This window comes from Pseudomonas sp. NA-150 (assembly GCF_044336365.1).
In the GTDB taxonomy this organism is placed as follows: Bacteria; Pseudomonadota; Gammaproteobacteria; order Pseudomonadales; family Pseudomonadaceae; genus Aquipseudomonas.
Genome location: NZ_CP172305.1, coordinates 2,268,488 through 2,323,318, shown reverse-complemented (window position 1 = coordinate 2,323,318; position 54,831 = coordinate 2,268,488). Strand labels below are relative to the sequence as shown.

Sequence of the window (54,831 nt, the reverse complement as noted above, 5' to 3'; positions counted from 1 at the left end):
TCATCGAGACTGAGGACAAAATTTCACTCATTGATGCATTGAGCCAGTGCGGCTACGCGAAAATTGAGGTGACATCTTTTACCTCGCCCAAGGCCATCCCTGCATTGCGTGATGCCGAGGCGGTAATGGCCGGCATACGCCGCCAACCTGGCGTGGAGTACACCGTGCTGGTGCCCAATGTACGCGGTGCCGAGCGCGCGTTGGGGTGCGCGATCAATGAAGCCAACCTGGTCATGTCGGTGAGTGAGTCACACAACCGCTCAAACCTGCGCATGACCCGCGAACAATCATTCGCCCAGCTAAGGGAAGTGATCGGCGTGATCGGCCACGGACCGGTTGCGATCAACGTCTCGTTGTCGACGGTGTTCGGCTGCCCGATGCAGGGTGACGTCCCCGATGACGAAGTGCTGGGCTGGGTGGATCGCTTTGCCGAGTTAGGGGCGCGCGGCGTGACGCTGTGCGACACCACGGGCATGGCCTATCCATCACAGGTTCAGACGCTGTCGCAAAAGGTGCGGGAACGCTTTCCTGAATTACAACTGACGCTTCATTTTCATAACACTCGTGGCATGGCGTTGGCCAACACGCTTGGCGCGCTGCAAGCGGGTGTTGATCGATTTGATGCTTCCCTTGGCGGGTTAGGTGGTTGCCCGTACGCCCCCGGGGCGAGCGGCAATGTCTGTATGGAGGACGTGGCTCACATGCTCGAATTGATGGGCTATGACACGGGTTTGGATCTGAATCAAATACTCGCGGCATCGGCGCGTTTAGCCGGGCTGATCGGGCATGAAACGCCGAGTCAGATTCTCAAAGCGGGCCGCCGTCTGGATCTGCACCCTGTGCCTGAGCATGTCCACACACTCAGCAAACAAGTGAGCCTCACTGATCTGGAGAAGGCGCAATGATCGACCATCTGGATCATCTGGTGTTGACCACTATCAATCTGGATGCATGCAAGGACTTCTACGTCAGGATCCTCGGCATGCGTCTGGAGACCTTCGGCAATGGCCGGTCGGCGTTTCGCTTCGGCAACCAGAAAATCAACGTTCATGTTCGTGGGCATGAGTTCGAACCAAAGGCACACCTGCCTGTACCTGGCGCGCTCGACCTGTGCTTCATCGCCAGTGGCTTGCTCGGGGAGGTTGTTCAGCACCTTGCTGATCAGCAATGGCCAATCGTTGAAGGCCCTGTCCAGCGCACCGGGGCAACCGGCCTAATTCGCTCGGTCTACATTCGCGACCCTGACCTGAACCTCATCGAAATCTCCGAACTGCTCGACGCCACAACAAACTAGCAGAGGTGCTTCCATGAATATCGTTTTTCTCGACGGTGCAAGCCTGCCGTCAGCACTGTCACGCCCGGCTGAAGCCACGCAATGGACGGATCGTCCCAAGACTTCTATTGACGAGGTCGTCGATGTGCTTGGGGATGCGCAGGTGGCAATCACCAACAAAGTCCGTATTGATCGCGCAGCGCTGACACAGCTACCGAACCTGAAACTCATCTGCGTCGCAGCCACGGGGTATGACTGCGTTGATATTGCGGCGTGTCGTGATCAAGGCGTGACGGTGTGCAACGTCCCGGCCTACAGCGCGATCAGCGTTGCAGAGTCAGTGATCGCATCACTTTTTGCATTGCGCCGCCACCTGCTGGCCTATCGCGCCGCCTCTACCAGTCAGTGGCCGGAGTCTGCGCATTTCTGCGTTCATGGCGCACCCATTCAAGATCTTCAGGGATCAACGCTGGGCATCATCGGTCGTGGCGACATCGGTAGTCGGGTCGCTCGTCTGGCGAGAGCGCTGGAGATCAAGGTGTTGTTCGCCGAGCACCGTGGCGCCGAGTGTATACGCGACGGATATGTGGCGTTTGACACGGTCCTGGCTGAAGCCGACGCGCTCAGCCTGCATTGTCCACTCACACCCCACACCCGCTATTTGATTGGCGCTGCCGAGGTCGCTCGAATGAAGCCGGGCGCCTTGCTCATCAACACGGCTCGCGGGGCTCTGGTCGATGAAAACGCCGTGTTGCACGGACTGGAAAACGGCCAGCTGGGCGGCGCGGCACTTGATGTGTTGTATGCAGAACCTCCGCGTGCAGACCACCCGCTGTTGCACAGCACACATCCAAATTTGTTGATCACTCCACATGTGGCCTGGGCGAGCCAGAGCAGCGTTGTCCGGCTCAAGTCAGTGCTGGGGGCAAACATCACCGCCTACGCCACAGGCAAGCCAATCAACGTGGTGACCTGACGCGTATTCAAGCCATTCGACCTTAAAGGTAAGTTGAGCCATGACAAAAATAATCAGCTCTTCAATCGAAACTACCGACGTTGCTACTTCACACCGTAAGCCGTTTTACCACCACCTGTATGTTCAGGTCCTGGCGGCTATCGCTCTAGGTATTTTGCTCGGGCATTTCAGCCCAGGTTTGGGCGAGCAGATGAAACCCTTGGGCGATACCTTCATCAAGCTAATCAAGATGCTGATTGCTCCGATCATCTTTTGCACGGTGGTCAGCGGTATCGCCAGTATGCAAAACCTCAAGAGCATCGGACGCATTGGTTTTAAGTCGCTGCTGTATTTCGAGGTGCTGACCACTGTTGCGATGGTGATCGGTTTAATCGGTGTCAACCTGCTCAAGCCAGGTGCGGGAATGCACATTGATCCGTCGACGCTTGATGCCTCGGCGATTGCCGGCTATACCACGGCCGCGCATGAGCAGAGCGTGGTGGGATTCCTCACACACATCGTGCCGACGACTGTGTTTGGCGCGTTCACTGAGGGCGACATTCTCCAGGTGCTGTTCATCTCCATTCTGTTTGCCTTCGGGTTGCAGTTGCTGGGCGAGGCGGGCAAGCCCCTGTTAAGCACCATCGATCTTGTGGCGAAAGCGTTCTTCCGCATGCTGAAAATCGTCATGTACCTGGCACCCTTGGGCGCGTTCGGAGGCATGGCGTTCACTGTTGGCAAATATGGGGTTCAGTCCTTGGGGGCTTACGCCAACCTGCTGGTGTGCTATTACCTGACCGCGCTGATTTTTGTGTTCGTCGTGCTCAATATCGTTGCGCGGCTGGCGGGATTCAGCCTCTGGAAATTCCTGAAGTACATCCGCGAAGAGTTGGTGCTGGTGCTAGGCACTTCATCCTCGGAGTCAGCGCTGCCACGCCTGATGGGCAAGCTGGAGAAGCTTGGCTGTGAAAAATCGACTGTAGGCTTGGTGGTGCCGTCCGGCTATTGCTTCAACCTCGATGGCAGCTGCATCAACATGACAGTGCTGGCGATGTTTATCGCTCAGGCACTGGATATCGATGTCTCGCTTTATCATCAGGTGACTCTGCTGCTGATCCTGTTGCTGACTTCTAAAGGCGCCGCAAGCGTTACCGGTGGTGCTTTTATTACCTTGGCAGCAACGCTGGGATCGACGGGTGTTATCCCGGCTGCCGGGTTGGTGTTGGTGCTTGGTGTGTACCGGTTCATCTCTGAGGGTGGGGCGCTAATCAATGTCATTGGCAATGGCGTCGCTACGTTGTTCATCGCCCGGTGGGATGGCGCTTTGGATCGAGAGCAGCTCGCACGCGAGCTGGGATAACGGCTTACGCTCTTAGCCCTCTCTTCACTCCCTCACAGAGTAAGAGGGGGTGACAGGGTGCGTCGATGTATGTGGTTTGCTGAACCACTGCGCTTTCGCCGATCAAGATGCGCGACTTTCGACCCAACGCCGACTCTCGCAAGGCGCTATCGAAGTGAAAACCAGGCGGTCAAAGCACGACGCAGACTGCCCATGTCACCCCCGGTTATGCGCTATCTCAATCCATCGTGATGACCACATGAGTGCTCCTTTTTGTGCTGTGATTTCACCCGATCAATCCACAGCCCGCCCAGCCTGCTGCGCAAACCACTGCATGATCACGCTACACGCCGGATGCGATGCGGCCGAAGGTTGCGGGCACAGCGAGTAAATCCCCCGAGTGTTCAACGGCTGTCCAAACGGAACCACCAACACCCCACGATCTAGCGACTCCTGCGCCAGCGTCAGATCCGTCATTGCGACACCCAATCCCCTCGCCGCTGCATCCAGCGCCAGCTCATCGAGGTTGAAGGGGATGTGTCGGTAGTCCTCCAGCGACTTCCCGCCATTGGCCGCCAGCCAGTCGATCCACGCTTGCTTGTCCGCCGAACGATGCAGCAGCGCGAAGTGTACAAGGTCGTCCACTGAATCGAGCCGGGGCGCCAGGTCGCTCAAGCCTGGTGCGCACACCGGCACCAGCGCTTCCTCGAACAGGGTCAGGCTGGCAGGATCATTCGATGGCTCGGGCAGGTAAAGAATGTAGGCGTCACTGTCGCTGGCTGGTTCGACGATTTCCGTAGCCACGGTTTCGATCGACAGGGAAACGTCCGGGTGACGCAGATAGAAGTCACTCAGTTTCGGCAGAAGCCAACGAACCGCCAGGGACACGTGCATGCGGATGCGAAACGGGCGCTTTTGCGGCGAGAGCCTGTCTTCAAGGGTTTTCAGTTGCTCAAGAATAGTGCGCGCACTGGCCAGGACCTGTTCGCCTTCCAGGGTCAGTTGCAGGCTTCGGCTGCTCCTTACAAACAGGGGCACGCCGAAGTGCGCCTCCAATTGCTGGATTTTTCGGCTGACGGCACTTTGGGTCAGGCAGAGCTTGTGCGCCGCTTGCGTGAAACTGCCCGATTCAGCGACCTCCACCAGAGCCTGAAGGCCCTGTAATGAAGGAACGTGGCGAATTTTATCCATGCGTTTTCTGAATGGCCCGATGATTTTATAACGTTGGTTGTATCACTACAGACCTTATAAATTCTAGCCCTTGCCACCGTTATCTCAGACATCTCATGCACTTTCTGCATGTACTTGGTTTGGATGGAGACGGTACGCAGTACGACAGTAAATGAGGTGACGCATGGAAAATGTATGTGGATGGATTGCGCAAGCGGGGGATTTTCCTGTTCGCGATCGCCTGAACGGAAAGCAAAAAGCCGATTGGTTAATCATCGGTGCCGGGATTACCGGGCTGTGCGCTGCTCATTCACTGGCCGAAATGCACCCCTAGGCGCGCATTGTGATTGTCGACCGGCAGCGCGCTGCACAGGGCGCATCGGCGCGTAATTCCGGCTTCGTCGTGGCCCATGAACACCCGAGCACCGATGAGCTTTCAGGCAATAAAGGATTCGCCGGTTATGCAGTCGATACCGAGATTTCACGCGTCGCCAGCGAGGAAGTCCGCCAGCGTATTGCCCGTCACGGCATCGAGTGCGACTTCCGGGATGCCGGCTATTTCTTTGCCGTGAATGATCCCGCCAAGCTGACGCATGTCGAGGCCAAGCTGCAAACGCTAAACGCAGTCGGTGCTTCTGCACAGTATCTGGAAGGTGAGCAACTCAAGCAAAAACTGGGAACCGGCCATTACCAGGCGGCGATCTGGTGTGGCCACGGTAACGCGTTGCTGCAACCGGCCAAGTACGTGAAAGGCTTGCTCGATGCGCTACCGCCGACGGTGACCCTCTACGAAAACACCGATATCACCGGCCTTCAACGCATGGGCAAAGGACGGATTTGCGCCCAGGGTATCGAGGGCAGTATTGAGGCGAAGCAGGTGTTGGTGTGCCTGAACGCCTTCATCCCTCGCTCGGGAATCGAGAGCAGCGGGACCTTCCCTATGGAGCTCAGCGCCAGCCTCACACGGCCGTTGAGCGACACAGAGTTTCAAGCCATCGGCAGCGTCGAGCCCTGGGGCGTGCTGTCCACCCGCCCCCTCGGCGCGACGGTGCGGCTGACTCCGGATCGGAGAGTGATGATCCGCAACACCGCCGAATACCGCGCTCGGGATCTATCCAAACGTGATCTGCTGGTCCGCAGAAAACACCATGTGCTGGGCTTGCAACGCCGGTTCCCGTGGTTGACCGAACAGGACATTGATTACACGTGGACCGGTCATCTGAGCGCTTCGCGTTCCGGCCAAGCGTATTTCGCAGAGGTCGAGCAAGGCGTGTTTGCCGTGGCCGGCTGCAATGGTTCAGGTGTCGCGCGCGGCACCCTTTGGGGCCGACTGCTGGCTGAACTGGCGTCGGGGACGCGTTCGCCGATCTTGACCTCGGTCATGCAAAGGGCTCAGCCCGGCTGGCTCCCACCCAAACCCTTTCTCGATATGGGTGCCATGCTTCGTATGCGCGTGGAGGCGGTCAGGGCCAGAACAGAAGTCTAGAAAGCCGGCTATCACACACAATAAAAGCTCTTCAATGATTAGGTGATCGAACATGCGCGTCCATCCTGTTTCCCTGGCGGTATTACTCACAACGTTTACGGCCGTCACGTACGCCGATGAACAGGTCAATATTTCGAACTGGAGCGGCTACATTGCCGACGACACATTGCCCACGTTCACCAAGGAAACCGGGATCAAGGCGACTTACGACATCCACGACAGCAACGAAGTGCTGGAGTCGAAGTTGATGACTGGCAATACCGGTTATGACGTGGTCAGTCCGTCGAACCATTTCCTGTCCCGGTTGATCAAGGCCGGGGCGATCCAGAAACTCGATAAAAGCCAGTTGCCCAACTGGAAAAACCTCGACCCGGCACTGATGAAAAAACTCGAGGTCAACGACCCGGGCAACCAGTACGGTTATCCCTACATGTGGGGCACGGCGGGGATTGGTTACAACGTCGAGAAAATCAAAGCGATCTTCGGCAACACTGATGTCACCCATTCGTGGAGCCTGTTTTTTGATGAGAACAACATTAAGAAACTCAGCCAGTGTGGTGTAGCGATTATCGACAACCCGACGCAGATCCTGCCGATCACCCTCAACTATCTAGGGTTGCCGCATCACAGCCACGACCCGGCGGATTACGCCAAAGCCGAGCAGGCGTTGTTGAAAATCCGGCCTTACATTCAGTATTTCCACGCCTCCAAGTACGTCAGCGACCTGGCGAACGGCAACATCTGCGCAGTGATCGGTTTCAACGGCGACATTGTGCAAGCCGCCGCCAGTGCCAAGGAAGCCAAGAACGGCATCGAGATTGCCTATTCGATCCCCGACGAAGGCTCGACCCTGTGGATGGACACGGTGGTCATGCCCAAGAGCGCACCCCACGAGAAGAATGGCTACACCTACATGAACTACCTGCTTGAGCCCAAGGTCATCGCCAATATCAGCAACAGCATCCACTACGCCAACCCCAACAGTGCGGCGGACGCTTATGTGGTGCCGGAGGTGAAGCAGGACCCGGCGATCTACCCGCCCAAAACGGTGCTGGACAAGCTGTTCATCGTCGAGGACCTGCCGCCGGCCATTGCACGGTTGACGACCCGACTGTGGAACAAGCTGAAGACCAATACCTGACAACGGCCACTGTCAGCGGGCGCTCAAATAAGAAGACCAGTCCTCGACATCCGAGAACTGGTTGAAGCGCTCTTTAACTCATTTCTGCACCAGCAGTTCGCGCAACGTTGCGATGTCTTTAACCCTCTCCAGGTGGTTTATTGCATCGATTAACTTCTCACTCCGACGACTCCCGATCACGGGAACGATCAGATCACGTACTTTGGCATTGACTGCCTCAACGCTTAGAGGATTTTCCTTGGTACCCGAGGGATAGCGAGTGTGATGGGTGAAGGTTTGCCCATCATTAAGGGTTACGCTAACAATGGCGCCACGCGGGGCGGCCGGATCGTCCAGAGCCTTGTCGACCACCACGCTGACCTTGGCGCGCTGCTCGGCGATGCGGGGATCGTGCATGAGGGTGGTGTCGTGGCTGTCGGTAAATGACACCGCGCCCTTGACCAGTGCAATGGCAACCATATGGGCGCAATTGACGTCTGGCATCGCGCTTTGACCGACGATGCCTATTGCGTCGCTGGGCACTTTGACTTCAACGCTCTTGACCTGATCGGGGGTGAGGTTATGTTCCTTGCGCAGTGTCAGCAGCGCATCCAGAGGGGACTGAATCGGGTAACCCACCGAGTAGGTTTTGATGGCCGTTTCGGTGACAAAAAATCGACTGCCCAAACCTTCGAGCAACTGTTGCGGTTGCGGCTGAGTGGATAGCGCAATCAACAGGTTATGGGTGCCATCCAACACATCGTCCACGCCTGTCATTCCGGACTGGACCATCGTGACTGCCTGCACACCGTTGCGGGCACCCATCCCGGCAAAATCGAACGCTTTCTCGATGTGATCGTGGTCTTTCACCCAGCTCCACAAACCCGACTCCTGCTGCGCGGCGTACGACAGCGCAAAACGCATGTTCTGCTCGTCGAGCTTCGCTAAAGACGCTGCCGCACCGACGGCGCCAAAGGTGGCGGCAGTTCCTTCCGCGCTGCGGTGAGACCCGCGGACAAGGTCGGGCCCCAACGCCATCAGCAGCCGACAGCCCGTGTCGTAACCCAACGCCACCGCGCGCATGAACGCCTCGCCACTGCTGTGCTGCCACTCACCCATTGCCAACGCCAGCGGGCACGACCGAGCTTCCCGGATGAGCTTTGGTGACCGGTTCGAAATCATCGGTTTCATCGGAATGGGCACACATGGCATTGGCCAACGCAGCATTCACCACGGTGGTCCGAACATTCGAACCCACGACGCTGGCCTGCGGGGTACCACCCTGTCCTTTTACATACGCGGTGGCCAACTGACCCGGGCGCATGCGCGAGCCGGAAAGCATCGCGCCCAAGGTATCGAGGATATGATTCTTACAGGCTATGGCGACGTCGGGAGGCAGCGGCGCACTTCGAGAGGCCACCATGTAGCGCGCTAATTTAGCCGTCACATCCGCTGCAGGCGGTGTCGCGTCAGAACTCGCTTGTGCGGCGAACAACAGGCGGCACGGGGAGATCCCTGCGATCAAAATAGCGCTGCCTTTGAGCAACTTGCGCCGGGACCATGGTTGATGATGGGACATGAAGCCTCCTAAACCGTTGCTGACTTGGCAATGTTTGCCGCGCTGTCGAGTTGCTCCACGTCCCAGCACGTCGCGATCAGCTTATGTGCTTGTTCGTCCGACAAAATACCTTTGGCCAGGTCGAGAAACTTCGCCTCCAACTGTTGATCGGTCATCGGAACTTCCAGGCTGCCGATGGCATGCTGGATGAACTTGTGCAGTGTGCGCCCGTCTTTCAACGTGATAGTCATATCGACCTGCTCTGGCTTGATCGCGGGGTCAACCGTCGCAACCACTTTGTCTCGCAGGGCAATCACCGTCGGGTCCTGGACGACGCTGTCGCTGAATTGGCGCTCTCCAGCGGCGCCTTGGATGATTGCGACCGCGACCGCATGGTAGATGCTGAACTTGCCCTCTAATCCTGTTTGGGGCGTTTTCTTGCCGGTCAACTCCAGCACGAGCGGGTGCACCCGAAGATCGATACGGCTGATTTGTTCTGCAGTCAGTTTGTCTTCATTACGCAGCTGTATCGCGGCATCAAGCGCGGGATGAATGACGATGCCGCAGGCAAATGGCTTGTAGGTGTTGAGTGCCGATTCGTACCGGCTGCCCAGGCCATCGGTAATTTCGGCAAAGTCTTGCTTGGTGCTAATCGTGTGCGCCCAGCCGCGCTTGGCTTCGATCATTGAGTCTGAACTGGTGAAGTTTTGTTGAGCCAACAAGGCCGCGAACAAACCATTACTGGCTGCCCGTCCAGGGTTGAAACTTTTATTCATCGAGCCAAAAGACTCACGCAGTCCCACCGGTTGTGAAGCCGCCAAGCCCAACGCCCAGATCATCTGCTGCTCATTCAAACCGAGCAATTTTCCGACCGCCGCCGCTGCCCCGAATACCCCGGCAGTACCGGTGATATGCCAGCCGACATCGTAGTGATTGGGATAAACCGAATTCCCTATACGGCACTCGGTTTCAACCCCCAGGATCAGCGCATTAAGAAAATCCTTGCCCGTCACCGGATGGTATTCCGATAGCGCCAGAATCGCTGACACGACCGGCCCGGCGGGATGGATGATGGTCTTCAGGTGAGTGTCATCGAAATCGAAGATATGGCTGGCGACGCCATTCAGGAATGCAGCGTTCATGATATCGAAGCGTTCCGAGCGGCCGAGCAGACTCGCCTGCGGTGGTCCGGAAAACGGCGACAATGCCGCAAGAGCCCGGCTGACAGTTTCATGGTGTGATCCGCCAACTGCCACCCCTACCCAGTTGAGCAAAGTCCGTTTGCCCTCTTTGCGAACATTGGCGGGAAGGTCTTCATAGCGCGCCTGGACGATGTATTGCGCGAGGGTGCGGGTGACGCCCTGGCCATCGGCTCCGGGTTTGGCTGGAGGATTCATCGCCGCCTCCTTTGTAGGTGGCGTCTGGGCAGCGAAAGATAGACTTGGCGCAGCAGCGGCGACGGAGGCAATGGCCCCAAACTTGAGAAGATCCCGACGATTGAATGAGTTCACGCGTGTGCTCCATTGCTTATTTTTATTTGGTTGCGCGTGTGTGAGACGCACTGAGCGATCATGATGCAGGGCGATCCGTATGTTAAATGCAAGAATTGGATAAACTTATGCACCATGCACATAAAATAGAAATGAGCGATCTCCGCACGTTCGTGACGGTGGCCGAGCGTGGCAGCTTCAGTGCCGCTGCATTGGATCTGCATCTATCGCAGCCAGCCCTTTCACGCCGTATTGCCAAGCTGGAAAGTAGCCTCGGGGTACTGTTGATTGAGCGCACCACGCGGCAAGTCGACCTGACGGCCGTCGGCCGTGATTTCGCCCGTAAAGCGCGGGAGGTACTGAACAGTTTCGAGTCGTCGCTGCTGGGTATCGGTGACGGGACCGGCCATCTTTACGGGGAAGTGACCATTGCGTGTGTGCCGACTGCAGTCATTCATTTCTTACCCGAAGTGCTCAAGAACTACCGGCGCGTGTATCCGCAAATTCTGGTACGGGTTATGGACGAAGGCGCGAGCAAAACGCTTTCAAGCGTCGCTCGCAGCGAGGCGGATTTCGGCATCAATTATGTCGGTGCCCAAGAAATCAATATCGAATTCGATCCGATCTTCAAAGAGCGCTTTGTACTCGCTTGTCGGTACGATCATCCGCTGGCCGCACAAGCCTCTGTGACCTGGGCAGAACTGGCGGGGTACGATTACATTGCCATCGGCAAAGACAGCGGAAATCGATTTCTTCTGGACATGGCACTGGCGGACATCCCGAACCTGCCGCAGCCCATCTGCGAGGCGAGGCACGTTCGTACCGTTGTCGACATGGTGGAGGCTGGACTCGGAATCGCGGCAGTGCCGGTCCTGGCTATGCCGCAAGTAACAGCAGGTTCCGCCTTGCGCAGCATTTCTCTGGAAGCGCCCCATGTGTCTCGCACCCTTGGCCTGATTCGGCGCCGAGGGCGAGTGCTTTCTCAAGCTGCCGAGCAGCTATATAAGATGATTAAAGAGCGCGCGGTGGTTACCCTTTGACACCTGCAACCGAGCCGTCATCTATTCCGGGCTCAAGCCAGTAGTTCGGTAATCCACCGGGCCTGTCGAGCGATGTCCTGCACTTGCGCCTCCGGTATGGCCTGCCGCGCTCGGGCGAAGCTGATCAGCGTCTTCTGCTTCTCGCGCAATATGCGCTGCCACTTGAGCAGGAACGCCGGGGTGCGTGCCTGCATCTGCAGCGGGCCGAAGTACAGCTCCTCGGCGGTATACGTCACTGGCCCGGCGCGCTCGGCGACGATGATTTCGTAGTAAAAGCGGTTTTCCTGCAGCAGTTCTTCGCAGAGGATGCGGTAGTCGTTTTCCATCAGCCATTGGCGCAGTGGCTGCTCGCCGCCGTTGGGCTGCAAGATCAGCCGCTCCTGGCCGCTCAGGCGCGCTTTGCCGATGTCGAGGATGTCGCGAATTGTCTCGCCGCCCATGCCGCAGATGCTGATCGCGGTGATCGCGTCTCCCGGTTCGATCGCCACCAGGCCGCTGGCCAGGCGCACGGTGATCCGCTGCTCCAGGCCGTTCTCGCGCACGGTGCGTTCGGCCGAGCGGAACGGCGTCAATGCCACCTCACCGGCCACCGCCGCCGCGATCGCACCACGGCGCATCAACGCCACCGGCAGGTAGCCGTGATCCGAGCCGATATCGGCCAGGCGTGCACCGGCTGGCACATGCGCCGCCACGCGTTCCAGGCGCATGGACAATGTCTGTTCGTTCAACTACAGCCCCTTTTCACCACGAACGTCCGGCACCATTGGCCGGATCGGGACGCGATTCTGGCGAGCAACGCCGCGCTTTTCAAGTGTGTGCGACCACGGCCATGGCTGGCAGGCATGGGGTACAGCAGCCAAACAGCAATCCGCGACGGCTGCGATACCGTGGCAGATACCTGTATCCAATAAAAACGCAGACTCTGTGTCTATTGCCAGCGGCAGCCGGTTGTTAGTGTCTACCCTCACCCCCTGTGGCGAAGCGACATTGGACTTGACTGCTATTCCCTCCACAGTCGCGCCGCACAGTAACTAACGGCGCCTCCCGACATGACTTACACCTACTCACTTCTATTGATAACCGGTGTTTACCTGGCCGTCCTCGCCAGCCCCGGACCCAATTTCTTTATCCTGAGCCAGATGGCATTGGACGGACGACACCGGGACGCACGGTATGTGGTGTTCGGGCTTACCACCGGCTCTATTTTCTGGGTGCTGGTCTCTATGGCCGGGTTGGCGACCCTGCTGTCGCAACACCCCTGGTTAGCGTCTGTGGTGCGTACGTTGGGAGCAGGCTATCTGGTTTGGTACGGCGCACGCTTGTTGTGGTCGGCGCTTGCCCCCTCCCCGGCTCGCGGGTTGAAGGTTCAGCTTCAACAAAAGAGCGGCAGTCGATTTGCCGCCTACCGCACAGGGCTGCTGACGGGAATGACCAACCCCAAAGGCGCCGCATTCTGGACCAGTGCGTTTGCGGCGGTGTTCCCGGCCGAGGCGCCCTTGTGGTTCTACGTTGTCACGGTGCTTTTGGTCGCCATGCTGTCCCTGGCCTGGCATGTGGGGATAACGCTGGTCTTTGGCACGTCGAGGTTGCAAGCCTATTACTGGCGTATAGAGCGGAGAGTGAATGGCGTGGCTGGCGGCGTGCTTGTCGCGCTTGGGGTGCAGCGGATGTTGTCTCGGTAATCGGGTCATTGTCATTGGGATGGAAGCCCGGAGGGTCCACAGCGGGTCGGACGCGTGACTTTCGGCACGGGTTGCGCCCGACTGCACAGCAGCAAAGCTGTTGTTCTTTGTGCGTTAGTGCGAAGCATTTTCTTCGGCTGGTGCCGGAATAACCTGCTCCGCTACGGTGCCAAGTTTGCTGAGTAACTCGACGGCGTCTCGTTCAAGCCGCTTTCGCAGAATCAAGCGATCAGCCACACGTCCGATCCAGTTCGAGAATTGATATTCCAGGGTGCGAATAAAACGTGTGCCCGTTGCCGTTTCCAGGCATTGATAGGTCACCACCATCGTCAGACCGTACTTGCCCCGCGCCCTCGCCTGCCAGCGTTGTCCTGGCACATAGTCAATGATCTCCCAGCTCAAATAGTCGGCACGAGCACTGGTATATTCAAATTGGCTACCCATCGGTAGCACCCCGGTCGCCCCCTTTATAGCTACAGGATAAGGGTGCCATTCGTGCCAGCGCGTCGGCGTACTGACGTAGCGCAGCACGTGTTCCGGTGCACGTTGGATATCTATATGGTGTTGCATCGAGACCCTGTTCGTGGGGTTTTCGCGATGCTCTTCCGTCTGCCAATAGAGCGTGCCATACACCCAATCCCACAGCGGGAAAACGATATTGAAGTTATACCTGTGCATCAAATCGCGAGCATGGTGCAACTGATGCAATCGACGCATTTGACGTACCCACGGTAATCGCGATATCGGATGCTGGTCGGGCAAGTGTTCGAAGGCATGCAGGATTTCATAACTGAGATATCCCACCAGCAGCGAGCCACTGAACAAGGCTGCAATGTTGCCGTTAAGTGCGCTCAGCACCCACCAACCGGCAAGCACACCCAGCGTAACGAGAACGATCAGCCACGCGGGGAATAAAATGACTCGCCAGTCTTGCTTGCGCTCATAGCTCATCTGCCCATAGGCAAAAAAACTGTGGTGGTCCCCGGTATGACGCTTGTAAAACAGCGCGCTAAAGCGCCGTTTATGGTGGCCCAGATGCTTGTGCACCATGTACTCACCCCAATTCTGGATAACTAAAGCCACCGGTATGGCCAACCATTCCCAGGGCCGAACGTGTTCGGCGTGACTCCAAAAAAAAGCAATCGCAAGCATGCCGAATACCAGGACGAAGCCGGCATGCAACCAGGCGTTATAAAGGGGATGTGTCCCTGCCCGATAACGCATGCGAAAGTTAGTCGTATCGAATTTCATGAGCCCGCCCTTCAGTCGAGGAGTTGACCGATGATAGGCAGCGAGCGACTATTCTGATAATGGATATTAGCGAAGAGCTTTATTGATGATAACGAATTTGCGCCAGCTGGACCTGAATTTGCTATTGGTGTTCGATGCGCTGATGCAGGAGCAGAATCTGTCTCGAGCGGCCTTACGCTTGCATTTAAGCCAGTCCACCGTCAGTAATGCCTTGGCGCGTTTGCGACAACAACTAGAGGAGCCGCTTTTTCAGCGGACCGCTCGCGGCATGGTGCCAACCCCGCAAGCGCAGGTGCTGTATGGACCTGTGCGTCAGGCTCTGCACCTGCTTCGTACCGGTCTGGGGCCTCAGGAGGGCATCGACCTCGAGGCCGATCTGGTGTTTCGAATATCGATGAATGACTACGCGCAGGCAGTGTTTCTTCCTGGGCTGCTTTCACACCTACAAGCGCAGGCACCGCGCCTGGTCGTGTCAGTGCAGCTTGATGATGCGGATACGCTGGTGAAGCGCCTGAAGACTGGCGAGTTGGATTTGGCCATCGATTATTTGCACTTCGCCGACGAAGAGCTGCGCTATCAGTCGTTACTCGAAGAGGACCTCGTCGTCATCGCGCGCTCGGGTCACCCGGCCTGTAACGATGGACTCACGCTTTCGCTCTACGAGGACTGTCATCACGTTTCGGTCCTGCCGCGCGCGAGCCGTGGCTCGCCATTAGAAATCGTATTGGGTTCTGCCAAGGTGCGCCGAAAAGTGCAGCTGTACGTGCCGCAGTATTTGGCGATTCCGGCGATTGTCGCCCAGTCGGATATGCTCGGAACCGTGCCACGAGGACTTGCGGAGCATTTCACCCGGCAATACTCGCTGCAGGTTTTCCCCCTGCCGTTGGAGATGCCCGCTGTTCGAGTGAGTCTTATTTGGCATAAGCAGCAAGACTTGGCGGTAGGCCTGCGGTGGCTAAAAGACCAGATCGCGGCTTTTTTCAACGACCCCTTGAATCACCCGGGGTTTAAAGACACGCCTCAATGATTGCTTTAGGCCCACGTTCCCTGCCAAGCGTCGATGAATGTGAAGCCAGTGCTCGTCTTTCTCGTCTAACGTAAGTTAGTTCGTTTGCAATGCTCTCCTTCTTCTGGACGATGGAGGTCGGCCATGAAAACCGCTGCATCCTGGTTGACGATTACGCTGTCAGGTCTCGTGCTGTGCGCCTGCGTCTCGGTCGATCGCCATAGTGAATGACTCATCGCGCATTCACCTCAGTCAATGAACAGTCAGTGGAGGGGATCGTCATGACCAGGAAAAAAGACAGCGCCGACCTGGATGAAGATGTTTGTGTTCATATATTCATCACGTCAGCAACAATGGTCGGCGTATGCATTACGGTCATCGGCATCTTTCAGGTGATTACCACCCTAAGGCATGAAGGTACTCTAGGCGACGATTTTGTTGCCGTTAACGCCATCTTATATTTGATCACGACGCTATTGTCCTACTGGGCATTGAGAACCCGAGGGCTTCGCCGTAACCATAATCTGGAAAAGGTCGTCGACATTCTCTTCTTGATAGCACTGACCTTTACTACTGGGGTGGCCGGGTATATTACCTGGGCAATGAGCTTTACATAGCCGCCCACTAACCGGGCTTTTCGTGACCGCTATGAAGCAGAGGCGATTCATCCCGATTGAACATAATGGTCCCATTCTTGCTAAACGCCCTCCACCGTCGAGCCGGGCTCATCCGGCACCCCCGTAGGCATCTCCAGCGGCGTCGCAAAATTTAACCCAACCATGTACACCGGACCACTGCCCGGCTCGGTCAGCCCGGCCTGAGCACAGATGAAGTCGAACACCGCGTCGGCCTGGGCTTCTTCCACCACCACGCTGACAACCCGGGAGAGGGATGCTTCTGGCACCTTGTTGCGGGTTGCTTTGGCGGCCTGCAGTGCGGCCACACCGCGGCAGTGAACGCTGTCCGCGCGCGTAATTCCATGCGCCTCACGCAGCAGCTGCAGCAGGCGACGGTCCGTACCATCGTCGGGCAACACGCAGGTGATGAGTTTTGCAGCCCCGCCCGGTATGGCCGCACCCGCCGCGCTCACGAGGCTTTCCCTTGTTCCAGCATTTCGTGGGGGATATAGGTGGCCACTTTTTCGACTGGTGTCGCATAGATCATGCCGGCACCGGGAACATCCAGTTTGGCCGCGCGATAGATGGCCTCGAGTACCGCGTCCTGGTAGTCGGCAGCTACCAGCAGGCTGACCACCTCTTTCTCCGCATCGATGGCGATACTGAGCAGGCCAAGACGTTCACGGGGGCCAAACCCGTGGGCGTGGTAGACAATGGCGCCTGGCGCGCCCATGCCCTGGGCCGCACTGATCACCAGGTCTGCGCGCCCGACGGCGACAATGCAGGTGATCAGTGCAACGTCGGTAAGGTAGGTAATCCCTTCAGCCTTCATCCCGCTTCTCCCGTGCCCAATAATTGATTTGCAAGCTGTTCCGTGGCGGCCTTTGCCTGTCTCCACAACTGGATACGGGCCCATTGTCCGAGGAGCATGACACTGATGACAGGGCCGACGGATGCCATGCAAAGAATTCCGAAACCCTCAACGGCGTTGGTGGCATTACCCAGTCCCAGCCCCATGGCCAGAACGAGCGGCACGGTGATTGGCCCCGTGGTTACACCCGCGCTATCCCAGGCCACATTGACAAACTCTTCGGTCGAAAAAACCGTCAGTACCGCAGCGAATAGATAGGGGGGCACCACCAGCCACACCAGTGGCAGGTCAAACACCAGCTTGGCCACACCGACCGCAATACCGCTGGCGACGCCTATCGACACTGCACGTATGAGGCTGCGTTTGCGGATAAAGCCATTAGTCAGGGTCTCTGCAGTGACGCCGAGCGCATTCAGCGCGGGCTCGGCGACGGTTGCCCCGTACCCAAGCACCCAGGCGAAGGCCAACGCCAGTATCAGCCCCACCTGATACCTATAGAGCGGCGAGTTGTCCGCGCCGGGAACCTGCATGAAGGCCGCCGGAATCAGCGAACCCGCACTCCCTCCCAGTTTCGACAGACCGTAGGTCAGCCCGAGATTGAACACACACATACCCACCACGGTCAGAGCGATGCCGAGGAATATCTCGCCGCGCCGCGGCAGGCTCTGACGTAGCAGCAGTTTCAGTACGATCAGCAGGAATATCACCAAAGGCACGATGGCCCGCAGCCCAGAAATAATCTCCATTCCGGGGCTGACCGTGTACCAGGCCGCAGCCTGTTGTCCGCCCCCGGCAGCGGCCTGCGCCGCAGCCTGTTGTCCGCCCCCGGCAGCGGCCTGCGCCGCAGCGACGATTTCCGCCGGCGAGGAAATAGCCGACACGTACAGGGCCAGCAGCATTACCCCGAGGACGGGAAACAGCGAGGCCAGGGTGACAATACCGAATCCGGACAGCCCGGAACCGCCCTTGCCTGCAGCCGCCGCAATGCCGATGCCCAATGCCAATACCAGCGGCACAGTGACCGGCCCGGTGGTAACCGCCCCAGCATCCCAGGCCAGACCAATAACCTTCGCAAGCTCCGGGTCTCTGGCCATATACACCGTGAGCAGCAGAACGGGCACCAGCGATAAATAGATCAACGGCTTCAGGCTCCAGCCGTAAATGAAGCGGAGCGTGCCCGTTACAGCGGCCAAACCGACGCTGGCACCCACAACAAGAACCAGTTCGCTGGCCCACTGGTTGAGTATCGCCCAGAGGTAAGGCGCACGCTCCGCAGACACGTTCTGTCCGGCGGCGCGCAGCGCTCCAATAGCGGGTTCAGCGAAGGTCACCCCGATACCCAACAGCAGGGTAACCAGCAACACCACGGGCAGGGTTGACTTGCGGGGAAGGTTGCTGCCGATAATTTCGCCGAATGGCATCAGACCGAGTTTAAGCCCTTCCATGAACAGCATCAGCCCGACAATCACGGCCAACAGGCCACTCGTGACAAGCAGCGAGTCCTCCACCAACTGACGCAGGATGATGATCTGGAACAGCGTCAGGTACAGGGCCAGTGGCACCACGGCGCGAATCTGCTCCATCAAGCGGACATTGAGGTAGGGCTTGAGGATGGCGGCGATCTCGCTCCCGCGCAATTTTACAGCTTTATGGGGAGCGGCCTGCCAGCGGCCATCGGCATCGCGAACCGGTGCTGATACCAGCTCCCGCATAGGTATCTCGCGGCGACCCGCGCCGATCACGTGCAGGTAGTCAGCATAGCGAATGGAGTCTTTCATACGGTCATCTGCTCCGGTTGACTTACCAACGGACGACCAACAGACGGTCTCGTAGTGGCGCGATACTGGCTAGAAGCGTAGTAGTTTTTTAAGCCACGTCCAACTTAGCTAGCCCCCGGCAGGCAAGGCGTTGAGTTCAGCCTTGATATTGATTAGTGAATCGCACCCGATTTTCCAGACGCATCCACCGGTTGAATTCACGGCACATTTCAGCCCGTTGTGAGCGGTAGAAAGCGGGCCATTAGCGGACGGTCGGAGTGCCTACGAAACGAGGGACGATTCACACGCCTGGGCGCTACCTGCGCAATCTTCGGTAAATCAGCAATTCATCGAGCAGATGTTGCTTCAATCGTTGGAGCACAGGAGTTGTCGATCTCGCCTTGGACGATGATCGAGGTACATAGTATGTATAGCGCTGCTCCAATCAGCGGCCAGCCCTCGACGCTTGCTGGCTGCGGCGGGATGCACCCTGTGCATCATCCCGTTGTGCGTCCAGAATGTGCTTGGGTGATCGCATGGAGGTGCGGCTCGATCTTGTTGTCGGGTTGACCTTGTGCATTCCGAGAGGAGCTGCCCAGGGCAAAGTTTGAAAGCTCATATGCTGCAAGATCCGATTGCCGCTGAGTTCATGCTTGACCACCGCCAGCAGATGCAATCCCACCAGCAAGCCCAGAAGTTCGGTGCTGTTCCGATGTGCAGTATGGAAACCCTGCAACAAGTCCGGGCGGGTGAGCAGTTGTGGCAGGGTCAGCCAGTCGAAAACTACGATCGGTCGATCCATCATCAGCACGCCCGTTACCAAGACCAGGCCGGTCACCAGGTAAATCAGGTTGTGGACGAATGCGGCCAGGAGCTCACCCGGCCCGGGTGAGTGTTTACGTAGATAATCAATGCGCAAAACGGCGCGCATGAGAAAGAACGGTATAAACAATGTTGTCAGCGAAATATTCAAGGCGGTCAGTGTCAACTTTACCCCTGGCGGTACATCGAACAGGGTCACGTAAGTGCCGGCGCATAACGACCATAGAATAACAAAGGCCGATAGCCAGTGCAGTGCGATTTGCGCACTTGAGTATTTATTCTGGCGCATGGAAGTTTCCTCGCGATAAGGGTAGGCAATTCCTCTTTGTGCGAATCAATGGTCCAACTAGTCAGGCCATGGGGGCTACTTGCTGTTCCCCGATCCTTCACCCTCCATGAGTGGGGTGAGCTCACACATCAAGGGTGTTGCAAAATGTGTGACAAAGAGTGCAATAAGGTTTGTAGGTCTCGTAAATACTGGTTTTTAGTTGTGGCGTGGTGCCGCTGGAGACCTTCCACTAGTGGGGATGGACCCGTTAATGGGTGAAAATACCCCGAGCCTGAGGGGTTATTGTTGCTGTTCCTTCAGGCAGGATTCCGCTGGATACCGAAACCATAGCGATGGACAATTTAAATTTTGCAACTGGTCAAACCCAGGACGTTGCCAATTGCATCGCCCTAAGTTTGTAGGTAGCTGTGAATGGTTCCTTTTGGCCGACTCAGGCCTGTCGCACCTGGCAAAAGTCTGCCGCGCGAAGTCGGCCGAATGCTCCAGTGAAACACTGGGGCGATTCAATCTAGCCTCACGGCGTAGCTGAGCATTCCACTACCTGGCCCTGCCAGACGCCTTGTCGTCGGCGCGCAATCACCAGGCAATCGCCCGTACCGGCTGCGCTCACCACTCGTTTTCCACCCGGAGCCCAGAACGCACTTCGCCCCGCGCAGGCCCAGCCTCCGGAAGGGCCGCCATGATTGGCCATCAATACCCCCAGCGAATGTTCCCGGGCGTAGTCCTCCAGCAAGCCACTGTCGTGTGGGTAGCCGTTTTCGCTGATCAGCACACTGGTGGCGTACACACCGGCGCCAGCGTGCGCGGCGGCTTGCGCATGGCTGGCATGGGTAAAGTCTGCGCAGACGGACAGCGCTATGTGCTCAGCCTTGATGTTCAACAACGCACCACCATCGCCCGGACTGAACACAGCCTCTTCGCCCGGATGAAGATGCTGCTTGGTATACGTGGCCTGCGAACCATCGGCGGCAAAAACAAGCGCGCCAATCAAGATCGCGTCGCTGCCAACCTGGCGCAGCGGCAGGCCGACCACAGTGGTCATTCCTGACTGCTTCGCCAGCTCACGTAGCGGTTGCAAAAGTGCCACGTCCGGCGTTTGCGCTAACTCACGCGCGAGCGACGGTTCATAGCCGGTCAGGGACAACTCCGGGAACAACAGAAACTCGACACCCTGCTTGGCGGCATGGCGCATGAACTGCACATGGCGATCAATGTTGGCGTTGAGGTCGCCCGCTACTGAGCAATATTGAGCAGCGCAAATATCGAGATTTTTCATAGAGCTTCAGGTCACGAAAAGTTGCGGTATTAGAGCATGGATTGTCGTTGGCTTCATGGCCTCAACCAGCCCTCGGGGGCTGTACCTCAGCCCTGCGCTTTTAAAAACAGGGAGAACAGCTCGGACTGAGATTTGATGCCGAGTTTGCTGTACATGTGCTTGCGATGGACCTTCACGGTCTCGGCGGAAATCGTCAGCTTGCGCGCGATCTCCTTGTTCGAGCAGCCGCTGAGCATCAGCCGGCCGACTTCCAGTTCGCGGGCGGTGAGCGGCGTGTCCAACTGCTGATCGGCAGAGTCCAGCCAGTTCTCCCAGCTTGGCGTCGGCGACGCGGTCGGCTCCTGTACCTCTCGCTCGAATGCCATGCGCTGACGCATCAGTCCGGCTACCCAGGATTGCGTCAGGGTGAGCAGGGCAATCTGCTCTGGACTGAAGAGGCCCTCGCTCCCCAGCGATAGGCTGAGGGTGCGTTCCGCGTCGAGCTGGACGTTGATATGGACCTCGTCGGCCACGACGTTGAGGCGGAAATAACGCTGGTAGTAGTCGGTCTGCTCGAAGCACTCCGGGGCCACGTCGGCCAGCCAAACTATAGCGCTCTGAGGCGCTTCTCGGTTGGCCAGATAAAAGGGATCGAGCAAGTACAGCCTGTTGAGGTAATCCTGGAAGAGCGGGTCCGGCCCGCCATCCTTGCCAGGACATTCTGCAAGCACTTGCGGCCGGCCATTGCTGAAAATCAGCACCACCCAGCTGTCCACCGCAATGTATCGGCCCAGCAGGCGTACCAGGGCCAGCCAAAAATTTGGCCGGTCAAGTACCTCGATCAGCCTGCCAACCGCCTGGTGCCAGGCCATATCCTGCAATGTCATGTTCACTTTTCTACCCATACGAGGTTACCCCGTCGACGTGATTACTTTCGGTTTTATGGCGCTCCATACTCTTTCCAGCCCTGGCGGGTGCTGTTCAGTTTGGCGATAGCGAGCCCATTTACACGTCGAAGGATCACCGATGAAGATTGAACTCGTACAACTTTCCGGTCGCGATGGCGATACCGCTTATAACCTAGAGCGCACGTTGCAAGCCATCGCTACCTGCGCAGTGGACACTGATCTGTTGGTATTTCCGGAAACCCAGTTGATGGGATTCGCCAACGCGCAACAGCTTGCCGAAGTCGCCGAACCTCTGGACGGTCCGAGTGTGCAGGCGGTACAGCGCGCCGTACGCGAACACAACGTGTCGGTGCTGGTCGGCATGGCTGAGAACGACTCTGGCACCTACTACAACACCTCTTTGCTCGTCACCCCGGAAGGGGTCGCCCTGAGCTATCGCAAGACTCACCTGTGGCCATCGGAGCGCGGACTGTTTCAGCCGGGAGACCGCTTTGTCACTGCGCTCTGGAAGGGAGTCCGTGTCGGCATCCTGATCTGCTACGACATCGAGTTGCCGGAAAGTGCGCGAGCCCTCGGCCAACTTGGCGCCGAACTGATCCTGGTGACTAACGGCAACATGGACCCCTACGGTCCGGTCCACCGCACCGCGATCATCGCTCGCTCCCAGGAAAATCAGGCATTCGCGGTGATGGTGAACCGAGTCGGCGACGGCGATGACGGGCTGGTTTTTGCCGGGGGCAGTACGGTGATCGATCCTTTCGGGCGCACGCTCTTCGAAGCAGGGCGCGCAGAGTGCCGTCAGATTGTCGACCTGGACCTGGACCTGCTGCGCACCGCCCGCCACGACTATGACTACCTCAATGACCGGCGCCTGTTCCTGACTGGCGAACAGATCGAACACGCGGATGGTCGCCGTGAACTACTGATCCCCGCCCTGCCACAACAATAATTCACACACTAGCAGGAGCAGCGCGCGCGTCCACCGACCCGCCGCTAACGCTCTGGAGCACCCCCGATGAAATCGACTCGTTATATGCAATTCGCGTTGGCCTCGCTTCTCAGTGTCGGCCTGGTCGGCGCCCACGCCGACGAGCCCGCGCTCCCGACCGTGCACATTTATAATTGGTATGACTACATCGCTCCGGACACGATAAAAAACTTCCAGAAAGAAGCAGGCATCAACGCTGTGTACGATGTGTTCGACAATAGCGACGTCATGCAAAGCAAGCTGATGGCCGGCCGCAGTGGTTATGACGTGGTGGTCGCCTCAGGTGACCTGCTACCCAACCTGATCAAAGCGGGTGTGCTCAAGAAACTGGACCGCAGCAAGTTGCCCAACTGGTCCCACCTCGATCCGGACATTCTCGCCAAGTTGCAGAGCAATGATCCCGCAAACAGCTACGCGGCACCTTACTTGTGGGGGACTACGGGCATCGGTTATGACGCGGACAAGGTCAAGTCGATACTTGGCCCGGATGCACCGGTCAACTCTTGGGACCTGATCTTCAAGGAAGAAAACCTGGCCAAACTGAGTCAGTGCGGTGTGGCCATGCTGGACGCGCCTAACGAGGTCATTCCGATCGTGCTGCACTACCTTGGGCTGCCCTACAACAGCAAGAACCCGGACGATTACAAAAAGGCCGAGGAGTTCCTGCTGAAACTGCGTCCCCATATCGTCTACTTCGACTCTTCCAAGTTCATCTCTGACCTGGCCAACGGCAACGTCTGTGTTGTGCTTGGTTGGGCCGGGGGCGTTAGCGATGCGCAAAAGGCCTCCTTAGCGGCCGGCAACAAACGCAACCTCGTCTACAGCATTCCACGCGAAGGTGCTCCGGTGTGGGTGGAAAGCCTGGTGCAGCTCAACGACGCGCCGAACTCCGAGCAAGGGTATGCCTTCATCAACTACATGCTGCGCCCCGAGGTCATCGCCGAGTCATCCAACTACCTGAGCTATCCAAACGCCAACAAAGATGCCACAGCGCTGGTCGAGCAGAAAATCCGCGACAACCCAGGGGTGTATCCGTCCAGGCAAGTCATGGACACGCTGTTCCCGCTGGAACCGCTGCCCTTGAAAATAGAGCGCGTACGCACCCGCGTGTGGAACACGGTCAAGACCGGCGCTTGATGGTCGACGTCTGCTCCGCGGCCGATCAGCCGCACCCTTTCCTGAAGCAAATCGAAAAAGAGAAAGAAACGATGAAAGAGACGATGAGGCCGCGTGCCCGCGACTTGAGCATTCAGTTCGGCCGACTGCAACCAGGGCCCTTCAACGCCATCACGGATGTCCCTGGCGTACGCGTCGGCCACTGCGATGTGCGGGGACGAACCGCTGGCGGCCGCGACATCCATACCGGCGTCACGCTGATCGAGCCACGCCCCGGTTCCACTAATCAACAGCCGTGTTTTGCCGGTGTGCATGTGCTCAACGGCAATGGCGACGCCACGGGTCTGGAGTGGATTCGCGAGGCGGGTCTTTTGACCAGCCCGATCGCCTTCACCAACACCCACAGCCTCGGGGTGGTGCGTGATGCGCTGATTGCGCTGGATCGTCAGCAGCAACCGGATGACGGTCGTCTCTACTGGAACATGCCGGTAGTGTTGGAAACCTATGACGGCCTGCTCAGCGACATCAACGGCTTCCATGTGAAGCCCGAGCATGTGGCCCAAGCCCTGCGCAATGCGGTGGGCGGTCCAGTAGTCGAAGGTGCGGTCGGTGGCGGCAGCGGCATGATCTGCCACGAATTCAAGGGCGGAATCGGCACCGCTTCGCGACGCCTGAGCCTTGCTCAGGGCGGCTGGACGGTCGGCGCCATTGTCCAGGCCAATCACGGCATCCGTCACGAATTGCGTGTCGATGGTTACCCCGTCGGGCGCTACATGGAACAGGTCGACTCGCCATTCCTCAAAGCATCCCTGCCTCATCCGGGCATGGGCTCGATCGTCGTCTGCCTGGCCACCGATGCACCGTTGCTGCCGCACCAGTGCACACGCCTTGCACAACGTGCCAGCCTTGGACTCGCCCGCACCGGCGGCGGTAACGAAGACCACAGCGGGGACATTTTTGTGGCCTTCGCCACCGGTAATAAGCACGTGCCGCCGGCCGCCTACGAAGGCAAAGGTGCGCCGACTTGCGACAACCTGAGCATGGTCAACAACGACCACATCAGCGAACTGTTCCTGGCCGCCACCGAAGCCGTGGAGGAAGCAATCATCAATGCCTTGCTGGCCTCCGACACCACCGAAGGCAACGGGCACGCGGTGCCGGGGCTGGATGCCGGGACACTGTTAAAAGCGCTGCGTCAGGCCGGCTGGCCGGGAGCGAAGTAGGCGAACTGATTGAGCCGGCTTGAGGGTGCGTCAGCCGGCAAACGCCCGGCGTCCGGCCCTCATCTCGGCGCGCAACTCACCCACCAGATCGGAGATTGCACGAATCGTAGTCAATTCGTCCGGCGATACGCCATTGACCAACAGATCAATACGCCCGGTGGCAGGCTCAAACACTTTGATGCGCAGTAACCCGTTGGAACTCACCGTGCAGTCGCAAGAAAGTGGCTGGAAGCCGGACTCTACAATGCTACAAAGGACTGAAATGGGAACCATGGCTGACGCCTCCGTGGCGGCTGGTCGAATTTAACCTGTTCAGGATAGATGGCCTTTTCGCATTCTGCGTCAGCCCATACTCACTAAAAGTGATACCTGCTTCTCACATTAGCGAGGTTGTAAACCGAGCAGCTCGCCGGGCAGCCGAGTCATTTATCAGTTGCACCCACTCCGGACGCAGCGTTTTTCGCGGCGCATCATCCTGACCTAAGGGAGGACAAGCTTCGTGTAAGGATCATTGGGGGCTGGCTCAGGCACTAAACGTCCATGACCATCTCATGCCAAGCCATTCCACCGTGGTCGGAAGGTGAGGGCTGAACGTAGCGATAACCCATTCGCTGATACAGTTCCACGTGGCGCTCCTTGCACATCAGGTGGATAGTTTTCTTGTCCAGTGCCTTCATGCGCTGGACGAACTCGCGCATCAAAAGTGTGGAGTAGCCCTTGCCTTGCTGAGCAGGATCTATCACCACTGACATTATCACGACGTTCGGCGCATCGGCAGAATGCCCCACAAGTTCCTTGAAAGCTTCATCGGACATCACTACATCGTGGGCGCAACCACTGTTGATAAAACCGATGACCCCCTCTTCATCCTCCAGGATCAGAAACCCTTGCGGGTACTGGTCAATGCGAGTCGCAATTTTCTCTTGGGTGGCTGCTTCGTCGCCCTCATAGGCACAGGACTCGATCTGGTAGCAGCGGGTAGCGTCTGAGAACGTAACGTTACGAAAGCGGAGGGTGGACATTGATATTCCTGATCTTGGGCTCGAAAGAGACGGGAGACTCTATGTTAGGGAAAGTACAGAATGCAGGTACTGCAATTTACTCAGGCTGTAATGAAGACTATGCACTCCGCCCTCCGCCGTCTCGATTTAAATCTCCTGCTGGTGTTCGATGCGGTTTATCGCCACCGCAGCGTCGTGGCAGCCGCCGATGAGCTTGCCATCAGCCCTTCTGCCTGCAGCCATGCGCTTTCGCGAATACGCCATTCACTTGCCGATGAACTCTTCATCCGCACTGGCAACTCAATGCATCCCACCGCTCAGGCGGAGCAGATAGCAGAAGGCGTCGCAGATGCCCTGCGCATCCTCACAAATCAGCTGGCCGATCCCGAGCCGTTCGCTCCTGCAACCAGTACGCAAACATTCGTTTTCGCAGCGACCGACTACGCCGTCTATGCACTGCTGACACCTTTGATCTCCAGGCTTGAGAAAATGGCGCCCGCACTCAAGATCAAGGTGCTTTATCTGAATCGGCAAGAATGCCTGACTGACTTAAGGGAGGGCCGCGTGCACTTCGTGCTCGATGCACGGCATGATCAGGAAAATAAGCTCGACGGCCTGGAGGTGCTCGACTGTTTTACCGATGACTACGTTGTGGCTGTGCGCAAAGGCCATCCACGAATTGACACAAGCCTGTCACTTGACCAATACCTTGGCGAACGACATATCGCCTCACTTCCCTGGAGCGATGTGGCCAGTGTGATCGACACGACGCTGGCTCGCCAAGGCTTGTATCGGGATGTAGCGGTGGAGCTACCCAGCGTGCTGGCAGCGCCCTACATAATCGCCACCACAGATTTTCTTTTCACCTTACCCCGCCGTGCAGTACTGCCATTCAGCAGTGCAGTCCCACTGGTCATTTATCCCGTGCCCTTCGAAACACCGCGCTACACCCTCGGTTTGCTATCCAATAAGCAGTATTCAAGCTCCGCCTCGCACCGATGGGTGCGTGAGCAAATGTTAGCGACGTTGAGCGCATCGTGAGGTATCCGGACGGACCGCTTTCGACCCAAGGCGGGTAAAAACGCCTGCCACTCCCCTCTCACCCGCTATATACAGAGAAGCTGAAAGATAAATATAATGATTATTATTTACAATTCACTGAGTCATCCCCTTGAACCTAGCGCAGCTTCTCACCCGCCCTTCGATGTCGGCTCCCCTTCAGTTGTCCGTTTTATCCGTTTCGTTGCTCTGCGCATCCAGTCTCTACGCAGCTGAGCAGATCACCCTTCCAGCCACGCCCATCGCCGCCGAGGCGGTCAATGCCGACACCAGTTACACCGCGACCACGGCCAGCACCGCCAGCAAGAGCGACGTACCGATCAAGGAAGAAGCGCAGACCGTCAACGTGGTCACCCACCAGACGATCTCGGACTACAGCGTGCGCTCGCTGGATGACGCCACCAAGTTCATCAGCGGCACCAGTCAAGGCAATACCTTGGGCAATACCAAGGACTCGGTGGTCAAGCGCGGCTTCGGCACCAACGATGATGGCTCGATCCTGCGCGACGGTGTGCGTTCGATCCTGTCGCACAACTTCAGCGCCACCGCCGACCACGTCGAGGTCCTCAAGGGCCCGGCCTCGCTGTTGTACGGGGCAATGGACCCCGGCGGCCTGATCAACGTGGTCAGCAAGCAGCCGCAGTACGTGCAAAGCACCACCCTCAGCGGCTCCGGCTACAGCGAGGGCGGTGGCACCCTGGGCGTCGACACCACGGGCCCGATTGGCGACACGGGCCTGGCCTACCGCCTGGTGGCCGAGCGTCAGCATGAGGATTACTGGCGCAACTACGGCGTCGATCAGCACACGCTGGTCGCCCCGTCCCTGAGCTGGACCGGCGACCGTGCCAGCCTGACCCTGGCCTACGAGAACAACGACTACAGCGACCCGTTCGACCGCGGCACCGTGTTCGTCAAGGGCCACCCGGCGAACGTTTCCTACGATAAACGCCTGGACGAAACATGGGCCAAGACCGAGGGCATCAGCCAGACTGCCACCGCCCGCTTCGAATACCAGCTCAGCGACGATTGGAAAACCCGTGTCACCTACGGCTGGAACGACGACCGCTACAGCCTTGCCATCGCCCAGCCCACCGCGCTGTCGGCCAGCGGTGTCCTGACCCGTCAGGCCAACGGCGGTCACTACGATTACGAAACCCGCTACGCCAGCTGGGACTTCATCGGTAACCAGCAGATCCTCGGTCAGGAGCATGACCTGTTGATCGGCGCCGACCAGGAAGCCGACGACCGCCATCGCGGCGACACCTACCGCAACACCGCCAAGGGCGGCTTCAACATCTACTCGCCCACCTATGGCAACCTGGCCGAACCCAGTGTGATCAGCCAGGCCACCAGCGACCTGAGCAACCAGTTGAACTCCGCCTCCCTGTACGTCAAGGACAACTGGCACTTGAACGACCGCTGGATTTTGGTGCTGGGTGGTCGCTACCAACACTACGACCAGTACATCGCCCAAGGCCTGGGCGCCACCCGCGCGGTCAACCTGGACAGCAACGGCGATGCCTTCGTGCCTCTGGGCGGGCTGGTGTTCAAGGTCAATGATGACCTGTCGCTCTATGGCAATTACAGCCGTTCGTTCGTGCCCAATACCACGGTTGATGACACTGGCAAGACCTTCGACCCGGAAGAAGGTCGCAGCTACGAAGTGGGCGCAAAATACGACCTCGCGCCGGGCCTGAACCTCAACCTGGCGGTGTACGACATCGTCAAAAAGAATGTCGTCACCACCTCGACGATCAACGGCCTGAGCGTCAGCGAAGCAGCGGGCAAAGTGGGTTCGCGCGGCGTGGAACTGGACGTGACCGGCCGCATCGCCGAGCGTTGGGACATGGTCGGTACCTACGCCTACGACCACACCGAAATCCTTGAAGACCCGACCGACAAAGGCAATCGCCTGAGCCAGGCACCGAAACAGACCGCCAGCCTGTATCTAACCCACCATCTGCAAATACCGTCCGAACTGGGTGACTGGCACGCGGGTGCAGGTGCCCGTTATATCGGGGACCGCGCCGGCGACAACGACAACAGCTTCTACATGAGCAGCTACACCGTTGCCGACGCCTTCCTGCGCTGGGACGTACCGGTGGACGGCTACAAAACGCGGTTGCAACTGAACGTCGATAACCTGTTCAACAAGGAGTACTACCCCTCCAGCACGGGTTCGGGCCAATTACAGGTCAACGTCGGCGAGCCGCGCACCGCCCGCCTGAGCGCCAGTGTGACCTTCTGATACGCCCTCTTCGCCCCCACCCAGTCCCCTACCCAGTCCCCCGGCGAAAGTACCCGGGGAAACAGGGGGCAGTTCAAGATTGCGGCTGAAAACCTGGCGTACTTACCGAGGTGGTCTCACCCGTCACCGGCAAGCTCTGCAAGACGGCGAAGACCACCTCCAGCAGAGTGAATCCAAGGATCAAACAGCTGGCGCCGTTGGCGACCGCGTAGAGTTGCCACACGGCAAACAAAGTTCTGGCCAGCGCATCGTAATGGCCCACCGTGCGGCTAGGGTGCCTGAGACGCCACAGCGACCAGACCACCACCACACTGCCCAGCAGGTTGGCGAACAGCATCGGGGTCACGTCCAGTGCAGGCACCGGGCGCTGCAATCCCAAGGCGTCGGATAACACGGCGAAGCCTTGCAGGCACAGCGTCGCGGTCCAGGGCGTCATGAATACGGCGGTTGCCAACAGGTCGTACCAGGCGCTGGCGCGGACGATGTGCAGATTGTGATTTGCGTTGACCATGTTCATCCCTCACAGTTTGGACCCTGAGGCTAAAGCCTGGGGTAAGGTCCAGAGTCAACACGGGAATCCATGATCATGAGAATCGGTGATGTCGCGAAATGCACGGGGGTTTCCGTGGACGCGTTGCGCTTTTATGAGGAGAAAGGGCTGATCAAGCCTCAGCGCACCGCCAATGGCTACCGGCTCTACCCGCAGGAAACCGTGCAATTGGTGGGCTATATCAAGCTGGCACAACAGCTGGGGTTTTCCCTCGCCGAGATCGGTGAAAACCTGCCGCTGCTGTGGAACAGCGAACAGGTGTCGAACGATCTTCTGGCAACTTTGTTCGCCCAGAAGATTGCGTTGCTGGATCAGCGTGTCGCGCAGATGCAGGCGTTGCGAGCGATGCTTGCCGAGCGCGCGGCGCAGGTGTGCCCGTTGTTGGATGCGGGGTGAGCCAACGATAGCCGGCAGACTCAGGGAGTGACCTGATAGCCGCGTTGCTGCATGCACGTGTTATAGGCGGAGGAAGCGGCAGCTGTGGTCTGCCGATCACTTCGGCGATCCTGGCGTTGCCGAGACCCGCCCACCACCATTCCCGCCACCGCAGCATCTTTCGACTGATTCTGCCGGTAATCCTGTTTTACATCCGAATCCAGATTGTCATACACCTTGGAGTTGGAACTGGCGCGCGCCCCGCTCACCGCCGCACCCGCAACTGCGCCGGTGGCGGCACCACGGGCGCGACCACCAGACTGCGAACTGGTGCTGGCGCTGTTCGAGGTGCCAGCCTGAGCCTGGCACGCGCTTGTGTCTTGCTGGATGAGCTCAGGAGACTGCCCTTTGAGCGGCGTTACGGTGCCGGCAGTGGCGTAAAGGCAAAAAATCGAGAGGATTGACGCTACGGAGGGCAAGATGGACTTTTTCATAAAAACTCCATGATTGTTTAGAGCGTTCTGGATCCTTCAGTTTAGCGTGACATCTCGACTACGGCCTCGGCATCGCAATGGCTGCGAAGCCTCTTTCATCGCTCGGACTTGCGAGTCTGGGTCAAGGGGTGTGCGGCGCTCACAATGATGTTTCTTCAATGTTGACTACACTTCCTCCGTCACCCTGCGCTCGGGAAACATACGTGAACGCTCAAGAGATTGTTCTCAGTCCAGAAAACAGGAAACTCGTCGGCCATGCAGAAAGGTAAGTTCGCTCTCAAAATCACGTACTGGTTCGAACAAGGCATCTTGGTGGCCGCTCAGGTCTTGCTGATGGCGGTGATTCTGGTGATGGTCATCCAGCTGTGGGTCATGTTTGCGTCCGATATCGTCGAGCGCGTTAGCAGCATCGATACCGTCCCGGAACTTGTGAAGTCAGTGCAGACCGCCTTTTCCGGCGTGCTGCTGATCATTCTCGGGCTCGAACTTATGGAAACGTTGCGCGTGTATTTCAAATCGCACCGCATTCGGCTGGAAACCATCCTGGCCGTTGCCATCATCGCTGTTGGCCGCCACGTAATTAATTTGGATGTGGAGCACATGACGGGCAGTTCGCTGGTGGGTGTAGCCGCGGTGGTGCTGGCGCTGGCGGGTGGTTACTTTCTGGTTCGAGGCAAGACAGCAGCGCTTGGCGATCAAAGCCCGCGGTCGGATCCGAATGTCTGATGTGCAGCCTGTCGGGTGTTTAGCGAGAGTGCGCAGATGTGTTCGTCAGCCGCTTACGCGAGTGACTCTTTTGCCGCCCGGTGCCCAGAAAGCGCTGCCCTGTCGATGCTGATCAACAGGGCGCAGCGTGCCGCTTAAACGTCTGCTCTAACTCATCTGATCGATCATCACCGCATTGCTGTAAATCAAGCCGTCGTCACTGGCCCGATGACCCACCAAGTGAAACTGCCCGCGCTTATCGCCAGAAGGTGAACTTAAATAAACGCGGAATTGGCAATCCGATAACGGCCCGCATTCCACCGGCAAGACCAGGTTTATTGTGGACATGTCGACGTCTATGAAGATTTCCTTTTGATCGGAGTTGTTCAATTGCTCCTCCGCCGCCTCCAATCGTAAATGCTCTTGGGCACCGACTTCGAAATGGATTTCGCCCAGCGGCACGGACTTACTGCCATCGCTCGGTTTGCGCCAGCCTTCTATGGTTAACGTACTCATCGCGCTGTCTCCTGAGAGGATGCTGGACGCGGCTTTTGGTGCGCGCCAGCCAACTCAATATATGAGTAACCAGAATCGGATTTGTTCAGGGGTGCTGATGGACGTCAGTCCCGCCAGGTATTGAAATTGTAGCGAACAGCCCCACAACTAGTTCGCTCGTTCACTGTTTGTGGCTAACAGGCATCCGCCCGCTTTCGACCATTGCATCAACCGAATACCCCCGTCAGAGGTGTACTCTGCGCGGCAAGGTCACTGATTAAGAGGATTTGAACCATGACAACGCAAACCGAAACCGCCCTGTTGGCTGGCGGCTGCTTCTGGGGCATGCAGGATCTGCTGCGGCGCTACCCTGGCGTGCTGTCCACCCGTGTCGGTTACTCGGGCGGCGATGTACCGAACGCCACCTACCGCAACCACGGCACCCACGCTGAAGCGATCGAGATCGTGTTCGACCCGAGCGTGATCACTTATCGCCAGATCCTCGAGTTCTTCTTCCAGATCCACGACCCTTCGACGGCCAACCGCCAGGGCAACGACATCGGCCTGAGCTATCGCTCGGCGATTTTCTACCTGAATGCCGAACAAAAACGTGTAGCCGAAGACACCGTGGCCGACGTCGACGCTTCCGACCTGTGGCCCGGCAAAGTCGTCACCGAAATCGCGGCGGCTGGCCCGTTCTGGGAAGCCGAACCGGAACATCAGGATTACCTGGAACGCCTCCCGAACGGCTACACCTGCCACTTCATTCGGCCAAACTGGAAACTGCCTGTTCGCGGCTGATCAATCCCCGCAGTCCGGCTTGCCGGCGCTGGGATGGACTTTGTGGAGCGCCCACAAATACCGGGATAGACCCGTTAGGCGTAAGTATGAATGCGTCTGAACTCAGCGAATCGCGCAAGCGCCAACACGCGATGCGCGGGCCTGCCTGGCACACGGCCAGGCAGGTTATGCAGCCCCCTCAAAAACGCGGCTTGACGGTCTTCCACTCAGGTTTGTAACGCTGCATCTGTCTCACGTCATCGCGCTGGCGAATGCCGCAGGTCAGGTACAGGTCGTGCAGTTTGCCCACCTGGTCATGGTCCAGTTCAAGGCCCAGCCCCGGTGCGCGGGTGATCTTCACGCAGCCATCGACGATGGGCAGCTTGCCGCCCTTGATCACTTCTTCGTCCGGCTCCTGCCAGGGATAATGGGTGTCGCAGGCGTAGTCGAGGTTCGGCACCGAGGCCGCGACATGCGCCATCGCCATGAGGCTGATGCCCAAGTGCGAGTTGGAGTGCATGGACACACCGAGGCCGAAGGTCTGGCACATTTTTGCCAAGGCCTGCGTGTCGCGCAGGCCACCCCAGTAATGGTGGTCGGCGAGGACGATTTGTACGCTGTTCAACGCCACGCTGCGGCGGAACTCGTCAAAGTCGGTGACCACCATGTTGGTCGCCAGCGGCAAGCCGGTGCGTTTGTGCAACTCGGACATGCCTTCCAGGCCCGGCGTCGGGTCTTCGTAATATTGCAAGTCGTCACCCAGCAACTCGGCCATGCGAATCGACGTCTCCAGCGACCAGTTGGCGTTAGGGTCGATGCGCAATGGGTAACCGGGAAAGGCTTTTTTCAGCGCCTTGATGCACGCAACCTCGTGCTCCGGCTCCAGTGCACCGGCCTTGAGTTTGATGCTCCTGAAACCGTAGGTGTCGATCATCCGCCGAGCCTGGGCAACGATCTGTTCTTCATTCAGCGCCTCACCCCAACTGTCCGGTTTGTACGGCGAATCAATGTGCTGCGCGTACTTGAAGAACAGGTAGGCGCTGAACGGAATTTCATCCCGAATCGCACCGCCCAACAGGTCCACCAACGGCACGTTCAAGTAATGCGCCTGCAGGTCTAGAAACGCTACTTCGAAGGCCGAATAAGCGTTGCTCACCGCCTTGCTCGCGTGGGAACCGGGGGCCAGTTCGGCACCGGCGATGCGGGTGGTTTTGTTGGCCGCCACGGTGGCCTGAACGATAGTGCGCAGTTGGTTGAGGTTGAACGGGTCTAGACCAATCAGTTGCGCTTGCAGCTGTTGCTGAATCGCCAGCGCCGGGGCATCGCCGTAGCTCTCGCCGAGACCGATGTAGCCGTTGTCGCTCTCGATCTCGATGATCGAACGCAGCGCGTAAGGCTCGTGGATGCCGCTGGCATTGAGCAGTGGCGGATCGCGAAAGGCGATAGGGGTCACGGTAACTCTTTTGATTTTCAAGCGAAAGCTCCCGACTGATCAGTGTTCAAGACTTAATGAGTGGCGGCGCGACTGGGTGTCGCGAGCGCAGCGGATTTGCCCTTGGCCGGTGTCGTGCGGGCGAAAAAGATCACCACCGCCGCCACCAGCGAGGTGGCCGCCAGGCCGTACATGCCGCCTTCGATCGAGCCCGTGGACTGCTCGAGAAAACCGAAGGCAGTGGGGGCGACGAAGCCGCCGAGGTTGCCGATGGAGTTGACCAACGCGATCACCGCGGCCGCGATGCGTGCATCCAGATACCCCTGGGGGATCGGCCAGAACAGCGCCGACGCGGCCTTGAAACCGATGGCGGCAAAGCAGATCGCGACAAAGGCAAACACCGGGCCGCCGGTGGTGGACATGAACATGCCGACCGCCGCGATCACCAGCGTCACCGCCACCCAGGCTTGTTGGAACTTCCATTTGCTGGCCATGGCTGCAAAGCCGTACATGGCGATGATGGAAATGATCCAGGGTACCGAGTTGAGCAGCCCGACCTGAAAATCACCGAGGCTGCCCATCTTCTTGATCATGCTGGGCAACCAGAAGGTGGCGCCATAGATGGTCAGGGCGATGGAAAAATAGATGAAGCAGAACAGCGCAATCTGTCGGTCCGCCAGCAACCGCCACATCGACGGTTTGACGCCCTGCTCCGCTTCGCGCGCCTGTTGTTCTTCGGCGATGGTCGACACCAGCGCCTCGCGCTCTTCTTCGCTCAGCCACTTGGCCTGACGGGGGTGGGATTGCAGCCAGAACCAGACGAATCCACAGAGCACGATGGAGGCAAAACCCTCGATCAGGAACATCCACTGCCAGCCATGCAGGCTCAAGCCGTTGATGTTCAGCAACGCGCCAGACACCGGCCCGGAAATCACCGAAGCAATCGCAGAACCGCTAAGGAACACCGCCATGGTCTTGCCGCGTTCGGACGCCGGCAGCCACTGGGTGAAGTAATAAATGATGCCGGGGAAAAAACCGGCCTCTGCCGCGCCGAGAATAAAGCGCAGCACATAGAAACTGGTCTCGCCGCGCACAAAAGCCATCGCCATGGCCGCCGCGCCCCAGGTGAACATGATCCGGGTCAGCCAGACGCGGGCGCCGAAACGCTGCAACAGCATGTTGGACGGCACTTCAAACAGCGCGTAGCCGATGAAAAACAATCCGGCGCCCAACCCGTAAGCTGCAGCGCCGATGCCCAGATCGGTTTCCATATGACTGCGCACGAAACCGATGTTGACCCGGTCGATGTAGTTGACGATGAACATCACCACGAACAGCGGCAGCACATGGCGCTTGACCTTGGCGGCGGCTCGGGCGAGCACAGAAGGATCCGGCGGACTCTGCAAAGTAATCAAAGGGCGACTCCCGATCATTGTTTTTTTAGGGGTAGCCGGATGATGGACTCGGTCATTGATCCCGTCTAATCTAACTTGGCATACGATTGATACCTGGATTAGATCAATGTTCGAACTGACTCAACTGCGCTGTTTCACCACCGTCGCGACTGAACTCAATTTCCGTCGCGCCGCCGAACGCTTGAACATGACGCAACCGCCCCTCAGCCGACAGATTCAACTGCTGGAACACCACCTCGGTGTCGAGCTGTTCACTCGCACCACCCGCAGCGTTGCGCTCACCGCCGCCGGCCGCGCGTTCTTCGTCGAGGCGCAGAACCTGCTGGAGCGTGCGCAACAAGCGGCGGTCACCGCGCGGCGTTTTGCCGAAGGTGATATCGGCTCGGTGAACATCAGCTTTGTTGGCAGCGCGGTGTACGAGTTCCTGCCCAAGGTCATCGCCGAAGCCCGGCTCAAGCAGCCGCATGTGAAAATCGATCTGTCGGAAATGAACACCTATCAGCAACACGAAGCGATCCGCGCTCGGCGAATCGACCTCGGCATTGTTCGCGCGCCGTTGCTGGAGCCGGGTTACGCCACCGAATGCCTGGTGCGCGAGCCGTTCGTGCTGGCCGTGCCCCGCAGTCATCAGTTGGCCACGGCGCAAGCGGTGTCGGTCAACGACCTCGATGCGCAACCCTTCCTGATGTACGCCCACTCGGCCTACCCGCCGTTCAACGAACTGCTGACCGGTACCCTACGCTCCGCCCGCGTCACCCCGGAGTACGTGCAATGGCTGGGTTCATCGCTGACCATCCTGGCATTGGTCAACGCGGGCATGGGCCTGGCGCTGGTGCCGCGCTGCGCGACCAGTGTGGTGTTCAAGAACGTGGTGTTTCGCGATATCGATTTGGGTGAAGGGGTGCAGAGCGAGCTGCATTTGATCTGGCGCGAGAACAATGACAACCCGGCGTTTGCCATGTTGCTGGAGGGGATTCGCAACGCGGTAAGGGACGGTTGGGGCGCAAGCGATTAGAAAGGATGACGCTGGCTGGCTGAACTGTCGGCGCCGAATCATGTCTACAACATCTTGTTACGATTCAGTGGCCATACGGCAGTTGCTGAACACATCAACCGGGCCTGTCTAATGCCCTCGTCAGGATTCAACGATGTCTAAAAAATTTGCTGCTCTTCTGTTGTCCAGCGTTATGGGTGTGATTGCTGGCAGCGCGATCGCTGCTGATGGTCAATGGCAAAAGGACCACCCACGCCGCGCCGAGGTCAACGGTCGTCTGAGCAACCAGGACAAGCGAATCCATAACGAAGTCAAAAGTGGGGAAATTTCCAAGAGCCAGGCTGCTGGCCTGCACAAGGAAGACCACCAGGTTCGTCAGGAAGAACGCGACATGTCCAGCCAGAACAGCGGCCATATCACCAAGCAGGAACAGAAGACGCTTAACAAACAAGAAAACGGCATAAGCCACCAGATCGGTAGCTGAGTTTTTTACCTGTGTGCGGTGCGAGCGCCCACTCGCACCGACCTATCTAGCGCTCTTAGTTAGCCGCGACCTGCGCCTCTTTACCAGACGACACCAGCACCTTGAGCGAGGCATCAAACTGTTTCAGCGCGTTCACCTGCAAATCCCGTTGCTGGTTGATCTGCGCGGCAATTTCCGGGGCCGCCTTGCCGTGCACCCACACCGACGGTAATTCTTTGCCGCCAAAGCCTTCGGCTTTGCCGATGTATTGCAGATTTGCATCGTAGAACTTGGCGACGAAACGCGCTTCAACCTGAGTATTACGCTGGGTCACCAACTGGCTGTAAGTGTCGAGCATGACGACCACGTCAGGGTGCGCATTCACCACCGCATCCAGACTGTCGTAAACGGTCACGGAAGCGAACTCTTTCTGTAATGAGCCCTTGAGCCAGTTGATCGCCAGGGTCGGATCCGAGCTGTTGACGAAAGCGTCACTGATGCGCGAATCAAGCGCGCCATTCTTTGCGCCTTTCACCGCGACGGCGTGGTAACGCTCAAGGTATTCAAGCGTATTGACGGTATTTTCGCTGTAGAGCACAGCCACCGATTGCGAGTGTTGCAGCGCGGTGCTGCTGTCCGCCACCGGCAAAAAATGGCATGACTGCGCATCAGCGGCGAAGGCCGGCGCGGTGGCAGTAAAACCGCCGGTCAATACGGCGACAAGAGTCAGCAGGGTTGAAATTCTCATCGCGTAGTTTCCTTCAACAGCGGTTCGGTATATCGCTATCCTCCTCCTTTGCCAGAAAATTAAAACGTGAACGGTATGATTATAACTATCGACTAAACGAATGATTGTAACGGCTGTGTCATCGGCTCATGCGCCCTCCCAAACACTGCTTTAATCACTCATCGCTGCTTTACCTTCCTTAAAAAAGGACGTGCACCCATGACCCGTCTCACCGCTAAAGACTTTGCCCCCGAGTTGCTTGAACTGTACGACTACTACGTCCACGGCAGGATCACCCGGCGTGAGTTTCTCGACCGGGCGGCGGTGTTCACGCTTGGGGGGCTGGCGGCCAGCGCAGTGCTCGAGGCGCTGAGTCCAAATTATGCATTGGCCGAGCAGGTAGAGTTCACCGACCCGGAGATCGTCGCCGAGTACGTGACGTACCCCTCGCCCAAGGGCAATGGCCAGGTGCGCGGCTATCTGGTGCGTCCGGCGAAGGCCACCAGCAAGGTCGCGGCGGTGGTGGTCGCGCATGAGAATCGTGGGCTTAATCCCTACATTGAAGATGTCGCACGCCGGTTGGCCAAGGCCGGATTTATCGCCCTCGCTCCCGATGGCCTGACCTCGGTCGGCGGTTATCCCGGCAACGATGAAAAAGGCGTGGCGTTGCAGAAAACCGTCGACCCGGAAAAGCTCATGAATGATTTTTTTGCCGCCATTGAGTGGCTAATGAGCCATGACGCCAGCAACGGTAAAGTCGGCATCACCGGATTCTGCTATGGCGGCGGCGTGGTCAATGCGGCGGCGGTGGCGTATCCAGAACTGGGGGCCGCCGTGTCGTTTTACGGTCGCCAGCCCAAGGCTGAGGACGTGCCGCGCATTAAGGCGCCGCTGCTTTTGCATTACGCCGAACTGGATACCGGCATCAATGCCGGGTGGCCTGCGTATGAACAGGCGCTAAAGGCGGCCGGCAAGACCTATGAAGCCTACATTTACCCCGGCGTAAACCATGGCTTTCACAACGACTCCACGCCTCGCTACGACGAAGGCGCCGCCAAGCTGGCGTGGAACCGGACGCTGGATTGGTTTCGGCGGTATCTGGTGTAACGCCTTTACGTGGGCCGCTGCACTGTCCGTAGCTTGCCGCTACTACCGCCGCCGCAAAAGAACTGATCGCCGCCGTCCGACTCCAGTCCCGACACCCCGACACCGGGCGGCATGCTTACGCTTTCCAGCACCTCGCCGGTTGTCGAATCAATGTGCCGCAATTCACTCTCCTCGCCCTCCCAGGTGCCATGCCACAGCTCGCCATCGACCCAGGTCACGCCAGTGACGAAGCGGTTGGACTCAAGGGTGCGCAGGATCGCGCCGGTCTGCGGATCGAGCTGATGAATTTTGCGATCACGATACTCGCCGACCCACAGCGTGCCTTCGGCCCAGGTGAGCCCGGAGTCACTGCTGCCGGGAGCCGGAATGCTATGCACTACGCGGCCGGTGTGCGGATCGATTTTCTGGATGCGGTCTTCGGCGATCTGAAACAGGTGCTGACCATCGAACGCCGTACCGGCATGCGCAGCAACATCGAGGGAGCGCAGGGTCTGGCCACTTTCCGGGTCGAGACTGTGGAGTTTATCGCCGGAAGCGAACCACACCTGATGGCCGTCATAGGTCACGCCATGCACGGCATCGACGCCAGCAAAGGGGCCATATTCACGAAGGATTTCAGCGGTTGAGCGTTTCATCTGTGCATCCTCTTCACGGGTTAGTGAAGTGAAGCCTATTCGCTCGACAGCAGCACTGGGAGTAACAAGGTCGTCGCGAATCCCGGTATCGCCGGTGTCATCCAGCGCAGGGCGCGGCCACGACCGAACGACTGCACCTTGCCAGCGGCCAGCAGCGTGTCGAGGCCGCGCTGCACCGTGCGTTGGCTGGTGCCCAAGGCCAAGGCCAACGCGGAACTGGACCAGGCCTCACCGTCGGCAAGAAAAGCCAACAGCGTCGCCTGGCGCTCTTCGACCAAATGCGCCAGCACCACCACTTCAGGAGCATGCGGCACCAAGGCGAACCCGCGTTGGGTGGCGGTCACGCTGGCCAGTGGGCGCAGTGCCAGGCGCAGTCGGCCGATTTCGACACGCAACCGCACGCGATGGGATTCATCGCTGAGTTTCAAGCGAAAGGCCTGGGCGATCAACGCCTCCCTCGGCACGTCTGCGGGCCACGCTTGCGCGAGCACCCTCGCCAGGGTGAACAACAGCGGACGCCGAGCGAGGGACACCTGGGTGTGCGCGTCGCCCACGACGTAACGGCACGCATCCACCAACAATGCGGTAGACGCCCGCAATGCCTCAACTTCATCCAGCAGCAACGGGCGCTCTGTGCCACGGGCGATCAGGCGCGCGGCCGGGCTGTTGAGGATACACAAAGCGCTCTCGACTTCTGCGCTCAGCGCCGGGATGCCCGCCTGATGGGCGGCGTGTTGGGCCCGCCCCAACGCAGCGCGCGCCGCCGTGGTCCGCAGACGGCGCATGGCAATGCCGGCCACCACCAGTTCGTGGGCGGCCCTCAATGCCGGTGGCAACGCCGTGGGATCGAGGGTTGCCAGGCTACGCTCGGCCTCATCCAGACGCCCGATCAGCAGCCAGCGGCGAATCTCCAGGTACTGCGCATGGGCCGCATTGGCCCGGTCGCCATGGGCTTCAAGGACGACACGTGCAGCGTCGAGCGCTTTCGTCGGCCAAGCCAACTCACGAGCAGCCAGCGCGATTTCCGCCTCTGCGACCACACAACGCGCCCGAGCCAAGGCTTCTTTCGGCCCGAACGCACGGCCCGAACGCACGGGCCGCACGCCGGACCAGCGCCTTCGCCCGAACCAGATCACCGAGTTGCGCCATGGCAATCCCGCGCAGCGCGAGCGCCGCTGCGTCGTCGCGCAAGGCCACGCGGCTGAGTGCCCCGAGCGGGTCACCCGCCGCCAGCGCGCGCGCCGCCGCCGTGATCAACGAGTCCATTTACCCCAGCCGCTCCTGCACAAAGGCCGTGGCGTGACGGGTCATCTGGTCGAGTTGTCGGTCGCGCTTTTTCTCGGCGTCCACCATCGCGCGCTTGCCATGTTGTTGCAGCAGATAGCTATGAATCTGCCGCACTTCCAGCGAGCGGTAGATCGGTGCGACATCCTGCACCGCCACCAGGCCATCGGTGCCGTGATCGCGGGTATTCATCACCACTTGCGGCCCACGCGCCGCCAACACCTGAAAGCCCATGGCTTCAAACACCGGGACCCTGGCCACTACGCAGGCCAATTCCGCGTGCGGGTAACGGTCGAGCATCGTCTGCAACATGCCGCGCGCGACACCCTGCCGCCGATGAGTTTCTCGCACCGCCATGTACGCCACGGCGCACGCCTCGGGATCGTCCTTCACCGGCAGGTACAACAAGAAGCCGATGACCGTGGCCGGGTCGTGCGGATCCGTGGCCACCACCAACTCGGCTGGAATGCCTTTGGAACCGTCCATGGCGTCCAGGTACAGATGCACTTCGAAACCGATGCCGTACTGATACAGGTTGTAGAGCGGATTGCTCGGCGCGATTGCCACCGTGCTGATATCGGTGAGGTAGTCGACCACCAGTTGCAGGATCTGGCTTTTGATCGCCTCGGGAGGTGGGGCTTGGAACAGGGTCAGGGTGGACATTGAACGTCGGGCTCCGGGGGCTGGGCATGGTTATCATACCCTTTCCCGGTGTGTGTCTACCGTCTGTCATGCTGCCTCTGTAGGCGCTGCCGTAGGAACCGGTCGCCAACCAATGTGCGTCATGAAGGTCCTGTGGACCTTATCGCAGCCTTCGGCAGCTCCTACAGATTTAGCCCAGCCGCTATTTACCGGACAGGGCCGTGTTCAACGGCATCGTAACGCCAGCAGCAGTGTCTGTGGCCGTCATAAAAGAAGCAGCCATTCAGGCTCAGCATGATCGAGCCGAGGGCAATGAGCAGTGCGATACGTCGGGTCATGGAAAATTCCTCAAGGTTGCAATGGCAAACAGCTGCTCGTGTGAGCGGCTATCCATTGAACGCGGCGTCGCTGAAAACCCGTCGCTGCAACGCACTATTTTCTGTTGAAAAAATAAATGATTATTTCGCGACGGATTTCTTTGGCTGCCGCGTTCAAGTCAGTAGCTGCGCTCACCGTCGGGCGCAGGCATGAAGGAGTTGTCATGAGTCTTACATCCCGTCTGGCCAAATTACGGCATGTCCTGGTCATCCCGTTCGCCCTCGCAGCGCTGGCGAGTTCGCCCGCCTTTGCTCAGACCGAAGTCATCATTCGCGACGCGCCGCCACCGATGCGCGTCGAGCAAGTGCCCATGGGCCGCCCTGGTTATGTCTGGGATCAAGGCCACTGGCGCTGGGAAGGCCGCGGTTATGGTTGGGTTCCCGGCCACTGGCAGGCGGAGCGACACGGCTCGCGCTGGGCGCCGGGCCATTGGGTAGCCCGTGGGCCGAACTGGTTCTGGGTCGACGGCCACTGGATGCGCTGAACCAATCGCAGGGCCGTGGTCTGAAACAAGAGGACACAGGTTGTCCTCTTGTTTCCCCGTCAGGCCAATGACACCTGACCCCCAGCCACCGGATCGAGACCTGCCCTATTGAACGAGATTGACCCGGACGTTGAGCTATTGGCCCGCATCGGCAACAACGAACCGGAGGCCGTGAAAGAGATGGTGTCGCGCAAGCTACCGCGCCTGCTCGCCCTTGCCGGCCGCTTGTTGGGCGATGCTGAAGAAGCCCGGGACGTGGCGCAGGAAAGCTTTCTGCGGATTTGGAAACAAGCGGCGAACTGGCGCGGTGGGCACGCTCGATTCGATACCTGGCTGCACCGGGTGGCGCTCAACCTGTGCTACGACCGCTTGCGCAGGCGCAACGAGCAACCGCTGACGGAGATGGACTCGGCACTCGAACCGCTCGACCCCGCGTTACCGCCCGATGAGCAGTTGGACGCGACCGAGCGCAGCGCACAGATGGCCGCCGCGCTGGCCGCGCTACCCGATCGTCAACGCGAAGCTATTGTGTTGCAGTACTACCAGGAACTGTCGAACATCGACGCTGCGGCGCTTATGGATATCAGCGTCGATGCACTGGAAAGCCTGTTGTCACGGGCTCGGCGCAACCTGCGCGCATACCTCGCCGAAGCACCTGGCGAAGCCGTCCCAGGAAGGAAAAAACGATGACACCCGAACGATTTGTCCACTTGGCCGATGCCTACGGTGCCGACCTGCAACGCTGGCCTGCCAGCGAGCGCGACGCTGCCCAGGCCTTGCTCGCCGGTGGCGACGTTCGCGCGCTGGAAGCCCTGCACCAGGCACATTGGCTCGATGGCAGGCTGGACAGTCATCACCTCGCGGCACCGACGCCCGGTCTGGCGCAACGCATTGCCGCGTCGGCCATCCCTGCCCCGTCGACTTCATTCTGGGCGCGTTATATCGGCTGGCTGTCACCGGCCGGGTTCGTTGGTGCCGGCTTGGCGGGGGTTGCCGTCGGCATGATGGTCGCGTCCTTGAGCCTGCCGCTGTCCACATCATCCGAAGCCCTGCCCAGCGTTTTCGACCAGAGCGATGCCGACATCGTTTCCAGCTTCAACGTCGAGGAGATTGACCCGTGAGTCTGCCGTTCAAATATTTCAAACCGCTGCTGGCGGTGTCGTTGTTGATCAATGTGTTCCTGGTCTGCGGTGTGGCCGGCGGGCTTTATCAGTGGTCGAACCACCCCAAACCGGTGCCGGCGATCAACCAGCACGGTTTGCGTCAGGTGATGGTGGAACTGCCGGCGCCGCAACGGCATCAGTTGCGCCAATTGCTGCGCCAGACCCGCGTAGAGAACCAGGAGCTAATCATGGCCAGCCGCCAGGCGCGCCTGGAAGTGGTCAAGCAACTGCAGGCACCGACGCTGGATCGCCAGCGCGCTCGATAGCAACCTTGGCAAAGCCCGCGACGCGGACATCGCCCTCAGGACCCACGTCGACACTACCCTCGCCGACTTCGCCAGCACTCTGCCGGCCGCTGAACGCCAGCGGCTGGCCGATTCCATGTACTTTCGTGGCCAGGCCAAGGCCCAGCCCGAGAACGAGGAGTAAACGCCAGCGTCACCGCGCCCGCAGGCGTGGCTCAGGCCGAGGCTTGTTTCGGCCTTGGCGTATAAGTCGGCAAGGACGCCGCATACGCAAAGGCTTCCTCCCGCGAGCCGAACGTGCCTAATCGATCATCTTTGGTGCAGACCTTCCACGTGCTGCTGTGGACGCTGAGCACGTCATAACCATTGATGCGTGTTTTGGTGAGCGTTATACCGTTCATAGTCACCTCCTCGAAAAAGAAATAACCCGGACTCGCCTCGTACACCGGACTCGGGGCTGTCGCTGAGTGTACGAGCATTGCACCGAACAAAGGTTCAGCATCGCCGATAAAGCGACAAACGTTGGCAGCCTTCGCAGGGAGTGTGGTGCTGACGATCTGTGTGGGAAATTCTATGTTTTCAGGCAATAAAGCAGGCTTACCTGGGCACAAGCCGCCGGCTACCCCAACTGCGCACTGATCGGCACGCTGCGCTCACTCTGTTCGGTGCCGGTGTGCAGCGTGGTCACGGTTTCAATCAGCAGAATCCCGCACTCCTGTTCCGCCACCGGGTTATGTCGAACACCTTTGGGCACGGTGAAGAACTCACCGACGCCGATCACCACTTCCCGCTCCGGCAACTGGATTTTCAGCGTGCCGTAGATCACCACAAAGGTTTCGTCTTCATTGGCGTGGTCATGCCAGAGCAATTCGCCTTTGAGCTTGGCGACTTTCAAGTACTGGTCATTCACCTGGCCCACAACCTTCGGGCTCCAATAGTCGGTCAGGCTGGCAAGTGCCTGGGCAATATTCACCGGTTGGTCGGATAGCTTCACGGTCATTCCTCGTCGTGGGATTGTGCGAGTACTTTAGGCGCCCCTCTATCGCTTGAGTAGCGAGGCTTTATAATGCAGCCATTAACAACGCTAATGGCCTCCCCATGCACGACATCGATCTGGCCCTGCTGCGCGCCTTTGTCGCCACCGCTCAAACGGGCAGTATTTCCGCGGCGGCCCAGCGCCTGCACCTGACGCAGGGCGGCGTCAGCTTGCGACTCAAACGTCTGGAGGACTTCTTCGCCAGCCGCCTGCTGGAACGAACTGCGCAAGGCACTCGCTTGACCGCGCAAGGCGCCAGACTGTTGCCGCAAGCGCTGCGTCTGCTCAAGGCCAGCGAGCAGATGTACCGTTCGATGAGCGAATCCACAGTGGCTGAAAAGCCCCGCGTCGGCGTGCCTTACGACCTGGTCGGCTCGCACTTTCCGCCGATTCTCAAAGCGTTCATGCAGGCTCATCCAGCGGCTGAAGTGGCACTGGTCTGCGACTCGTCATCGGCGCTGCGTGAGCGCTTGCACAAGGGCGAGTTGGACATCGCCATCGCCGAATGCCCCTTGACCGAGGCCTGCGCCGAGCACCTGGCCACCGAGCCGCTGGTATGGGTCGGCGGCGGTGAGGCCCACGCGTTGCGCCCGCTGCCGCTGTGCCTGGTGAGCGAGACCTGCGAGTTCCGCCCGACCCTGTTCTCACGCCTGAACCAGAAACGCATCCCCTACAAGATCGTGTTCGGCAACGCCACCATTGAGGCCACCGCCTCCACCGTGCGCTCCGACCTGGCCGTCACCGCGTGGCTGGCCTCGACCGTGCCCCACGACCTGCGCATCCTCGGCGCGGATTCGCGGTTGCCGGTGCTGGAAGATTTCGCCATCGAACTGCACCTGCCCGAGGGCGAACACAGCATGGCGGTGAAAGATTTGGCGGGATTGATTCGCGAGCATTATCGGGCATCTTCGCGGTGGTCAAACCAAACCGCAGCAGGGTAATGTTCTGCATATGATTGCGCCCCACAGGCACGGAGAACCAAGAATGCAGACGTTTTCGACACGACACGTCAGGGCCGCATTGCTTTCAACCCTTTCGGCTTTTTGCTTATTCAGCAGCATGACGCCAGCGCTGGCGCAAACCTCAGGTACCACGATGACCCAGGCCAATGATTCACCGTCACCCATGGCGGCAGTGTTCGCCCCGAGCGGCACATTGCGCGCCTCGATCAACCTGGGGAATCCGGTGTTGGCGAGTCTGGACCCGAAAACCGGCGAGCCGGTGGGGATTTCCGTAGACCTGGCGACGGCGTTGGCACAGCGCCTCGGCGTCCCGCTGCAACTGATCGCGGTCAAATCGGCCGGCGCATCGGTGGAGAACGTGGAGCAAGACAAGGCGGATGTCGGCTTCTTTGCGGTCGACCCGAAACGTGGCCAGGCAATCAGCTTCACCCAACCCTATGTCTTGATCGAGGGGTTTTATGCGGTGCGCGACGGGTCGCCGATCACCACCAACCAGCAGGTTGATCAACCCGGCATCAGCGTCGCCGTGGGCAAAGACAGCGCTTACGACCTGTTTCTCACCCGCGAATTGCAGCATGCAACCATTGTCCGGATTCCGACGTCGCCAGCCGTGGTTCAAGGTTTTCTCGATCAGCATTTGTCCGTGGCGGCCGGGGTCAAGCAACAGCTGGAAAAGGACGCGGCAACGGCCGGCGGTTTGCGGATTCTCGATCAACGCTTCATGGTCATTCGCCAGGCCATGGGCGTGCCAAAGGCCAAAGGTGATGCCGCCGCCACTTATCTATCGGCTTTTGTCGAAGAGATGAAAGCCTCCGGCGTGGTCGCCGCGTCGATGGCCAGCCACAAGATCGAAGGCGCTGAAGTGGCCGGGGCGAACGACTGATCCACACTCCCCGCTCGCCCGCGGCTAGTTAGGATTGTGCTCCAGCTCAACCAGTTGCCGTGTACCTGCGTCCACATCGTAAATATGGAAATTGTTCATCATTCGCCCATACAGGTGCAGGCTCACGGCACGCGGCCGGTCAAGGGGAACTCCGGTGATATGGATATGATCGGGGTTCGGCACAAAGCTGGTGACCGAACCCGGAGGTAACAGAATCACCCCACCCCGGACCATTTCAATCCCTTCATCACGGCTGCGGTCTGCCGACAGACAAACGAAACTGCGCTCCTCCAACACCCCCTCGACAATGCCCACCACGCCCCAGCTGCCGTGGTCATGCACGGGCGTCCATTGCCCCGGCGTCCACACCAAGGCATACAGCGACAATCCATCATCCGCCGCCCGGTAAATCAGGTTGCGCGAGTAGTGGTCGGGGTCACTGCGGTAATGCTCCGGCTCCAGGAAACGCGGTGCTTTGTCGATCAGTTCCATCATGTACGGCGCCAGCGCCGCGACGCAGTCACAGGGCGACGACTCCTTGCGGCTTAGCTCGGTGGCATGATCGATGAATCGGGCAAGGGCTGTGCTGGGCATGTGCACCATCTCCGTTGGTTGCGTTCAGACATCAGAAGACCGCGTTCAATGTAGTCGATTTATCGCACTGGCCGTGCACTGTGATGGGACCCGATATTGTAGGCGCTGCCGCAGGCTGCGATAAGGTCGGAACGACCTTCGCGATGAGCAATTGTTCGCAGCCTTCGGCAGCTTTTACACAGGCTGTGTGTTGCCTGAAATCATCGGATCGCCCATCGAGCCACCCTAATTACGGTGTGCCCGCCGAAACACTTGCGGCGGCTGTCCGAACGCCCGGATGAACGCGCGGCGCATGCGCTCTTGATCGCCGAAGCCAATCTCGGTGGCGACGGCGTCTACCGAGTGGTCTCCGGCTTCCATCATCAACCGGGCTGATTCGACCCTGAGCTGTTCAACCGCTTTGGCCGGCGACTTGCCGGTTTCGGCGAGGAACACCCGACTGAATTGGCGTGGGCTCATGTTGGCGACGTAGGCCAGGCTTTCAACCGAGAGATCGGCCTTGAGGTGTTGCCGGGCATAGGTCAACGCGACCTGAATGCGATCCGACTTGGGGTCGAGGTCCTGCATCACCGAAAACTGCGACTGGCCCCCAGCCCGGCGGTGGTAGACCACCAATTGCTTGGACACCTGACGGGTGATCTCAACGCCGAGGTCGTTTTCCACCAGTGCCAGCGACAAATCAACGCACGCGGTCATCCCCGCCGCCGTCCAGATCGGCCCGTCGTTAATAAAAATCCGGTCTTCGTTGACCTTGGTGTTCGGGTAGGACCGTTGCAATTCCCGGGCATGCGACCAGTGGGTGGTGACACGACGCCCCTCCAGCAAACCGGCTTCGGCCAGTGCGGCGGACCCGGTGCAAATCGAGCCGATGCGCCGGGTCGCCTGACTCGAGCGCCGCAAATAGTCGACCAGCCCTGGGGACACCGGGCGCACAACGTTATCGCCCAGCACCAGCAACGTATCGAACCGTTGCTCGTCGAAGGCCGTCGAGTTCACGCCAAAACCGGCGGAGGTGTTGATCAGGCCGCCGGTTTCCGACAACAGGGTGATGTCATACACCGAGCGTTGCGCAAAGCTGTTGGCCACTTCAAAGGTCGCGCACATGCTCAGTCCCAGGACCTGAAACCCCGGGTACAAGATCAATCCGATGTTCTGCATGGGGGGCGTGCCTCGGGACGATGAAGGCCGTGATATTTCGGTCATACGCCAATCGTCCCTCTTCGCTTGGTGCAATGCAAACCTTCAACACTCGCCCTGCGCTGCGGGCGCGGTCTTTGGAATTCCGGGTAAAGCACAAACCCTATTTCTTGCATGACTGAACCCCTCTGACGACAGAACCTCACGCGGGCGGTCAGGCCGGCGTGAGGTCTTTAAAAACAATCAGCGGGGCTGTTTACTTGGCAGCGACTTCCTGACCTTCAAACGCGGTCAACGTCGGGTTCGCGCCACGTTCATGCACGTGGGAGTGTGGCGTGCGATCAATCATCAGGCTCAGCAGTTCCGGGCGGCTGTAGTGGCCGCGAGAATCCATCTGACGCTTGCGCTTGTCGATTTCCCACAAGTCCAGGTCGGCAATGACTTCACCTTCACCTTCGGTCATGAAGCCGAGGACTTCACCCTGCGGGTCGATGATCGCGGTGTAGCAGCCGCCGGAAATCGGCTCGATGGGGCAGCCGGTGTCGGCCTGGATCTGCGCTTGTTGCTCAGGGGACAGCCAGGCGGTCGAGTTGACCACGAAGCACGCCGCTTCCAGGGCGTGCATGCGGATGCTGACTTCCATCTGACGAGTGAACAGCGGGCCGGCAAACGAACCTGGGTACATGGCGGCGTGAATCTGCTCGCCGTCGGCCATCAGCGCATAACGGGCCAGTGGGTTGTAGTGCTCCCAGCAGGCCAGTTGGCCCACACGGCCTACCGCACTGTCGACCGCTTTCAGGCCCGATGCGTCGCCCATGCCCCAGATCATGCGTTCGTGGTAAGTCGGGGAGATTTTGCGACGCGCCTGGATCAGGGTGCCGTCGGCATCGAACAACAGTTGCGTGTTGTAGAGGGTGCTGCCATCACGTTCGTTGACGCCGATGGAGACCACCATGTTGGCTTCTTTGGCGGCCTTGCCGATGGCATCGGTGGCAGCGGAAGGCACGGTGACGGCCTGGTCCAGCAACTTGTAGTGCTCACTGCCCATTTCGTACGGCGTTTGCACGAACGAGAAGTAGGGGTAGTACGGCACGATGGTTTCCGGGAAAACGGCGAACTGCACGCCCTTTTCACCGAGTTCCAGAATCTTCTTCACGACCTTGTCCACGGTGCCTTCACGGCTATAAAGGACAGGGGCGATCTGTACGGCGGCGGCTTTGATGATGGTCATTTTAAAGCTCCTCATTGAGTAGTCGGGGTGTTCAATGGGGATAAGATTACTATCGAAATATAATGACGATACGTCGCAGTTCCCTCCTTTTAGGTCATTGTGCTCGGCACACAAATTTTGCCGTTGATTCCCATCCTTAGCAGTCCGGCTTGGCGGCGATGGCGATTCTCAGGGCGCCGACGCCGGTAAGCCGGACTACGGTAATAGCGCGAACTACACCGCTTTAACCTCTCCTCTCCTCTACTTTCGCCCCACATTCCAAACCTCCAGACTAAGATAGAGAGACCACTCACCCATCGTCAGCCATCGCGTTCGCCCTCCTGGTGAACTCGCCCGCGGCGGGAGGATCCTATTTCGACGTTTGCATTCCCGGCTGCTTGCCGTCAAAAATGCCAACGCGCGTCACCGCGTTCGGCGTTAATTATTTTTTGTGCAGCCAGCTGCTGTGGCCCGGCTGCATCGCTTTCATGGAATCCAGAATGGCTCAACGACATGTAATCAACGCTTCGGTCAGCCCCAAAGGCAGCCTGGAGACGCTCTCCCAACGTGAAGTGCAGCAATTGAGCGAAGCGGGCTCGGGCAGCATTTATCAGCTATTCCGCCAGTGCGCCCTGGCCATCCTCAATACCGGCGCCCACGTCGACAACGCCAAAACCATCCTTGAGGCATACCAGAATTTCGAAGTTCGTATTCACCAGCAAGACCGTGGTGTGCGCCTGGAGCTGCTCAACGCACCGGCAGACGCCTTCGTCGACGGCGAGATGATTTCCAGCACCCGCGAGATGCTGTTCAGCGCCCTGCGCGACATCGTGTATACCGAAAGCGAGCTGGACAGCCAGCGCATCGACCTGAGTTCTTCGCAGGGCATCACCGACTACGTTTTCCACTTATTGCGCAACGCCCGCACCCTGCGCCCCGGTGTCGAACCGAAGATGGTGGTGTGCTGGGGTGGTCACTCGATCAACACCGAAGAGTACAAGTACACCAAGAAAGTCGGCCATGAACTGGGCCTGCGCCGTCTGGACGTCTGCACCGGTTGCGGACCGGGCGTGATGAAGGGGCCGATGAAAGGCGCCACCATCGCCCACGCCAAGCAACGCATCAGTGGCGGCCGTTACTTGGGGCTGACGGAACCGGGGATTATCGCCGCCGAGGCGCCGAACCCGATCGTCAACGAACTGGTGATCCTGCCGGACATCGAGAAGCGCCTGGAGGCGTTCGTTCGCGTCGGCCACGGCATCATCATTTTCCCGGGTGGCGCCGGCACCGCCGAGGAATTCCTCTACCTGCTGGGCATCCTGATGCACCCGGACAACCGCGGCCTGCCGTTCCCGGTGATCCTCACCGGACCGAAAACCGCAGCGGCGTATCTGCAGCAAATTCATGCGTTCGTTGGCGCGACCTTGGGCGAAGAAGCGCAGCAGCATTACCAGATCATCATTGACGATCCGGCTGAAGTGGCACGCCAGATGACTCAGGGCTTGAAGACGGTCAAGCAGTTCCGTCGCGAACGCAACGACGCGTTCCACTTCAATTGGCTGCTGAAGATCGACGAGGGCTTCCAGCGCCCGTTCGATCCGACCCACGCCAACATGGCCAGCCTCAAGCTCAGCCGCGACCTGCCACCCCACGAACTGGCCGCCAACCTGCGCCGGGCGTTTTCCGGGATCGTCGCCGGTAACGTCAAGGACAACGGCATTCGCCTGATCGAGGAGCACGGGCCGTACGAAATCCACGGCGACGCTGCCGTGATGCAGCCACTGGACAAGCTGCTGCAAGCCTTCGTGGAGCAACACCGGATGAAACTGCCGGGCGGCGCAGCGTATGTGCCGTGTTATCGGGTTGCGACATGAACTGACGGCACACACCCACTGTAGGAGCGGGCTTGCCCGCGATCGGCCGGACGCGGTGTGTCAGGCACACCGCCATCGCGGGCAAGCCCGCCCCTACAGCCCGGCGCCCCCCTCCGCAGACCGTCTATACTTAGTGGTCTTCCCCGGTCATCTACCTGACCATCGCCCAGCGTCCTGGCTCGGCAAGCAACTCCCGTGGCGATGGCCTTCTGCAAGGAGGACATGCAATGGATGAGGCCAAACTCAATGACTTCATGGGCAAGCTGGTTTCCGACATGGGCGGCGCCGCGATGCTTGCCAGTGTCATTCTCGGCGATGAGCTCGGTCTGTACCGAGCGATGGCCGACAGTCAGTTAACCACCCCCGAAGCACTCGCGGCCAAGACAGGCTGCAATCCACGTCTGGTTCGTGAATGGCTCAACGCCAATGCGGCGTCGGGCTACATGGAGCACCACGACGGGCAATTCCGTCTGCCCGAAGAACAAGCCATGGCCCTGGGCATCGAAGACTCGCCGGTGTATGCCGCCGGCGGTGCCTCGGTGATCGCGGCGCTGTTTCACGACAAAGACAAACTGGTCGCCGCCATGCGCGGCGATGGCGCCCTGGCCTGGGGCGATCACCACCCGTGTATGTTCGGCGGCACCGAGCGCTTCTTTCGGCCTGGCTATCGCACGCACCTGGTCGCCAGTTGGCTTCCGGCACTGGACGGCGTGGTCGAGAAACTCAAGGCCGGCGCCAAGGTCGCGGATATCGGCTGCGGCCACGGCGCCTCGACCGTGGTCATGGCGCAGGCTTTTCCCGCGTCACGCTTTGTTGGCTTCGACTATCACGCGCCGTCCATCAGCACCGCCACCCAGCGTGCACAGGAAGGGGGCGTGGCGGATCGCGCCAGCTTTACCCTCGGCACAGCGAAGGACTACCCCGACAACGATTACGACCTGATCTGCTATTTCGATTGCCTGCACGACATGGGTGATCCGGTAGGCGCAGCGAAACACGCCTATCAGGCGCTTAAAGCGGACGGCACGGTGTTGCTGGTGGAGCCGTTCGCCAATGACACCCTCGATGAAAATATGAACCCGGTGGGACGGTTGTTCTACGCGGCCTCGACCTTTATCTGCACACCGAATTCGCTGTCGCAGGAAGTAGGTTTGGGATTGGGGGCTCAGGCCGGTGAGGCGCGTCTGCGCAAGGTGTTCACTGAAGCGGGATTCAGCCGTTTCCGGCGCGCCGCGGAAACCCCCTTCAACCTGATTCTGGAGGCGCGCAAGTAAATTAACAGGCTCCCAGTCGCCGCAAAAACCCAACGTTCGCGATTTCACACACGCAAAGGCCGCTTTTCGGCCTTTGCCCCGCCTCGCTTCTGACTACAATCCACTTACAACAAACCGGGGCGATGCCGGATCGCCCCTGCAGATCGTATTTGAGGGGCCCCCAATGAAGAACGTTGCGCAGCTATTGAAGTTGAAAGCTAGCCAAAACCAGCAGGTTCACACCATCGGCCCCCATCAGATGGTCATGGACGCGCTGCGGTTGATGGCGGAAAAAAACGTCGGTGCCCTGTTGGTGGTCGAGCATGGCGAGGTGGTGGGCATCGTCAGCGAGCGTGACTACGCGCGCAAACTGGTCCTGCAAGGGCGATCCTCGGTCGGCACCCCGGTGAAGGACATCATGAGCCACCCGGTGATCACCGTGGACACCCACAAAAACATCGATTACTGCATGAACCTGATGACCGTCAGCCACCTGCGTCACCTGCCCGTGGTCGAAGACGGTGTGCTGATGGGCCTGCTGTCGATTGGTGACCTGGTCAAGGAAGCCATCGCCGAACAGGCCGACCTGATTCGCCAGTTGGAGGAATACATTCGCGGCGGCTAGAACAGGTCCAGTTGACCACCGACCAAGGTCGAAAAGTCATCGTTGACGAACGGCAAGATGGCATCGGCCAACGGTTGTAGCTGGCGGGTGACGTAGTGGTCATAGTCGATGGGCGCGAGCCGCGCTTCCAGCGGTTCCGGCCCGGCGACGGTCATCACATAGCTGATCCAGCCACCGTTCTGGTACTGCCGGGGCCGGCCCTGCTGGTCGTTGTATTCATCGGCCAGGCGCGCCGCCCGCACATGGGGCGGCACGTTGCGTTCATAGTCGTCCAACTGCCGGCGCAGGCGCTTGCGATAGACCAATAACTCGTCCAGCTCCCCGGCCAGGGTCTGCTTCACGTACTCGCGGATGTAGTCCTGATAGGGCTGGCGGTTGAAGATCCGCAAGTACAGCTCCTGCTGAAACTGCTGGGCCAGCGGCGACCAATCGGTACGCACGGTTTCCAGGCCCTTGTAGACCATCTCATCGCGACCGTCCTCACGCCTGACCATCCCGGCGTAGCGCTTCTTGCTGCCCTCCTCGGCCCCACGAATGGTCGGCATCAGGAAGCGCTTGAAGTGGGTTTCGAACTGCAACTCCAGCGCACTTTCCAGCCCGTACTCTTTTTGCAGATGCTCGCGCCACCAGAGGTTGACGCCCTGCACCAAGGCGCGGCCGATCTTCGCCGCGTCCTCCTCGGAATGTGCATGGCGCAGCCAGACGAAGGTGGAGTCGGTATCGCCGTAGATCACTGTATGTCCCTGAGCCTCGATCAGCTCGCGAGTGCGGCGCATGATCTCGTGGCCGCGCATGGTGATCGAGGACGCAAGGCGCGGGTCGAAGAAGCGGCAGCCAAAAGACCCGAGCACGCCGTAGAAGGCATTCATGATGATTTTCAGTGCTTGCGACAGCGGCGCGTTACGCTCTTGTTTGGCCACTTCCCGACCTTGGGACACACGGGAGACGATGGCCGGCAGGCAGTGTTTGCTCCGCGAAAAACGCGCGCCACGAAAGCCCGGCACTGAATCGCTGTCGTCGGGATGACGCATGCCCTCGATCAACCCCACCGGATCGATCAAAAAGGTGCGAATGATCGACGGGTACAGGCTCTTGTAATCGAGGACCAGCACCGACTCGTACAAACCGGGTTTGGAGTTCATCACAAACCCGCCCGGGCTGGCTTCCGGCGGTTGTTCCCCGAGATTCGGCGCGACGAAACCCAGACGATGCATCTGCGGAATATACAGGTGGTAAAAAGCCGCCACCGAGCCGCCGCCACTGTCGGTGGGCAAACCGGTGACCGTGGCGCGTTCCAGCAAGAACTTCAGCAGTTCGGTCTTGGCGAAAATCCGCGTGACCAGCTCGCAGTCCTTGAGGTTGTAG

The 54,831-nt window shown here is 59.1% G+C and carries 57 protein-coding genes and 3 pseudogenes (2 of these 60 only partly in view); 30 read left to right on the top strand and 30 right to left on the bottom strand.

Annotation, left to right across the window (positions count from 1 at the left end; translation table 11 throughout):
* The 4 genes in view from ACF0H7_RS11145 to ACF0H7_RS11130 are tightly spaced (at most 40 nt apart) and all read left to right on the top strand, a layout consistent with a single transcriptional unit that may run on beyond the window.
* On the top strand, positions 1-905 hold the 3' portion of the coding sequence (locus ACF0H7_RS11145) for a hydroxymethylglutaryl-CoA lyase (protein WP_397452806.1). It extends 61 nt beyond the left edge of the window; only the last 905 of its 966 coding nucleotides appear in the window; the start codon falls outside the window, past its left edge; it ends in the stop codon at positions 903-905.
* Positions 902-1,294, top strand: coding sequence for a VOC family protein (locus tag ACF0H7_RS11140; RefSeq protein ID WP_397452805.1), 393 nt, complete (start codon positions 902-904; stop codon positions 1,292-1,294). Before ACF0H7_RS11145 ends, ACF0H7_RS11140 begins: the two co-directional genes overlap by 4 nt.
* A gap of 13 nt (positions 1,295-1,307) precedes the next feature.
* Positions 1,308-2,249, top strand: a complete 942-nt coding sequence (locus ACF0H7_RS11135) for a D-2-hydroxyacid dehydrogenase (protein ID WP_397452804.1) — start codon at positions 1,308-1,310, stop codon at positions 2,247-2,249.
* 40 nt (positions 2,250-2,289) lie between these two features.
* Entirely contained in the window at positions 2,290-3,588 is a 1,299-nt protein-coding gene (locus tag ACF0H7_RS11130; protein ID WP_397452803.1) for a dicarboxylate/amino acid:cation symporter, read from the top strand.
* Positions 3,589-3,861: 273 nt separating this feature from the next.
* Here the strand turns inward: ACF0H7_RS11130 and ACF0H7_RS11125 are convergent, their stop codons facing one another.
* Positions 3,862-4,758: a LysR family transcriptional regulator gene (locus ACF0H7_RS11125; RefSeq protein WP_397452802.1), complete on the bottom strand. Its 897-nt coding sequence runs from the start codon at positions 4,756-4,758 to the stop codon at positions 3,862-3,864.
* A gap of 163 nt (positions 4,759-4,921) precedes the next feature.
* On the opposite strand from ACF0H7_RS11125, the pseudogene ACF0H7_RS11120 reads away from it, so the two are divergent.
* Both ACF0H7_RS11120 and ACF0H7_RS11115 read left to right on the top strand, forming a co-directional pair.
* A pseudogene (locus ACF0H7_RS11120) lies at positions 4,922-6,223 on the top strand (NAD(P)/FAD-dependent oxidoreductase).
* A 52-nt stretch (positions 6,224-6,275) separates the two neighbouring features.
* Positions 6,276-7,364, top strand: coding sequence for a polyamine ABC transporter substrate-binding protein (locus tag ACF0H7_RS11115; RefSeq protein WP_397452801.1), 1,089 nt, complete (start codon positions 6,276-6,278; stop codon positions 7,362-7,364).
* A 78-nt stretch (positions 7,365-7,442) separates the two neighbouring features.
* Here the strand turns inward: ACF0H7_RS11115 and ACF0H7_RS11110 are convergent, their stop codons facing one another.
* From ACF0H7_RS11110 to ACF0H7_RS11100, 3 genes are read right to left on the bottom strand one after another with little or no spacing between them, the layout of a single operon-like run.
* Positions 7,443-8,462 carry an MmgE/PrpD family protein gene (locus tag ACF0H7_RS11110; RefSeq protein ID WP_397452800.1) on the bottom strand — a complete coding sequence of 340 codons (1,020 nt, stop codon included), beginning with the start codon at positions 8,460-8,462 and terminating at the stop codon, positions 7,443-7,445.
* Positions 8,455-8,922 (bottom strand): MmgE/PrpD family protein, encoded by a 468-nt coding sequence (locus tag ACF0H7_RS11105; RefSeq protein ID WP_397452799.1) that lies wholly within the window; start codon positions 8,920-8,922, stop codon positions 8,455-8,457. The genes ACF0H7_RS11110 and ACF0H7_RS11105 overlap by 8 nt, the downstream gene beginning before the upstream one ends.
* 8 nt (positions 8,923-8,930) lie before the next feature.
* Positions 8,931-10,412, bottom strand: coding sequence for an MmgE/PrpD family protein (locus ACF0H7_RS11100; RefSeq protein ID WP_397452798.1), 1,482 nt, complete (start codon positions 10,410-10,412; stop codon positions 8,931-8,933).
* Between the two features lie 86 nt (positions 10,413-10,498).
* Between ACF0H7_RS11100 and ACF0H7_RS11095 the strand changes: the two genes are divergently transcribed.
* Positions 10,499-11,431, top strand: coding sequence for a LysR family transcriptional regulator (locus ACF0H7_RS11095; RefSeq protein ID WP_397452797.1), 933 nt, complete (start codon positions 10,499-10,501; stop codon positions 11,429-11,431).
* Between the two features lie 32 nt (positions 11,432-11,463).
* Here the strand turns inward: ACF0H7_RS11095 and ACF0H7_RS11090 are convergent, their stop codons facing one another.
* On the bottom strand, positions 11,464-12,159 hold the full coding sequence (locus tag ACF0H7_RS11090) for a tRNA (adenine(22)-N(1))-methyltransferase (RefSeq protein ID WP_397452796.1): 696 nt from the start codon (positions 12,157-12,159) through the stop codon (positions 11,464-11,466).
* 321 nt (positions 12,160-12,480) lie between these two features.
* Here ACF0H7_RS11090 and ACF0H7_RS11085 point away from each other — a divergent pair, with 321 nt between their 5' ends.
* Positions 12,481-13,113: a LysE family translocator gene (locus tag ACF0H7_RS11085; protein ID WP_397452795.1), complete on the top strand. Its 633-nt coding sequence runs from the start codon at positions 12,481-12,483 to the stop codon at positions 13,111-13,113.
* Positions 13,114-13,227: 114 nt separating this feature from the next.
* Here ACF0H7_RS11085 and ACF0H7_RS11080 read toward each other — a convergent pair whose 3' ends face one another.
* Positions 13,228-14,364 (bottom strand): SRPBCC family protein, encoded by a 1,137-nt coding sequence (locus ACF0H7_RS11080; RefSeq protein ID WP_397452794.1) that lies wholly within the window; start codon positions 14,362-14,364, stop codon positions 13,228-13,230.
* Positions 14,365-14,449: 85 nt separating this feature from the next.
* On the opposite strand from ACF0H7_RS11080, the gene ACF0H7_RS11075 reads away from it, so the two are divergent.
* Complete coding sequence (locus ACF0H7_RS11075) at positions 14,450-15,391, top strand: LysR substrate-binding domain-containing protein (RefSeq protein WP_397452793.1); 942 nt, start codon at positions 14,450-14,452, stop codon at positions 15,389-15,391.
* Between the two features lie 260 nt (positions 15,392-15,651).
* On the top strand, positions 15,652-15,987 hold the full coding sequence (locus ACF0H7_RS11070) for a hypothetical protein (protein ID WP_397452792.1): 336 nt from the start codon (positions 15,652-15,654) through the stop codon (positions 15,985-15,987).
* Positions 15,988-16,067: 80 nt separating this feature from the next.
* Here the strand turns inward: ACF0H7_RS11070 and ACF0H7_RS11065 are convergent, their stop codons facing one another.
* The 6 genes from ACF0H7_RS11065 to ACF0H7_RS11040 all read right to left on the bottom strand — a co-directional run bounded on the left by ACF0H7_RS11065 (position 16,068) and on the right by ACF0H7_RS11040 (position 21,874).
* Positions 16,068-16,460 (bottom strand): hypothetical protein, encoded by a 393-nt coding sequence (locus ACF0H7_RS11065; RefSeq protein ID WP_397452791.1) that lies wholly within the window; start codon positions 16,458-16,460, stop codon positions 16,068-16,070.
* Complete coding sequence (locus ACF0H7_RS11060; protein ID WP_397452790.1) at positions 16,457-16,819, bottom strand: P-II family nitrogen regulator; 363 nt, start codon at positions 16,817-16,819, stop codon at positions 16,457-16,459. Before ACF0H7_RS11060 ends, ACF0H7_RS11065 begins: the two co-directional genes overlap by 4 nt.
* Positions 16,816-18,636, bottom strand: coding sequence for a DUF1538 domain-containing protein (locus tag ACF0H7_RS11055; protein ID WP_397452789.1), 1,821 nt, complete (start codon positions 18,634-18,636; stop codon positions 16,816-16,818). Before ACF0H7_RS11055 ends, ACF0H7_RS11060 begins: the two co-directional genes overlap by 4 nt.
* A gap of 424 nt (positions 18,637-19,060) precedes the next feature.
* A complete protein-coding gene (locus tag ACF0H7_RS11050; RefSeq protein ID WP_397452788.1) occupies positions 19,061-19,726 on the bottom strand; it encodes a cytochrome b in 666 nt (221 codons plus the stop codon).
* A gap of 514 nt (positions 19,727-20,240) precedes the next feature.
* Entirely contained in the window at positions 20,241-21,002 is a 762-nt protein-coding gene (locus ACF0H7_RS11045; protein WP_397452787.1) for a carbon-nitrogen hydrolase family protein, read from the bottom strand.
* Between the two features lie 86 nt (positions 21,003-21,088).
* Positions 21,089-21,874 carry a response regulator transcription factor gene (locus ACF0H7_RS11040; protein ID WP_397452786.1) on the bottom strand — a complete coding sequence of 262 codons (786 nt, stop codon included), beginning with the start codon at positions 21,872-21,874 and terminating at the stop codon, positions 21,089-21,091.
* A 133-nt stretch (positions 21,875-22,007) separates the two neighbouring features.
* On the opposite strand from ACF0H7_RS11040, the gene ACF0H7_RS11035 reads away from it, so the two are divergent.
* From ACF0H7_RS11035 to ACF0H7_RS11025, 3 genes are all read left to right on the top strand, one after another.
* Positions 22,008-22,838: a carbon-nitrogen hydrolase family protein gene (locus ACF0H7_RS11035; protein ID WP_397452785.1), complete on the top strand. Its 831-nt coding sequence runs from the start codon at positions 22,008-22,010 to the stop codon at positions 22,836-22,838.
* A gap of 66 nt (positions 22,839-22,904) precedes the next feature.
* Positions 22,905-24,014, top strand: coding sequence for a polyamine ABC transporter substrate-binding protein (locus ACF0H7_RS11030; protein WP_397452784.1), 1,110 nt, complete (start codon positions 22,905-22,907; stop codon positions 24,012-24,014).
* An 83-nt stretch (positions 24,015-24,097) separates the two neighbouring features.
* Positions 24,098-25,216: a P1 family peptidase gene (locus ACF0H7_RS11025; RefSeq protein WP_397453878.1), complete on the top strand. Its 1,119-nt coding sequence runs from the start codon at positions 24,098-24,100 to the stop codon at positions 25,214-25,216.
* A 30-nt stretch (positions 25,217-25,246) separates the two neighbouring features.
* Here the strand turns inward: ACF0H7_RS11025 and ACF0H7_RS11020 are convergent, their stop codons facing one another.
* Entirely contained in the window at positions 25,247-25,489 is a 243-nt protein-coding gene (locus tag ACF0H7_RS11020) for a DUF1652 domain-containing protein (RefSeq protein ID WP_397452783.1), read from the bottom strand.
* A 257-nt stretch (positions 25,490-25,746) separates the two neighbouring features.
* Positions 25,747-26,238: a GNAT family N-acetyltransferase gene (locus ACF0H7_RS11015; RefSeq protein ID WP_397452782.1), complete on the bottom strand. Its 492-nt coding sequence runs from the start codon at positions 26,236-26,238 to the stop codon at positions 25,747-25,749.
* A 60-nt stretch (positions 26,239-26,298) separates the two neighbouring features.
* On the opposite strand from ACF0H7_RS11015, the gene ACF0H7_RS11010 reads away from it, so the two are divergent.
* Both ACF0H7_RS11010 and ACF0H7_RS11005 read left to right on the top strand, forming a co-directional pair.
* Positions 26,299-27,258, top strand: a complete 960-nt coding sequence (locus ACF0H7_RS11010) for a LysR family transcriptional regulator (RefSeq protein WP_397452781.1) — start codon at positions 26,299-26,301, stop codon at positions 27,256-27,258.
* A 163-nt stretch (positions 27,259-27,421) separates the two neighbouring features.
* Positions 27,422-29,524 carry a TonB-dependent siderophore receptor gene (locus tag ACF0H7_RS11005; protein ID WP_397452780.1) on the top strand — a complete coding sequence of 701 codons (2,103 nt, stop codon included), beginning with the start codon at positions 27,422-27,424 and terminating at the stop codon, positions 29,522-29,524.
* 73 nt (positions 29,525-29,597) lie between these two features.
* Here the strand turns inward: ACF0H7_RS11005 and ACF0H7_RS11000 are convergent, their stop codons facing one another.
* A complete protein-coding gene (locus ACF0H7_RS11000) occupies positions 29,598-30,035 on the bottom strand; it encodes a hypothetical protein (protein ID WP_397452779.1) in 438 nt (145 codons plus the stop codon).
* Between the two features lie 75 nt (positions 30,036-30,110).
* Here ACF0H7_RS11000 and ACF0H7_RS10995 point away from each other — a divergent pair, with 75 nt between their 5' ends.
* Positions 30,111-30,470, top strand: a complete 360-nt coding sequence (locus ACF0H7_RS10995) for a MerR family transcriptional regulator (protein ID WP_397452778.1) — start codon at positions 30,111-30,113, stop codon at positions 30,468-30,470.
* Between the two features lie 20 nt (positions 30,471-30,490).
* Here ACF0H7_RS10995 and ACF0H7_RS10990 read toward each other — a convergent pair whose 3' ends face one another.
* Positions 30,491-30,943 carry a hypothetical protein gene (locus tag ACF0H7_RS10990; protein ID WP_397452777.1) on the bottom strand — a complete coding sequence of 151 codons (453 nt, stop codon included), beginning with the start codon at positions 30,941-30,943 and terminating at the stop codon, positions 30,491-30,493.
* A gap of 255 nt (positions 30,944-31,198) precedes the next feature.
* Between ACF0H7_RS10990 and ACF0H7_RS10985 the strand changes: the two genes are divergently transcribed.
* Entirely contained in the window at positions 31,199-31,669 is a 471-nt protein-coding gene (locus ACF0H7_RS10985; RefSeq protein ID WP_397452776.1) for a phosphate-starvation-inducible PsiE family protein, read from the top strand.
* A gap of 147 nt (positions 31,670-31,816) precedes the next feature.
* On the opposite strand, the gene ACF0H7_RS10980 is transcribed toward ACF0H7_RS10985, so the two are convergent.
* Entirely contained in the window at positions 31,817-32,164 is a 348-nt protein-coding gene (locus tag ACF0H7_RS10980) for a hypothetical protein (RefSeq protein WP_397452775.1), read from the bottom strand.
* Between the two features lie 273 nt (positions 32,165-32,437).
* On the opposite strand from ACF0H7_RS10980, the gene msrA reads away from it, so the two are divergent.
* Positions 32,438-32,944 carry a peptide-methionine (S)-S-oxide reductase MsrA gene (gene msrA, locus ACF0H7_RS10975; RefSeq protein WP_397452774.1) on the top strand — a complete coding sequence of 169 codons (507 nt, stop codon included), beginning with the start codon at positions 32,438-32,440 and terminating at the stop codon, positions 32,942-32,944.
* A gap of 178 nt (positions 32,945-33,122) precedes the next feature.
* Here the strand turns inward: msrA and ACF0H7_RS10970 are convergent, their stop codons facing one another.
* Positions 33,123-34,397 (bottom strand): glucarate dehydratase family protein, encoded by a 1,275-nt coding sequence (locus tag ACF0H7_RS10970; protein WP_397452773.1) that lies wholly within the window; start codon positions 34,395-34,397, stop codon positions 33,123-33,125.
* A gap of 32 nt (positions 34,398-34,429) precedes the next feature.
* Positions 34,430-35,770: an MFS transporter gene (locus ACF0H7_RS10965; RefSeq protein WP_397452772.1), complete on the bottom strand. Its 1,341-nt coding sequence runs from the start codon at positions 35,768-35,770 to the stop codon at positions 34,430-34,432.
* Positions 35,771-35,876: 106 nt separating this feature from the next.
* Here ACF0H7_RS10965 and ACF0H7_RS10960 point away from each other — a divergent pair, with 106 nt between their 5' ends.
* Together ACF0H7_RS10960 and ACF0H7_RS10955 are read left to right on the top strand one after the other, a co-directional pair.
* Positions 35,877-36,785 (top strand): LysR family transcriptional regulator, encoded by a 909-nt coding sequence (locus ACF0H7_RS10960; RefSeq protein WP_397452771.1) that lies wholly within the window; start codon positions 35,877-35,879, stop codon positions 36,783-36,785.
* A 133-nt stretch (positions 36,786-36,918) separates the two neighbouring features.
* Positions 36,919-37,248, top strand: coding sequence for a hypothetical protein (locus ACF0H7_RS10955; RefSeq protein WP_397452770.1), 330 nt, complete (start codon positions 36,919-36,921; stop codon positions 37,246-37,248).
* Positions 37,249-37,303: 55 nt separating this feature from the next.
* Here ACF0H7_RS10955 and ACF0H7_RS10950 read toward each other — a convergent pair whose 3' ends face one another.
* Entirely contained in the window at positions 37,304-37,975 is a 672-nt protein-coding gene (locus ACF0H7_RS10950) for an ATPase (RefSeq protein ID WP_397452769.1), read from the bottom strand.
* 198 nt (positions 37,976-38,173) lie between these two features.
* Between ACF0H7_RS10950 and yghX the strand changes: the two genes are divergently transcribed.
* Positions 38,174-39,061, top strand: coding sequence for a YghX family hydrolase (gene yghX / locus ACF0H7_RS10945; RefSeq protein WP_397452768.1), 888 nt, complete (start codon positions 38,174-38,176; stop codon positions 39,059-39,061).
* A gap of 5 nt (positions 39,062-39,066) precedes the next feature.
* Here yghX and ACF0H7_RS10940 read toward each other — a convergent pair whose 3' ends face one another.
* The 4 genes and pseudogenes from ACF0H7_RS10940 to ACF0H7_RS10925 all read right to left on the bottom strand — a co-directional run bounded on the left by ACF0H7_RS10940 (position 39,067) and on the right by ACF0H7_RS10925 (position 41,960).
* Positions 39,067-39,696 carry a PQQ-binding-like beta-propeller repeat protein gene (locus ACF0H7_RS10940; protein ID WP_397452767.1) on the bottom strand — a complete coding sequence of 210 codons (630 nt, stop codon included), beginning with the start codon at positions 39,694-39,696 and terminating at the stop codon, positions 39,067-39,069.
* A gap of 35 nt (positions 39,697-39,731) precedes the next feature.
* Positions 39,732-40,962 (bottom strand): annotated as a pseudogene (locus ACF0H7_RS10935) (helix-turn-helix domain-containing protein).
* The gene (locus tag ACF0H7_RS10930; RefSeq protein ID WP_397452766.1) at positions 40,963-41,643 is read right to left on the bottom strand and encodes a GNAT family N-acetyltransferase; all 681 of its coding nucleotides are present in this window, start codon (positions 41,641-41,643) and stop codon (positions 40,963-40,965) included.
* A gap of 185 nt (positions 41,644-41,828) precedes the next feature.
* Positions 41,829-41,960, bottom strand: coding sequence for a hypothetical protein (locus ACF0H7_RS10925; RefSeq protein WP_397452765.1), 132 nt, complete (start codon positions 41,958-41,960; stop codon positions 41,829-41,831).
* 203 nt (positions 41,961-42,163) lie between these two features.
* On the opposite strand from ACF0H7_RS10925, the gene ACF0H7_RS10920 reads away from it, so the two are divergent.
* From ACF0H7_RS10920 to ACF0H7_RS10905, 4 genes and pseudogenes are all read left to right on the top strand, one after another.
* On the top strand, positions 42,164-42,484 hold the full coding sequence (locus ACF0H7_RS10920) for a YXWGXW repeat-containing protein (RefSeq protein ID WP_397452764.1): 321 nt from the start codon (positions 42,164-42,166) through the stop codon (positions 42,482-42,484).
* 108 nt (positions 42,485-42,592) lie between these two features.
* Positions 42,593-43,174: an RNA polymerase sigma factor gene (locus tag ACF0H7_RS10915; RefSeq protein WP_397452763.1), complete on the top strand. Its 582-nt coding sequence runs from the start codon at positions 42,593-42,595 to the stop codon at positions 43,172-43,174.
* On the top strand, positions 43,171-43,605 hold the full coding sequence (locus tag ACF0H7_RS10910) for a hypothetical protein (protein WP_397452762.1): 435 nt from the start codon (positions 43,171-43,173) through the stop codon (positions 43,603-43,605). Before ACF0H7_RS10915 ends, ACF0H7_RS10910 begins: the two co-directional genes overlap by 4 nt.
* Positions 43,602-44,076, top strand: a pseudogene (locus ACF0H7_RS10905) (periplasmic heavy metal sensor). The gene ACF0H7_RS10910 and the pseudogene ACF0H7_RS10905 overlap by 4 nt, the downstream one beginning before the upstream one ends.
* Positions 44,077-44,107: 31 nt before the next feature.
* Here ACF0H7_RS10905 and ACF0H7_RS10900 read toward each other — a convergent pair.
* Together ACF0H7_RS10900 and ACF0H7_RS10895 are read right to left on the bottom strand one after the other, a co-directional pair.
* A complete protein-coding gene (locus ACF0H7_RS10900; RefSeq protein WP_397452761.1) occupies positions 44,108-44,293 on the bottom strand; it encodes a DUF2188 domain-containing protein in 186 nt (61 codons plus the stop codon).
* A gap of 218 nt (positions 44,294-44,511) precedes the next feature.
* The gene (locus tag ACF0H7_RS10895; RefSeq protein WP_397452760.1) at positions 44,512-44,886 is read right to left on the bottom strand and encodes a cupin domain-containing protein; all 375 of its coding nucleotides are present in this window, start codon (positions 44,884-44,886) and stop codon (positions 44,512-44,514) included.
* A 104-nt stretch (positions 44,887-44,990) separates the two neighbouring features.
* Between ACF0H7_RS10895 and ACF0H7_RS10890 the strand changes: the two genes are divergently transcribed.
* A complete protein-coding gene (locus ACF0H7_RS10890; protein ID WP_397452759.1) occupies positions 44,991-45,869 on the top strand; it encodes a LysR family transcriptional regulator in 879 nt (292 codons plus the stop codon).
* A 154-nt stretch (positions 45,870-46,023) separates the two neighbouring features.
* Complete coding sequence (locus ACF0H7_RS10885; RefSeq protein WP_397452758.1) at positions 46,024-46,773, top strand: ABC transporter substrate-binding protein; 750 nt, start codon at positions 46,024-46,026, stop codon at positions 46,771-46,773.
* 24 nt (positions 46,774-46,797) lie between these two features.
* On the opposite strand, the gene ACF0H7_RS10880 is transcribed toward ACF0H7_RS10885, so the two are convergent.
* From ACF0H7_RS10880 to ACF0H7_RS10870, 3 genes are all read right to left on the bottom strand, one after another.
* The gene (locus ACF0H7_RS10880; RefSeq protein ID WP_397452757.1) at positions 46,798-47,367 is read right to left on the bottom strand and encodes a cysteine dioxygenase; all 570 of its coding nucleotides are present in this window, start codon (positions 47,365-47,367) and stop codon (positions 46,798-46,800) included.
* Positions 47,368-47,592: 225 nt separating this feature from the next.
* Positions 47,593-48,525: a GlxA family transcriptional regulator gene (locus ACF0H7_RS10875; protein ID WP_397452756.1), complete on the bottom strand. Its 933-nt coding sequence runs from the start codon at positions 48,523-48,525 to the stop codon at positions 47,593-47,595.
* 235 nt (positions 48,526-48,760) lie between these two features.
* A complete protein-coding gene (locus tag ACF0H7_RS10870; protein ID WP_397452755.1) occupies positions 48,761-49,735 on the bottom strand; it encodes a nitrilase-related carbon-nitrogen hydrolase in 975 nt (324 codons plus the stop codon).
* A 479-nt stretch (positions 49,736-50,214) separates the two neighbouring features.
* Here ACF0H7_RS10870 and ppnN point away from each other — a divergent pair, with 479 nt between their 5' ends.
* From ppnN to ACF0H7_RS10855, 3 genes are all read left to right on the top strand, one after another.
* Complete coding sequence (gene ppnN, locus ACF0H7_RS10865) at positions 50,215-51,588, top strand: nucleotide 5'-monophosphate nucleosidase PpnN (protein WP_397452754.1); 1,374 nt, start codon at positions 50,215-50,217, stop codon at positions 51,586-51,588.
* Positions 51,589-51,815: 227 nt separating this feature from the next.
* Entirely contained in the window at positions 51,816-52,862 is a 1,047-nt protein-coding gene (locus ACF0H7_RS10860; protein ID WP_397452753.1) for a class I SAM-dependent methyltransferase, read from the top strand.
* A 163-nt stretch (positions 52,863-53,025) separates the two neighbouring features.
* Positions 53,026-53,466, top strand: coding sequence for a CBS domain-containing protein (locus ACF0H7_RS10855; protein WP_397452752.1), 441 nt, complete (start codon positions 53,026-53,028; stop codon positions 53,464-53,466).
* Here the strand turns inward: ACF0H7_RS10855 and ACF0H7_RS10850 are convergent.
* A protein-coding gene (locus ACF0H7_RS10850) for a DNA polymerase II (protein WP_397452751.1) crosses the window boundary here: on the bottom strand, positions 53,463-54,831 show its 3' portion. It continues 989 nt past the right edge of the window; only the last 1,369 of its 2,358 coding nucleotides appear in the window; its start codon lies off the right edge, out of view — the gene reads right to left on this strand; its stop codon occupies positions 53,463-53,465. The two genes, ACF0H7_RS10855 and ACF0H7_RS10850, sit on opposite strands and share 4 nt — an antisense overlap.

Excerpts from the sequence above, each read along its gene's own strand:
- ACF0H7_RS11140 (WP_397452805.1), top strand. The coding sequence starts at position 902 with ATGATCGACCATCTGGATCATCTGGTGTTGACCACTATCAATCTGGAT.
- ACF0H7_RS11135 (WP_397452804.1), top strand. The coding sequence starts at position 1,308 with ATGAATATCGTTTTTCTCGACGGTGCAAGCCTGCCGTCAGCACTGTCA.
- ACF0H7_RS11130 (WP_397452803.1), top strand. The coding sequence starts at position 2,290 with ATGACAAAAATAATCAGCTCTTCAATCGAAACTACCGACGTTGCTACT.
- ACF0H7_RS11125 (WP_397452802.1), bottom strand. The coding sequence starts at position 4,758 with ATGGATAAAATTCGCCACGTTCCTTCATTACAGGGCCTTCAGGCTCTG.
- ACF0H7_RS11115 (WP_397452801.1), top strand. The coding sequence starts at position 6,276 with ATGCGCGTCCATCCTGTTTCCCTGGCGGTATTACTCACAACGTTTACG.
- ACF0H7_RS11110 (WP_397452800.1), bottom strand. The coding sequence starts at position 8,462 with ATGGGTGAGTGGCAGCACAGCAGTGGCGAGGCGTTCATGCGCGCGGTG.
- ACF0H7_RS11105 (WP_397452799.1), bottom strand. The coding sequence starts at position 8,922 with ATGTCCCATCATCAACCATGGTCCCGGCGCAAGTTGCTCAAAGGCAGC.
- ACF0H7_RS11095 (WP_397452797.1), top strand. The coding sequence starts at position 10,499 with ATGCAAGAATTGGATAAACTTATGCACCATGCACATAAAATAGAAATG.
- ACF0H7_RS11085 (WP_397452795.1), top strand. The coding sequence starts at position 12,481 with ATGACTTACACCTACTCACTTCTATTGATAACCGGTGTTTACCTGGCC.
- ACF0H7_RS11080 (WP_397452794.1), bottom strand. The coding sequence starts at position 14,364 with ATGAAATTCGATACGACTAACTTTCGCATGCGTTATCGGGCAGGGACA.
- ACF0H7_RS11075 (WP_397452793.1), top strand. The coding sequence starts at position 14,450 with ATGATAACGAATTTGCGCCAGCTGGACCTGAATTTGCTATTGGTGTTC.
- ACF0H7_RS11070 (WP_397452792.1), top strand. The coding sequence starts at position 15,652 with ATGACCAGGAAAAAAGACAGCGCCGACCTGGATGAAGATGTTTGTGTT.
- ACF0H7_RS11060 (WP_397452790.1), bottom strand. The coding sequence starts at position 16,819 with ATGAAGGCTGAAGGGATTACCTACCTTACCGACGTTGCACTGATCACC.
- ACF0H7_RS11055 (WP_397452789.1), bottom strand. The coding sequence starts at position 18,636 with ATGAAAGACTCCATTCGCTATGCTGACTACCTGCACGTGATCGGCGCG.
- ACF0H7_RS11050 (WP_397452788.1), bottom strand. The coding sequence starts at position 19,726 with ATGCGCCAGAATAAATACTCAAGTGCGCAAATCGCACTGCACTGGCTA.
- ACF0H7_RS11045 (WP_397452787.1), bottom strand. The coding sequence starts at position 21,002 with ATGAAAAATCTCGATATTTGCGCTGCTCAATATTGCTCAGTAGCGGGC.
- ACF0H7_RS11035 (WP_397452785.1), top strand. The coding sequence starts at position 22,008 with ATGAAGATTGAACTCGTACAACTTTCCGGTCGCGATGGCGATACCGCT.
- ACF0H7_RS11030 (WP_397452784.1), top strand. The coding sequence starts at position 22,905 with ATGAAATCGACTCGTTATATGCAATTCGCGTTGGCCTCGCTTCTCAGT.
- ACF0H7_RS11025 (WP_397453878.1), top strand. The coding sequence starts at position 24,098 with ATGAGGCCGCGTGCCCGCGACTTGAGCATTCAGTTCGGCCGACTGCAA.
- ACF0H7_RS11020 (WP_397452783.1), bottom strand. The coding sequence starts at position 25,489 with ATGGTTCCCATTTCAGTCCTTTGTAGCATTGTAGAGTCCGGCTTCCAG.
- ACF0H7_RS11015 (WP_397452782.1), bottom strand. The coding sequence starts at position 26,238 with ATGTCCACCCTCCGCTTTCGTAACGTTACGTTCTCAGACGCTACCCGC.
- ACF0H7_RS11010 (WP_397452781.1), top strand. The coding sequence starts at position 26,299 with ATGCAGGTACTGCAATTTACTCAGGCTGTAATGAAGACTATGCACTCC.
- ACF0H7_RS11005 (WP_397452780.1), top strand. The coding sequence starts at position 27,422 with ATGTCGGCTCCCCTTCAGTTGTCCGTTTTATCCGTTTCGTTGCTCTGC.
- ACF0H7_RS11000 (WP_397452779.1), bottom strand. The coding sequence starts at position 30,035 with ATGGTCAACGCAAATCACAATCTGCACATCGTCCGCGCCAGCGCCTGG.
- ACF0H7_RS10995 (WP_397452778.1), top strand. The coding sequence starts at position 30,111 with ATGAGAATCGGTGATGTCGCGAAATGCACGGGGGTTTCCGTGGACGCG.
- ACF0H7_RS10990 (WP_397452777.1), bottom strand. The coding sequence starts at position 30,943 with ATGAAAAAGTCCATCTTGCCCTCCGTAGCGTCAATCCTCTCGATTTTT.
- ACF0H7_RS10985 (WP_397452776.1), top strand. The coding sequence starts at position 31,199 with ATGCAGAAAGGTAAGTTCGCTCTCAAAATCACGTACTGGTTCGAACAA.
- ACF0H7_RS10980 (WP_397452775.1), bottom strand. The coding sequence starts at position 32,164 with ATGAGTACGTTAACCATAGAAGGCTGGCGCAAACCGAGCGATGGCAGT.
- msrA (WP_397452774.1), top strand. The coding sequence starts at position 32,438 with ATGACAACGCAAACCGAAACCGCCCTGTTGGCTGGCGGCTGCTTCTGG.
- ACF0H7_RS10960 (WP_397452771.1), top strand. The coding sequence starts at position 35,877 with ATGTTCGAACTGACTCAACTGCGCTGTTTCACCACCGTCGCGACTGAA.
- ACF0H7_RS10955 (WP_397452770.1), top strand. The coding sequence starts at position 36,919 with ATGTCTAAAAAATTTGCTGCTCTTCTGTTGTCCAGCGTTATGGGTGTG.
- ACF0H7_RS10950 (WP_397452769.1), bottom strand. The coding sequence starts at position 37,975 with ATGAGAATTTCAACCCTGCTGACTCTTGTCGCCGTATTGACCGGCGGT.
- yghX (WP_397452768.1), top strand. The coding sequence starts at position 38,174 with ATGACCCGTCTCACCGCTAAAGACTTTGCCCCCGAGTTGCTTGAACTG.
- ACF0H7_RS10940 (WP_397452767.1), bottom strand. The coding sequence starts at position 39,696 with ATGAAACGCTCAACCGCTGAAATCCTTCGTGAATATGGCCCCTTTGCT.
- ACF0H7_RS10930 (WP_397452766.1), bottom strand. The coding sequence starts at position 41,643 with ATGTCCACCCTGACCCTGTTCCAAGCCCCACCTCCCGAGGCGATCAAA.
- ACF0H7_RS10925 (WP_397452765.1), bottom strand. The coding sequence starts at position 41,960 with ATGACCCGACGTATCGCACTGCTCATTGCCCTCGGCTCGATCATGCTG.
- ACF0H7_RS10920 (WP_397452764.1), top strand. The coding sequence starts at position 42,164 with ATGAGTCTTACATCCCGTCTGGCCAAATTACGGCATGTCCTGGTCATC.
- ACF0H7_RS10910 (WP_397452762.1), top strand. The coding sequence starts at position 43,171 with ATGACACCCGAACGATTTGTCCACTTGGCCGATGCCTACGGTGCCGAC.
- ACF0H7_RS10900 (WP_397452761.1), bottom strand. The coding sequence starts at position 44,293 with ATGAACGGTATAACGCTCACCAAAACACGCATCAATGGTTATGACGTG.
- ACF0H7_RS10890 (WP_397452759.1), top strand. The coding sequence starts at position 44,991 with ATGCACGACATCGATCTGGCCCTGCTGCGCGCCTTTGTCGCCACCGCT.
- ACF0H7_RS10885 (WP_397452758.1), top strand. The coding sequence starts at position 46,024 with ATGACCCAGGCCAATGATTCACCGTCACCCATGGCGGCAGTGTTCGCC.
- ACF0H7_RS10880 (WP_397452757.1), bottom strand. The coding sequence starts at position 47,367 with ATGCCCAGCACAGCCCTTGCCCGATTCATCGATCATGCCACCGAGCTA.
- ACF0H7_RS10875 (WP_397452756.1), bottom strand. The coding sequence starts at position 48,525 with ATGCAGAACATCGGATTGATCTTGTACCCGGGGTTTCAGGTCCTGGGA.
- ACF0H7_RS10870 (WP_397452755.1), bottom strand. The coding sequence starts at position 49,735 with ATGACCATCATCAAAGCCGCCGCCGTACAGATCGCCCCTGTCCTTTAT.
- ppnN (WP_397452754.1), top strand. The coding sequence starts at position 50,215 with ATGGCTCAACGACATGTAATCAACGCTTCGGTCAGCCCCAAAGGCAGC.
- ACF0H7_RS10860 (WP_397452753.1), top strand. The coding sequence starts at position 51,816 with ATGGATGAGGCCAAACTCAATGACTTCATGGGCAAGCTGGTTTCCGAC.
- ACF0H7_RS10855 (WP_397452752.1), top strand. The coding sequence starts at position 53,026 with ATGAAGAACGTTGCGCAGCTATTGAAGTTGAAAGCTAGCCAAAACCAG.